We start from the raw sequence: 41,418 nt of genomic DNA on the forward strand, positions 1-41,418 counted from the left end.
TAACGGAGAAGGGAGATCCATGCAGTAACGAGGTGCTTGACGATGACGATGCCGTGGATCGCATTTACCATGAGCTCTTCGATATTCGAATACTCACCACAGCCCTGGTTAGGAGTTGGCGTTTGATTACTACTGATTGCTGGCTCGCTTGTTGTTTGCCAATAATTATTGGAGACGCTGTACTGAGGCTCCTGAGAACTTACGGTATAATCAATGTTTATGAGGTCGAGGTTAGGTGGAACGCAGGGGATGGATTATGTCATGCTAGCATCTACTTAATCACAGGTAGAGTTGCCGGCAACCCTACAACTGGTGAGCAATGTTGCAGGGCCTGCTGTGGCTAATCTCTATACTTAATCACGTGTAATTTTTATAAGTGTACTCAACTGCAATCACTGCGTGTACTTGGTTACGTATTTGCCATTTTACAGGATTCACGAGGTCGAGACCTACTTTATGAGAAATGTTGAGGTTATGAAGCCGAGGGCAGCTATTGTTTATGTGGATAATGTATACCATGAGAAGCAGAGGGAGATCCTGGCGAGGGTCTTGTCTGGAAATGTTGAGGTTAGGTTTGGTAATTGGCGCAATAGGAACAACACCTGGATAGCCATGCTCAGGGACTTCCACACACTGGGTGGTGAGGTCATGGTTGTGGATAGCGACAATAAGGTCACGGAGGACCTACCCAGGATACACAGCGAACTCAGGGATCACCCCATATACACAATACTCGATGAGGAGGCGTGGAAGAGGAATCCGCAGCACTTCCTGATTAGGAGTCGAAAAACCGGTGAACTCAGTATTAACGGTAACACAAAACCACTATATGCATACAAGGTCTATGACAGCTCAATAGGTGGGCTATTTAGAGGCGGCTCCGTATTCTTCATAGGTCCTAAACAGGTCGTTGTCTTAATGAAGCTTCCCGAACCTGAGATTTTAGATAAGGTCGAGAGGGCTTTGAATAGTGTCGATGTTTGGCTAAGGGGCTTCATAAGCGATGAGACGCTCCTTGGCGTGATAGCCCACCTAGTAGGTATTAAGGAGGTTCCGTGGACAATAGCCAGCCACCACCTACACCACGGATCAACACCTGGAAGGGCAACTAAGTTACTTGTGGCTGCGGCGCATTACCAATTCGCCAAGGGTCTCGTTAGGGAGTTCGGTCGTCCAGAGTTCAGGAGGTACCAGCTTAAGTATGCCCTATCCATGGTTAGGAATGTTGGTAGTATTGTGAGGTTTTAAGGAACTGAAATGCTAAGCTTAATTAATTTAGCATGGCTTAAGCCAAGCGTGAGGAGGATTAAGCTCTCGCTTGTGTCGGGTCTTGATGTTGATTTTGTGGATAGGGATGTTGCTATTCAACAAGTGATTAAATGGGCGGGGAGGGGTACGGGGTTCCCAATCGTGGTATTCGGCCCTGAGGGTTGTGGTAAGACTAGTTGGTTGTTGCAGTCTGTCGAGGTGCTTAGGGAGGCTGGCTTCGACGTTATCTACTTCAACCCAATGAGGAGGAGGTTCGAGGTTGAGGTAGGCATCGAGAGCCTGAGGCAGCACGCCCTAAACGTACTCAAGCAAGCCGCTTCGGAATACGCACTAGCCAAGCTTGCCTGGAGCGTGATCGACCTAGCAATAGAAGCCATTAAGCATGGTAGGGGGAGGTTGGCTGTTATTGTTGATGATGCCTTCCAATACCTCGACAAGAGGGAGGCAGCCCTCATAATCAAGGGCATGCTCGAACTAATAGAACACCCACCAGAGCACTACGAGAAAATAGTCGCCATAGCAGCAACAAGCGAGGGATTGTCTAGGGAGGAGATCGGCAGGCATCTGTGGTCTATAATCATGCCAATGTGGAACATGACTAGAGAAGGCTTTCGACAGCTTTATGAGGAGTTACCTGGATCTAAACCACCCTTTGAGGATGTTTGGAGACTAACTGGTGGAAACCCGAGGATGCTCTCCAAGCTCTACCTGGCGAATTGGGATAAGGATGCTGTGGTGGCACAACTCATTAGGGAGAAGGGGCTAACGCCGGACTTCATAGTTAGGTGGAGGGTTTGGCTTGAGAGGGTTGTTGATGATCCTGAGGCGTTGTGGAGCCCTGATGTACCCGAGGAGTTGATTAGGCAGCTTGTGGAGAGGAACCTAATCGTTTACAACATGTACGAGAGAAAGCAAGTATTCTGGGTAGACCAACCACCACCAGAGAAAGACCCCGAGCTAGGCATTGGTAAGGACGTAGCATGGCAAACACCAATACACAGAGAAGCAGTAAGAAGAGCACTTAAGGAGGTATAATACTACGAAGAAAGTCACGCTATGTTCATTAATTTAAATGCCGAGTTTACTGACAGGAATTTAGGGCTTGGGTGATTTTAAGTAGGTCGAAGTTATGCCACAAGACTTCTAGAAACTGCGTATTTTCAGCATTATACTACTTTGAGAAAGGAATAGCATAATGACGTAAGAGCTTAATGAGACTTGTTAAATACCGAATTCCTTGACTATTGCATCAACTCTATTCCTGAATGCTTCGTAGGAGAACTCACGAGCTCTCTCCATCACGGCATCCCTGAGTTCTTTGGCTATTTCCATAGCCCTGCACATACCGAGGGCTGCCTCCTCCTCATTACTAAACCCAAGACCGTACCTGCCCATCTTAACGATATCGATCCACGGGCCGCCGGATTTATGAACAATGGGTATTGCCCCGGCAGCCATGGCCTCGGCAACAACAATCCCAAATGGCTCATAGGGTCTAACGTGAATGAACGCGGTGGATCTGCCCAAGACCCTATACACAGTGTCTATGGACGGATTAATCATAAACCTTACACGCCTACTGATACCCAACTCTCTGGAAAGTTTCATTAGGTGCTTAACGTATGATAGGCTTGCTAAGTCATCGGCGGCGCCCATGAGCACCAGTTCAAGGTCCTCCTCATCACCGCATATCGACAAAGCCCTGCTGAAGGCCCTAGTTACGAAATCTTGCCCCTTAGACGAACTAAACCTAGCGAGCATACTGACGATAGGCTCTTTATTACTCATAGCGTACTTACGTATTAACTCTGTATCAATGGGCGGATAAAGAACCCCAGGTCTCACACCCAACGCACTTTCGGTTAAATATGCTGTAAATAGGCTATTGGCATACACGTGGGCCGTCTTTCTCATTAAGATATCATACCTAGACCCCAGGCTTAAGAACCCATGCAGGAACAACCTATGGGGCTTCAACGTAAAAACAGGCCGTGGCTTAGAGGTCATTACGGCCCCATGTAGGTAAAAAACTACCTTAGTGCCTGCACGAAATGGCCGTAGAAATAACGTATCGAGGAATAACAAGTCATGGTAACGGGCTAATTCATTAAGTACGTTATTACCCACAAACGAGTTAAGCAAGCTACAATATTGATTATGGCAATCAACCACCCCATACCTCACCACCTTAATACTCCTTAACTCATCAAAATTGACACCATGATATCTCCTCAGGGTGTTCGCATCGACATTGCTAGGCATTAGTACGGTTACATCAAGCCCAAGCTCATTCAACGCCTTAATCAAGAGAGCGTCGAACCTCTGAACACCACCAACACCACCTAACGACCAATAAACTAACGCCCTCATTAACGCCAAATTAAAAAGAACACTTAAAATGCTTTTATTAAACGATCCACGTGATTTTCATTACCTAAAGGTCGTGAAAAGCACTAAAATTACTTAGTTATAGGAAGGTGTTTGATTTTGTTTTCCTTAGGATCATTGGTTTCCTAATAATTAATGGCGTTTATATCCCATATGGACCAAGTCACGAACTTTTATCTTAACGTTAATACTTTATTTTTGAAAGTTCATTTATAATGTTATTTAGGTGTTTTTCATATAATTGATACGCGTATATCATGTTTTCAATACCGTATTTATGTAATTCATTCGGCGTTAATTGAACTATTTTAGATATTAAATCTGGGATGTCTAGAAAAACTAATTCGTGAGGCAGAGACTCGCCTTGTACATTTAAATGATATGATGCTGGCACCACCGATGCTATAGCGTAGTCGTATCTTCTTACATTGCTTCCGCTGCTTCTACCTCCGTACAATTCTATCAATCCGAGGTGGTTCTGGGATAGGTGTTTTATATATTCTATTCTGTCTGGTATGCTATCACTAGTTTTTATTTTTACTTTCTCGCTAGTTTCTTTATTAATGTTTACAATATTATTTACATAGCTGTTTTTCAATGACGTAATAATTTCCATAGTTATTGAATACTCCGAATATTTCTGTAGCATTTTTATTATTTTGATGATGTTTTCTGCATATTTTTTATCAATGTTTGGTTTAACGATCACTATTTTTAATTCATCATTATTTTTCGATATTGGAAATCGTATTGGCTTAAAGGCTTCATTAACCGGAGGGTAAATATTAGGGAATACAATTACCTTACTTAACTTTGCGTTCTCTTCATAAAGTATTTTGTCTCTTAATGACACGACTATTGTTATTGGGTCAATCTTGCTTAATATGTTAAGTGCTTTTTTATTTAGGGGACTTAGCATCCTTGTTGTGTATGGAAACTCTCCGCTATAATCGTGAGATATATGTATAAATTTTAACCTATAACGTAGTAGGTCTTCAAGGCATTTTGATATCATTATTACTGATCTAATATGATCAAGAATTATTACTATATCTTTATTAGAACTTTGCACATATCTTATGATTTTATTACAATTAATGTATTGAAACCGAACCTCTCTTAGAAATATTGACATTGAGGGAGATAGTGTATTAAGTAAGTGCGCTAGTCCTGCAATACCTCTTAATGTTAATGTTTCTAAATCATCGAGGTTATACTCAACTATGTTTTCTGGTTTGAGTACGTATTTTATTAAATTGTATAGAAAGGAGGTTCTAGTATTACCTCCGCTGAATTCGAACATCCGTCTTTTATTTCGCCATGTTACGAAGATTACTTGCATTTTTACCTTAAAATTTACTTAAAGGCAGGTATTTTAAGTAACATTTATATTTTATGTTTCTTGACTTAGACGGTAGTATGGCGTACTCAGTAGTGAGCCATCATTATTGGGGCTCGCCTGGCGGTGGTCAGCTTGTTTGCGCTTCCGCGGCTGTTGCGTTGGATAGTGTTGGTCTTGAGCCTATTCTTACTGGTACGTTTAAGTTTGATCCAGGGAGGTATGTGGATTGGTATGGTATTGATATTTCCAGGTTCAGGGTTTACACGTTGATGCCCGTTAACATTAAGGCCTTTGGTCTCTGGACTCGTCTATACATGTGGAGGCCTGCCAAGAAGGTTCTTGATAATTATGATACTAGGGTTATGTTTATTGATGAGGAGGCTTATAAGCCCTTGGTTGGGTATAGGTCTAGGGGTTTGAAGATTGTTGAGTATGTTCATTTTCCATTTGAGGTGGTTGTTGACCCTAGGTTTAGGGGTTCTGGGCTTGCCTATGGTGAGGATCCTTACATAATGGAGCGTTATGGTAAGTTCCCAATGAATATTTACTGGGGCGTTTTCACTAGATTGTTGCCTAGGTATTTGAGGGAGAATCCGTTCAGGGATGCCGACCTTGTGCTGACTAATTCCAGGTGGACCGCGGGTGTTGTTAAGATGGTCTATGGTGAGGAGCCCGTTGTCCTTAACCCACCAATACCGCCAAACATGGCCATTGTTGGTTCCCCAAAGCCGCTCAGTGATAGGTTGCCCTTGGTGGTTATGCTTGGTCGCTTTAGTGAGGAGAAACGTTATCACTGGGTTGTTACGGAGTTGATGCCTAGGCTAGTTAGGGAGTTTCCCAGTGCTAAGTTGGTTATTTTCGGCGGCGCCACTACCAGGACCCAACTTGGTTATGTCAATAGGGTTGCCGATTTGGCGAGGAGGGCTGGGTTTGGTGTTAAGGTGATTAGTGAGGGTAATGTGATTAATGAACTGGATGAAGAGCACCAGGTCTACCTGAGGTTGAACGCTCCCAGGGCCGAGATAAACGAAACCATGGATAGGGCTAGAGTCTTCCTCCACGCGACGATTAATGAGCACTGGGGTATCGCGGTTGCCGAGGCAATGGCCAGGGGCTTGCCCGTTGTTGTTCATAGGAGTGGTGGTGCCTGGAGTGACCTAGCCATGAATGGCGAGGTTGGGCTTGGTTACGAAGGTGTTGACGAGGCTGTTGAGGCATTGGCTAAGTTGCTCACGGATGAGAAGGCTTGGGGTCATTACTCAGGTAAGAGCCTGGGAAGGGTTGGCGAGATAACATTCGACAAGTTCGTAAGTAGGCTTAGCGAGCTGGTGAAGAGACTCGCCTAAACATTACACCTTTCCGTGTTTATCCCCATCCTATTGCTAAGCTTTATTAACTCATTACGTGCTGATTTATGGGATGGGTGCAAACCTAAGGGTTGAGTTGTTGAGGTTGCTTCGTGAGGATGAGGAGTTTAGGTTGGCTGTTATGGGTCTGATTGGTTATGCCGACCTCAAGTCCTCCGTTGATAGGCTTGTTGAGGCTGTCAATGAGTTAACGAAGCTAGCCAAGGCACACGAGGAGAGGTTAGCGAGGTTAGAGAGTGCGGTTGAGGAATTAACGAGAGCTATTAAAGCTCATGAAGAAAGACTAGCCAAGGTAGAGGATAGGTTATCGAGGGTTGAGGCAGCCATCGAGGAATTGACAAGGGCTGTTAAGGCACATGATGAGAGACTAACGAGACTGGAGGGTGCGGTTGAGGAGTTAACAAAGGCAGTCAAGGCACATGAAGACAGGTTAACCAGGGTAGAAGATAGACTAACTAGACTGGAGAATGCCGTGGAGGAGTTGACGAAGGCCGTTAGATCCCACGAGGATAGACTGGCGAGGGTGGAGGATGCTATTAAGGCCTTTGATAGGAGGTTGATGGCTCTTGGGGCTAGGTGGGGTGTTGAGTCTGAGGAGGCGTTTAGGAATGCCATGAGGGGCGTGGTTGAGGGGATTCTGGGTGTCGCCACGGTTGGTAAGTGGGTTTACTTCGATAAGGATGGCATGGTTTATGGGCATCCATCCCAGGTGGAGGTTGATGTAGCGATTAGGGATGGAACACACATACTAATTGAGATTAAGGCAAGCGCCTCAAGTGGCGACGCACTGGAATTCTCAAGGGTCGGAAAGCTGTACGAGACCATCACGGGTATTAAGCCGAGGCTCGTCCTAGTGACACCGTTCATCGATGATAGGGGGTTGGAGGCTGCCAGAACATTGGGCATCGAGGTTTACACTAGTGTTTAATTTACCAGCCTCAATTCATTAATTAACTTAGCCAGCGACTCTGATGGTGCCTCATGGGTCGTGTCTATGGTCACTAATCCCAGTTCCCTTGATAATGCCCTGTAGATAACCCACTGCTTTGGTATTGTCTTTGGTATTGTCTTAGCCGTCGGCTCGCTACCCTTACGCCTAACCGGCTCCCTGGGGCTGGCGGTCACTAGCACGTTCCTGCAGTACCTAGTGACCAAGGCTAGTATGGCCCTACCCCACAGGCTGCCTAAGAAGCCTACGTCGGTGGTTACACAGACCCAGACTAGGAAGTCTAGGAGCCCCTCTCACCCACAACGCTACTGAAAATTTAAACAAGCTCCTCACCCTGAGGGGTAAAGACTTCTCGAAATCTTTGGGTTCGACCAGCCCATTTACCAATACTGCCATGTGATTCAAGTAACCATCACATGTGAGATTATCTACGTAAAAATGTAGTTAAAGTTTAACCTAGCTAAGGAAACACTTATTTAGTGGTACCCAATTTAACCCTTGAGGAGGAAGCAATGTCTGTTGATTTGAGGGGTTTGTTGTTGAGGTTGCTTCGTGAGGATGAGGAGTTTAGGTTGGCTGTTATGGGGCTCATTGGTTATGCTGACCTCAAGTCCTCCGTAGATAGGCTTGTTGAGGCTGTTAACGAGTTAACAAAACTAGCCAAGGCACATGAAGAGAGGCTTGTTAAGGTGGAAGATAGATTATCGAGGATTGAGACAACCATTGAGGAGTTGACGAAGGCGGTCAAGGCTCATGAGGAGAGGTTAGCGAGGTTAGAGAGTGCGGTTGAGGAGTTAACAAAAATCGTTAAGGAGCATGAGGAGAGGTTGGCAAAGCTTGAGGAGAGGGTGGCAGGGGTTGAGGATAGGTTGACCAGGCTTGAGGCTGTGGTTGAAGAGTTGGCAAAGGCTACGAGGGAAAACACGAAGGCAATCGAGGAATTAACAAAAATCGTTAAAGAGCATGGAGAGAGGCTTGGTAGGATCGAGAGGAGGTTGACAGGAATTGAGAACATGCTCAACAACCTAACAATAGGCCTCGAAGACGAAGCCAACCACGTCGTCCAGCACCTCCTCAAGCAGAGAGGTATTGAAATTAGGACGAGACCGACATTTTTTGATAGGAGGTACGAGTTCGACATTTATGGAACGAGTGAGCAGTTAACGATTATTGGTGATGCTAAGGTGAAGGTTGGGCCGAAGGCTGTCAGGAGGCTTGTTGGGAGGGTTGATAGGGTGATGAAGAGGTGGCCGGATAGGTTTAAGGGTAGGGTTGTTGTCGTCCTGTATTGTCTGAGGGCTTTGGAGAAGGCTGTCGATATTGCTAGTAAGTATGGGGTATGGTTGATAGAGGATATGGAGGAGAGGACGAAACCTATCTAATGGGTTGCTGTGTCCTCCTTTGGATGAGTTTGGTTGCTTCTTCTAGGTCCTCCCTTGTGTTTATGTTTATTAGCTCCATGGTCCATGCCGTGGTGAGGGTTGACCATGGTATTACGCCGTTGCTCATGGTTAAGTCCCTAATGTAGCTGATGCCCGTATATTCAATCTCGCAACCCCTCACTGCCGCGAGCGTAACCATCGGCGTCCTTATGTGCGCCACTGCCCTCAGGAATTTGGTTATGAATTCCTTGCTCAATAGGGGCATGTCGCTGGGTAGCACCAGTGTTGGTGTGCCCGTGAGTCTCAAGGCCTCGATTAAGTCGTTTGGGTAGTCCCTACCGCTAGTTAGGACTATGGTGTAGTTGTTTGACCTGGCCCATTGAATGATCCTCTCGTGGTTCTTTGTTGTGGCTATGTTTATTTCTCCCAACCCATTTATTGCGTCGATCACGTACTCGATCATTGGTTTTCCCTGGATTTTAATCAACGGCTTACTCGGGTCACCAATCCTACTTCCCCTGCCCCCAGCCATTATTAGTACCTTCATGCCTTCTCCACATCCAACGCATCCAGTATCCTCCTACCCAAGGCTCTCACGTTCTCGTTCCTCGAATCAAGCAGTACGTGGGCTACTAACATTTGTACTCCGGACTCTGCGTACAGCCTGAACTCCGGTATGTAATCGCCAGTCGCTATTGTGTACCAGAGCGAGCCTATTAATTTGCTGACGCGTAGATCGGTAATATCATCTATCCTAAAGTCCCTAACTATGCTGACGTCGTTCCTAACCACAACCTCGCCTAACCTAGGTTCGTTGGTTACATCATCCCTTGTGTTGATATTAACAAGAGACTTAGCGTCTACTCCATGGGTTAGTGGGTTCATAAATAGAACCTTGGGCGCACCCCTCAATAGGTCGAAGGACTTGCTCCTACCTAATTCGGCTAGTTTATTGAGGATTGGAATAGCCACATCCCTCCTCAAGGCCATCAATGCATTACTTATATGTCCGTTCGGTAATATGTAGGTCACAGCATCGAAGCTGGATAACTCCTTAACCATCAACTCTATGGCATTTGGCGTTATAAACGGCATGTCATTGGGTATGACGACCACGTAATCATCATTACACGCCCTAATCCCCGAGTAAATCCCTGCCAATGGACCTTTAAACGGCTCATTATCAATAACGTACTTGGCCTCAGGGACAACCTCCCTATACCTTTTGGCCCTATCTTCATTATTCACGGCTATGATTGCAGAATCAACAATCGCCTTCAGCGATTCATAGATCTTCACAATCATTGGTTTACCATCAATCACATATAACGCCTTATCGACCCAGGGCTCATTGGGTGATTGGAACCTCCTGGACAAACCGCCACTCAATATTATGCCGCAGACCATGACTGCGCATTAGGTCACTCAGGCGGCTTAATGAGTCTTGCTAATCTTTTTCTTCTCCAGTTACTGTACTCAATGAGCGCTATGGTTATTAGGATTATGATTATTATGATTACCACGGCAATAGCCACCAACGTACCCACGGGCACAAACCCTATGCCTGGCACGTAATACCCACTCACGGGTATTACCAGGGTTACGGGTATTGACTCCCCACTCTCATTGGTTGTGAGCACTATCGTCTTACTTGAGTAGACGCCGAAGGAGTACGCGTAGGCCTTGCACGTTATGCTTCCTGTGCTTGGTATGGGTATTACCGCACTTATCTGGCCTATGTTGCTCACGTTGTATTGGGCGCAGGTTATGCCGACAATCGCGTACTTCGTGAGGGGCATGCCGTTTGCGGACAAGGCTGTTATGCTAACGTTAACGGCAGGTATGTACACGGGCAGTTGAATTTGTTGTGCCAAGACCGCGTTAATGCCAGCGAGTAACAATAACAACAGAACCAAAACTATGTAATACCTACTTGTGCGGTAACCCATCGCACAAAGTAAGCTATGAGGAGAAATAAATCACTAACTCACAATTAGCACAAGGCAGTAAGGGCACTCTAACTACACATCAGCATCTTTAGATTGGAGGATCCAGCATAAGTGAAGGTGCTGGAGGCAAGTGATCATAATCCCCGGTATTACTGAGGTTCCATTCTCGTGATTACTAATAATGAGGGTTTCGTAGTCGTAATCAACGCGGAACTAAGAATTTACGCCCTAAGCTTCGCCGAGGGCTTTCTTAACCGCATCCCTATGTAATGGCGTATGCCAGGCCGCGTATTTACCAATGCCCATCTCAGAGTCCCTCTCTGGTGGCATCTCATCGATCCAAAGGTAAGGCCTTCTGGAGTACATTGTGTAGATCAGTAGATTCCTCCTAATTAGCTCATGCCTAAGCTCACCTGGAAACTCAACCTCGCTGACAACGTCAGGATCGTCGACAACCTTCTCAAGCCAGCTCCTCCACCTGGCTATGAAATCCCTTGATAAACCCCTCTCATCGATGATCCTATTTAAGACATAATCAACATGCCAATTAGCCTGGTATAGCCTGGCTAGCATCCTTGGGTTTCCACCCGTGAGTCTCCAAACATCGTCAAACGGCGGTTTGGGGCCAGTTAATTTCTCGTAAAGTTGCTTAAAACCGCCCTGGGGCATGTTCCATATGGGCGTGATCTCAGCCCAGGAATGCCTACCAATCTCCTCCCTGGACAAGCCCTCGCTTGTGGCTACGAGAACAACCATCCTGTCATAGTCATAGACGGGGTGCTCAATTATGTTGAGCAATCCCTTCACGTAAGCCGCAGCCTTATCCACACCAATCACTTGGAATGCATCATCGACTACGACCGCGACCCTAGACCTCCTAATACTCAATATCTTGCGTGTGAAATCGAACACAGCCCAAACAACCCTACCAACAGCATTCTCGGCAAGCGCCTTCTCCACAAAATCCATGAATGCCCTCTTGACGTCGGGAAACGACACCTTGGCATCAAAAACCTCATCCAACGGATGAATATAAAACACCTCATAACCCGACTCCCTAAGCATCTCGACGGCTTGCTTAAGGAATGCCGTCTTACCACAACCCTCTGGACCGAAAATGACGATTGGGAACCGAGTCCCCTTCTCAGCCCATTCACTAACCTGCCTCAACGCCACATCCCTATCAACAAACTCAACCCTAAGGCCAGGAACAAAATCCAACTCTACCCTTCTCACAAACAATAATAAGTCTCCTTAAGTTAATTAGGCTTAACATTTCAATTTCTCAAAAATCCCAATACCGCATATAAAAAAGAATGAGTCCACTCAGCGCTATTAACCGAAATCATCATTCATCCAGCCCAGCATCATCACGCGTATTACGTAGGTCATGCGATGATTATTAAATCTTTCCTAAGCTATTCAATATGCCAATATTGCTTATGCACACCCATAACCTCCTTTATTACGGAATTCACGCGAGACTTCACCCTAGGATCCGTGACCGTACTCTCCTCATCGATCTCGAAATCCCTATTACTCATTATATCAACTAATAACCGGGATCCCCTGCTCAACACCTCGAAGTTGTAGCCACCCTCTAGTACGAATATGACCCCCTTAACCATACCTATCAAATCCCTTAACCCCCTAAACATCTCGGCGTAGGTGTTTAGGGATAGCCTTAGGTTCGCTATTGTCTCGAGTTCATGGGCATCAAAGCCTAGGGAAACCAGGATCAATTGGGGTTTGAACTCATTAATTATTGGCCAGACAACCCTACTCAAGGCGTCCTGATAGGCATCATCACCGGTGAGTGGTGGTAATGGAACATTAACATTGAATCCCTCGCCCTCGCCCTCCCCAACTTCTCCGATGAATCCCGTGCCAGGGAAAATGGTGACCGGGTCCTGGTGAAGGCTTATGTAAAGGACCCTTGGGTCGTTATAGAATATCTCCTGGGTCCCATTACCATGATGCACATCGAAGTCCAAAATAGCCACCCTATCGATACCCCTGCTTAAAGCATACACAGCCCCAATGGCTACATTATTGAATATGCAGAAGCCCTGGGTTGGAGCCATTAATGCCCTGCCAGAACGACCAACGTGATGCCCAGGAGGTCTAACCACAGCATAGGCTGCATTCCACTCACCGCTCAAGACCTTGTCGATTCCCTTAATCACGGCACCAACAGCTAGCCTAGCCGCCCTACACGTGCCTGGGCTCACGTAGGTATCAGCGTCAATGAACACGTAATTCCCTTCACAAGCACTATCTATTTGATGTATGTAGGTTAAGTCATGAACTTTAACCAGCCACTCATTGACGTTCGTCACAAGCCTCTCTATGGGAATATTCCTTTGATACAGCGTGCTCATTATTGACGAGACTCTGCTGGGGTTCTCAATGTGATACCTAGGCGGCTTATGCTCTAGGTATGCATCATCATAGATTACGCCAATCACAGTATTACTCAGTTGAAGTGCCTTATTAATCTGCCTGGGAAGTTTTTAATCAGTATGTTTGGCAGGAGGAAGAAGGTAGACCTTGAGGAGTTGCTTCAGGAGTTGGCTGGTAATGAGGACGAGGATGGTAAGGCAAGGGTTAGGAAACGTGCCACTGTGAGTGAGGATGAGCCTGTGGAGGCAAGTGGTGTCAAGTTTAAGGTTGAGTTTGAGGGTGTTAATGAGCTTATAAAGGAGATTAGGTCGTTGAGGGAGTCAATAAATGAATTGATTGATTTATTGAAGGAGCAGGGATCAGCGGTTATGAAGAAGTAATTTGTTTATTAAGCTCAGAAGGGCTTAGAACTGAAGTAATGCCCGTTCAAAAGAGGTCATTAAATATACTGGATCTACTGGCTGTGGTTGTTGAGTTAAGGGAGTTGGTGGGCTCAATCCTCGATAAGTCCTATAGGATGGGCGAATCCCTACTGCTTAGATTTAGGAAAGGCCCTGAGAAGTACTTCGTGATAGCAAACTCGCACAGATTTGGGTTAACGAGTTATATCCTTGAACACGGTGCTGAGGGTGTTTCACCGCTTAGGAAGCTTATTGAGGACTCCAGGTTAGGGGGAATCGAATTGCTCAACTTTGATAGGGTGGTTAAGCTAACCCTTGATGAGGGCTACCTAGTGGTGGAATTATTGGAGCCCTGGAATGCGGTTTACGTTGGTGGTGACGGCTTGATCAAGTGGGTATTGAGGAGTTATAGGGGTAAGGATAGGGTTGTCAATGTAGGTCTTGAGTATAAACCACCACCGCAGAGCTTCGTAAATCCCATAGGCAATATTAACGATATTATGACGGCATTGCGCAATTACGACACAGTGGGTAGGGCCATTGCCAGGGGATTGGGCTTGGGTGGTGAGGTGGCTAATGAGATTTGTGCCAGGGCATCCATTGATTGCTCAAGCCCCGTTAACTCCATCGACATTAATTCCATATTATCGGTAGTTAACCAACTAATCAATACAATTAATAATGGGTTCCTAGAGCCAACTATTTACTATAGTAGTGGCCTCCCCATAACCGTAACCCCAATAAAGTTCTTGTCAATCAAGTACGATGAAGTTAGGCAATTCCGTAAATTTAATGAGGCTGTTGATGAGTACTTCCACGAGGTTGAGATTAGGGAGGAAAGCCAGAGAAGGCTTGTTAGTGTAACGGGTGAGATCGCAAAACTCGAAAAGAGTATTGATGAGTTAATGATTAACATCGAGAATTTTAGGAGAGGGTCCGAGGAATTGAGGACTAAGGCCGAGGTACTCCTTAATTGGAAGTACGTCATTGAGGAGTTACTAGGTGTCCTAAGGAATTACTGGTCTTCGTATAAGGATGAGTTTCAGGAATTGATTAAGGGCATGGAGTACCAGGGAATTAAGGTCAAGGGCTTTATCCCGAGAAATAAGGTTGTGACCCTGGATATTGGCGGCATTACTGTATCACTACCACTAAATGCCGATGTTGGTGACGTCATTAATGAACTGTTTAACAGGGCTAAGGAACTTGAGCGTAAGGCCAAGAGCGCAGAGGAGGCTATGAATAAATTGAGGGAGCGCATTGAAGAGCTTAAACTTGAGAGCGAGAGGCTTAGCGCGAGCGTTAGGGAGAGTTCTGTCCGTGTTATTTACGGTGCTAGGGAGTGGTTTGAGAGGTTCAGGTGGTTCATAACCACAGGCGGTAAACTCGTCATTGCAGGTAGAGACGCGACACAGAATGAGATCATTGTTAGAAATTACCTAAAGCCCTGGGATTTATTCGTACATGCCGACATACCGGGCGCCGCAGCCGTTATAATGAAGCTCAGGGGTCCTAATGAGGAGGTTAGCGAGGAGGATTTACTTGAGGCGACCAGGTATGCCGCATCTTACTCAAGGGCTTGGGTAATGGGTCTCTCGGTGCTTGATGTGTTTTACGTAAGGGGTGAGCAGGTCACTAAGAAGGCACCCTCGGGCGAGTACTTGGGTAAGGGTAGTTTCATGATTTATGGCAATAGGGGTTGGGTTAGGAATGTGGAGCTTCGTTTAGGAGTTGGGGTTAGGGTTGACCATATCAATGATACCGCACTGGTTAGGTTAATAACGGCGCCTCCAGAAGCCATAGGTGCCTTGACTAATTATTACGTTGTAATCAGACCTGGGAGTAAGGATAAGAATGAAGTTGGTAGGGCCATTTATGAAGAGTTCAAAGGAAGGGTGCCGGGTCTTGCGAGGGTTGTTAATGTGGACAACGTGGTTGAGACCTTGCCGGGTCCATCGATAATAGAGGGTGTGTTTAACGGTAATCCAATGCCCTGGGACGAAATTCGTAGAAAGGCATTATGGTGATTTAATTGGAAGTCGCAAGGCTCAACCTATGCGCACCCTTGCCTATCGTGGACGAGGAGCCAATCCTTGACTCAATGCTTGGTTGGTTAGCTAGGTGGTTAAGGATGTTAGGCGTTCACGCGATATATAGTCCGAGTTTTAACGATGAATCGCTCCTCAGCATTAATCATCTATTGATAACTAGGGATAGGGAGTTGTTCAGGAAGAGGTCGTTACCAACACTACTACTTGAAACTTCAATACACGAGGAGTGGTTGTCAATATCATCATTGATCCTCGGTACGCAGCTAGTAATTAACATGGATAGGAGCCTATGCCCAATCTGCGGTTCGAAACTCGTTAAGGTGGGTAGGGAGGCTGTTGTGAGTAAGGTTCCTAGAAGTGTCTTGCTTAGGCACGATAGTTTTTGGTTATGTACGGGTTGTGGTAAGGTTTACTGGGTTGGTAGCCACCACATGCGTATAGGTAAGGAGCTAGAGATTGCGCGGTACATATTAAGTAGGCTTAAGGCTTCGTGCGTCGGCAATAATTTACTAATAATTCATAACAACTAAGTGGGGCATTGCATATAAACCATCTCTTACATACCCTAACGCATGCAATTATTCAAACCCCTAGATGAGCAGGAATACCCAATCCTCATTAAGTACCTAAGGGCTAAGATCCTGGAGAGGCTGGGTGTCAAGGTTGATTATGAAATCGACCCAACAATTCTCGTAAAAACAGCGGAGCTTAAATTCGGCGTCTTCGTATCTATCGAAAAGCTCATGTATTCAGATGGAATGGTTAAGAGAGTCCTTAGGGGTAGTATGGGTATGATAAGGCCCATGAGGAATCTGCTTGAGGATTCTGTAGCCGCCGCGATACACGCTGCATTTTATGACCCGAGGTACTCACCCATATCTATCGCGGAATTTAAAAACTGTGTTATTGAGGTTACGGTAGTGTCGCCACCAACCGACGTGGGTATGGATTGGGTGAGGAATAGCATGGTGCTTGGCTACCATGGTCTATACATCGTTGATTCGGGTAAGGCAACAATAATATTGCCGCAGAGGGTCGTTGAGATTGCCGAGAATTACCACCAAAGCACGGGTAAGTATTTAGATAATGAGGCGTTCATTAATGAATTATGCAACCACCTAAAGATATGCGGTCCATCTAGTATTAAGGCATTTGAGACGCAGATAATATACGAGTTGAAGCCTGATGGTGATGTGATTGAAAGAAAGCTTTACCTAAATAGATTACTGGGGAATAACGTTAAGCAGGCTATTGCAGCAAAACATTGATTCTTTATTCAACTAAAGATTTATTAATTTTTTAAGTATCAAGAATTGAGGTAACATGCCGATCATGATTAAGTTTTACATGGTTGTTGGTAGGGATGAAGCTTATGAAAACACGATTAGAAGCGTTGTTAATGAGGTCAGGGAGAAGTTCAAGGGTAGTGAGAAGAGTATCAACGCCACATTCATTAGGATAAAGCCAGAGGCAGTTGATGCCGCGCTGAACGCGCTGAACATGCCCGAGAACCAAGTCCCGCAAAACCTGGTTTACCTAGTTAGGTCAATGAAGCAGGATGGCGTTAAATCATTGCCAGCCTTGATAATCAATGGTAGGAAGGTTTATGAGGGACAATTACCACCGCCAGACACGGTTAGGCAAACCATAATGGACGAGGTAATGACATCACTAACGCCAGCACAGCCGCCAGTTACACAACAAGCAGCACCGCCTCCACAACAACCAACAGTACAACCAATACAACCACCACCGGCGCAACAACCCCCACCACCCCCACCGCCTGAGGCAAAACCCGCACCGCCCCCTCTGCCTCCTCCACCGCCTATGGAAACACCTAAGGTTGAGACCCAGCCACCACAGCAGAAACCAGAATTTGTGGAGAAACCTACGCCTGCAGTGATAGCGCAGCCAGTAACCGTCTTAAGTGGTGTTAAGATTGTAATGGGTAGACCAGATGACTGTAGAGAATGCGTATACTACGGGGCCAACACCAGCACATGCCTATTATTTGGCTATAAGATAACTGATCCCTCAAGACCACCGTGTAAGTCCTAAAAATAATTAATCACTTCATTATTAAATCCACATAATCACCTAAAGCTTGACCAGGTAATCCCCTCCTAAACCTAACCAATAATTGACCATGCTTACCCCACACCTTCAATACACTACCAATTATCTCAGCCCCAGTCCTAGATCTCCAAACAGCCCTTGCTCCAACGAACTTCGCCGCATCCATCACCGTTTCTACCCCTGGTACAATGACTATGGCATCTCTAGCATACCCAATGGACCCCCTCCTTATTGAGTATATCCTAGCCCTAACACTCCTAGCCTGCATTGACACGAACACGACATTAATCAGGGAATTTTTAAGCATTTAGCAGGAAACACCATAGTCATGCCGTAATATATACAAAAAACACTTATGAAATGTGTTTTCTCGACCCACGATTAACCCATGATTATGAACCCCCTGAGAATACACGCATGAAGCTTACAACACTTAATACTGTAGATCCCGTAGCTACTCATACTAAGGCGTTGGCCAACTCCCTCATTAGTAGGCTCGAATCTCCTCATCTCGGATTCGTTGATTACCCAAAGAAAATAATGCTTAAATTCTATAGTTATCCTTGTGTCTAACGAAAATGCCCATTGCAAGGCTTGTTGAGTATAAGATAGCATTGCCCTCAGAGTACGCCTTTGACCTATTGATGAGTATAGGCAATACGAACATGTTCATGCCAATAACAAGACCGGGTAGTATACCAGCCCCTAGGATACCTAGTAAGTACTCGGAGAGGATTAGGAAGCTTGAGGACATGTCCAGGGAATTGGGTAGAGTGATGTCGCAGTACTCAATACCACCGCCACAAATGCCGCGTGAGGTTAAGATCGGCCTATTCAATGAACTTCTTGAGTACGTGCTTGAGGATGGCGAGGATTTGCTTACGAGAATAAGGCAGTATCTAAGTTCCATTGAGGGTGTTAGGAGCGAGTATGAGAGGTTGAGGGGTATTGCGGATGTCGTGTCAACGGCAGGTGAGGTTATTGTGGAGAGACTCAGGCATTTCTCGATAGATATTGTGCCGTTAAGCGAGGAGGACTTCAACGAATTCAAGAGTGCAGTGGCTAGTTATGGGTCCGAAACCATACCTATAAAGGTTCAGGATAGGTTCTATGCATTAGTCATATATCCTGAATGGGCAAGACAGGGTCTACTTAACGTGTATAAGCTCTTCAACGCAACACCCCTTGAGCTACCCACAGGTCTTGACCTGAAGTCCGTCAAGGAAAGATTGGCCGAGCTTGAGGGTAAGTTGGTTAAGTCGGAGCGAGAATTTCGCGAGTTTTTAGTTAAGGTTAGTGATAGGGCTTATTCAATAATTGATCTTTCAGAGGCGGTTACAAGCATTGTTAGGCAGTACACGGATTCGGCAATACCCGAGGGTAAGGAGGTTGGTGATAGGGTATCGCAGATGCTCAGCTCTATGAATGAGATGAGGAGTAGGATTAGGGAGCTTGAGGCAGTTCACGCGGCGCTTGAGTACATGGTTAAAACTGGGCTTGAGCTCGGGGGACTCAGTAGGTTGAAGAGTAGGGTCTTCGTTATTAGGGGGATTAATGAGACAGCAGTTAGGGGGTTAATGTATGTTAGGCGTGATATTGAGGGTACAGACTTATCAATACTGGCACTAATAGAGCCGCCAAGCAACCTCGATAAGTCGACACTAGGTGGTGAGGTTTATGAGATAAGCCAGGACTACCTAGTCAATGTTAAGTCAGCCTACGAATTAACTGGGAGGGAGCTTGTGGATTTAAGGGCTAGGTTGAGGGATTTGGAGAAGGAGTATGAGGAATTCATAAAGGACTTCAATGAGGTATCCACGTATGGGATTGAGGGTATTGATAAGGTCAGTGGTGATGTAGTGACGATAGCCGGTTACGTTAAGGAGAGTCTCTCGGAGAAGTTTGATGATATGCTTGCCTCATTATTAACGAGGCTTGCGGTGGATGCGAAGGTTAGGAAGGAGAGTAAGGTGGCTTACGTTAAGGAGATAGATCCAGAAAAGGCACCAACGCTTGAGGAGTACCCAAAGCCCGTTGACGCGTTTAAGAAGATAACCTACATGTACGGCGTGCCCAAGTACACGGAAATAAGCCCAGTGCCCCTGACATTCATACTATTCTCAGTATTCTACGGCTGGATGTACCCAGACCTGGGTCACGGATTGATCCTATCGCTCTTCGGCTACTCACTGTATAAATCAAGGTATAAGGGCCCAAATTCATTCCTCAGGTCAATATTTGGAGGTAAGTACTCAGAGTGGGGCTTGATCTTCCTAATGGCTGGTATTTGGTCCATAGTTTTTACATTCGTGGAGAGCGGTACTATATTCGGCATAGAGGTCTTGCCAGCACCCCTAAGGCTGGTTCACGTCACGGAGATGCACACCTACGAGATACTCACGGATTCCGTATACGCAGTACTCACATTAGCCATAATTGTTGGTATCATAGTACTACTACTCTCGTTCGCCCTTAAGGCAACGAATGCCTATAGGGAGGGCGAGAAAGATTTAGCTTATAGCTTCTACGTACCACTATTCTTCTTCTTCCTATTCTTAGTACTAGCCCTCGCCAGTGCCAATTTCGTACCTTTCATACTGATTGGTGAGCAGACACCACTACTTGAACCACTATACGGAGTATTCAACGCCATAAGGGGATTAATGATGTACTGGGCCTACGCGACTATAGCGTTCCTTATAATATTAATTGCGTCAATGATGTATTTCAAGGCCAAGTATAGAGGAGTCCCCGGTTTTAGCCTTGCTCAGCTATCAGTTGAGATTGTTGCCGAGACCGCAATACCAAGTTTGACCAATACCATATCGTTTATGAGACTCGGCATAATCGCCATAATGCATGCCGTGTTCACAGCGATGACTTATGCATGGGCAGCATCACTGGGCCTACTAACACCAACCGGCATAGCAGTGCTTGTAATCTTTAACTTACTGATAATTCTTGGCGAGGGTTTCGTAGCGTTTGTGCAAAGCCTAAGGCTTCACTACTACGAAATGTACAGTAAGTTCTTCAGTGGCGCCGGTGTATTGTTTATGCCCTTCACGCTAGGTCTTAGGTGGGTTAGGCTCTTCATATCGTAGACATTACTTGGTAATTATGGCTTATAAATCCCCTAACCGAATTACTACTAATGGCTATACCTAAGGTTAGGGACATCATGAGGGAAGTCCTGGTGACGGTCAGGGATAACGAGCCACTACTCAACGTATTGAGGCTCATGCACGGTAAAAATATAGGGTCTGTTATTGTAACGAATGAGGAGGGCAAGGTTATTGGCGTATTCACGGAGAGGGATTTAGTTAGGGTTGTTGCTAATAATGAGGATGTAAACTCATTAACCGTGGGTGATGTAATGACGAGAAGCATCATAGTCGTGGAGACGGACGCCAGCTTAATAAAGGCTGTGCACATAATGGCTAAACACAACATCAGGCATTTACCAGTTATTGATGAGGGTGGGAAGGTGGTGGGTATAATATCCATTAGGGATGCGGCGATAACCCTGGCTAGGTTACTCGTTGATATAAACATGCCAAGTCTCGGAATAACAGAGGAGGAGGTGGGCATGATTAGGGAGATGAGCACTGATGTGAATATTGATGAAGGTAGGGGCTAACGCGTTTATTAACTAAAGCATTAGTATGTAGGGAAGTAGTATTGGTAGCACCATTGTTATTACGAAACCACTAACGAATGCCGTGAAACCGCCGGTTTCACCTATATACAGCCTATAGATAGGTAATGTGTCATCCATCGATGTAGCACCACCGATAGATACCAAGGCCACATCCCTAAAGCCACCCATTACAAAGAGCGGTACAGTAATGTATGTAAGCTGTTCCCTAAGGAAATTCGCTAGAAAAGCCAATGTGCCAATTGCTGGTCCGAATTTAACGCTTAATAGAGGACCTACCAATGAGTACCACCCCATTCCCATGGATATGCCCAGGGATTCCGGTGGTGGTAAACCTAGTACGTAGCTTAATAATAACCCATCCACCGCGCTACCAAACATTGCCGAGAACGCTATGATAACGCCGAGAGAGCCATGCGCGATGAATCTCCTATTAATTGACGAACCCATATCCAAACCAATCACTAGAATTAGCGCTAACAATTCAATTACTATTGCAGAATCAATGTACCCACTGGGTATGGGTGGTTTCACGTAGTAACCAAGCAACCAACCAATCACCAATACCGTTAATAGGATTACGGGTAATCTAACGCTTACCTTATCGCTATTACTCACTGCCCCATTACCCCCTATGCGCTTAATCCTTAGGACCTCGCTTATGGGCACTGTAACCGCTAGGCTTGCTATCATGGATGTCACGGCGTATATGACGGCGTAAGTCACTATATTGATTACGTAATTGCTTGAAACAACACCACCAGCCCATAGGGACATTGTGAACACGAGCGCCATGACCACGTACTGTAGGTAATGGCCTAAGCCGAGGGTCTTTACCCACGCCTTAAGGTAATAACCAATAACCATTGTTATTGGGAATCTGACCTCTTCCCCGCCTTTTGGGCGGGGTTTTGTTGGGGTCTTGGGTGTTACACCGCTTTGTGGGTGCTACTTTGTTGTGGTCTGCAATAAAGGAGAGTGGCTTCTTGATTGTTTGTGGTATTTTGCCTGTTGCCTTCCTCATTATGTTTAGTGCGCCGTTTAGGTCTGAGTGGAGCTTATGCCCAAATGGGCAGTGCACTACTCCCCTTGGTTTTCTCTTTACCTCGACATTGTGATAAGCACAATACTTTGAGGTGTTGTACTCAACAACCTCGAACACCCTAATGCCGTACTCCTGTGCTTTTAATTCAATGGCTTCCATGAGTTTACGGTATGACCACATGTTTACCGTGAATTTATTGCCTTTATCTTGAGCGATGTTGAGTGGATAGCCTAGGTAGATTGTTGAAACGCCGAGTTCATGAAGCTGTTCAATTAGGTGTTTTGCGAAGTTTCTATACAGGTGGAGTAACCTCCTCATTAGTTTACTAAATAGCCTCCTCACCTCGTGGTTCAACTCATCAATAGCATCATCCAAAAGTTTGTCCTTGAGGGTATCCCTTAGGGATTGAATTCTTGAGATTAGCCTCTGCATGTAGAAGAAATCCTCCTTAGCCCTAACACCCTTGTAAAGGAGCCAGGTACCGTCACTCACAACAACGCTAGCCAGGTTATTGATACCCAAGTCTATAGATGCGACCTTATTGCCTTTAGGTGATTCAATTTGAATCACCCCCCCCCTCCCTTCACAATGTGCTTACTCCTCTTACCAGTCCTCGCCTCCTCAACACCAACCTCCACAGGTATGTGTGCATACCAAGCATTCCTAGTATCGTCATAGATTATCTCAAGCCTACCCTGCTTGCCATACCACCTAAGCCTACCAACGAACCTTATCTCCATGTTGAAGTCCTTTAGGATGATGATGCGCCTTTCTACATCAACAACATACCTATCCTGCCTAACAACAATTATCAGCCTCCTCCTTCCAGTTTCCTTATCCTTCCAATAGCCGGGCGGAGAAACACGCTTCATGTGTGGCGGTAGTTTTCCTTCCTTCTTCAACCTCAGTAATGAGAAGAAGGAGTTCCAATCCTCATTGTTCTTCTGCATAACCGCTTGAGCATTAACACCAAGCACACCCCTATACTTCTCGTAATACTTATCCCACGTACCCCTGAAATCAATCCCTTCATTGCGAAAGAACTGTTGCCTCCTCTCGTAGTTTAATTCATTCCACAGCTTGGCTGAGATGTTTGCTAACCTCTTCAGCTTCCTCTCCTGAGCACCATTGGGAAGTAAACGAACAATGATCGTTCTCCTATTCCTGTACTCGACAGGATAAACACCCTCCCCCGGTATTGCGGGAGAAGTCGGCCCCCGCTCCCCATCTTGAAAGAATTCACCGAGGGAGGGCACCAAAAGAGAAAATAGCCTTGAGCTTAAAAACCCACCCCGCCCCAGAAGGGGCGAGGCTTGCCGTTTATTTATCACCAGGAATAATTCGCCAATAACTTCCGCGAGACCTGTCACGAATAGGCGATACCATTTACTCCTTTTATTTCTTAACGAATTTTAACAAATACCTATTTATTGTTGGTTATGATTTATGGAGTTGAGGATTTATGGGTCAGGGCGTCGTCGACTTAGAGGATCTGGAGGGGATTGGTCCAAAGACAGCGCAGTTGCTGAAGAGCAAGGGTATCCTAAGTATTAAGCACCTAGCCCTCTTCAACCCTGAGGAGCTTATTGAGCTAACGGACATGACACCGGACAGGGTTGAGAAAATACTGAGGTCCGCTAGGGACGTGGTATTTGGCAGTAATAGGGTTGCCAGGGCTACGGATTTGGCAAAGAACTTCGAGAGCATTGTTAGGTTAAAGACGAACGTTAGATCCATTGATGAGTTATTGCAGGGTGGTCTTGAACCTAAGGCTATTTACGAATTCGCAGGCGAGTTCGGTACCGGGAAGACCCAACTTTGTCACCAACTATCGGTTACCGTTCAACTCGGCCAGGACAGGGGTGGCGTTGGCGGTGCGGCCATTTACCTGGATACTGAGGAGGCCTTCTCGCCGAGTAGGATTTCGAGCATTGCCCAGAGGTTCGATCTAGACCCCAACGAGGCATTAGACAACATATACGTCATCAAGGTCATTAACGCGGTTGATCTGGAGGATAGGATTAAGTTCGATGTTGTTAGGTTGGTGGAGCAGGCCAATGTTAAGTTAATAGTTGTGGATTCAATCATAGCCCTCTATAGGGCTGAGTTTAAGGGTAGGGAGAGGCTTGCCGAGAGGCAGCAGAGGCTTAATTACATCCTTGATTGGCTCATGAGGATTGCCAAGGTTTACAACGTATATGTTGTACTGACGAACCAAGTCCTCGATGTGCCAATGGGGTATATTGAGGTTAAGAGGCCGGCTGGTGGTAATGTGCTAGCCCACGCAGTTACGCATAGGTTATTTCTCAGGAAGTCCAGGGAGGATGTTAAGGTTATGGAGGTCCTGGACTCACCAAGGCTTCCCTTCAAGGCCAGTGCCATGTTTAGGATCACGGATAAGGGCATTGAGGATGTTTAGGGTCTCGGTTATTAATCTTAAATAGATGGTTCTTTTTATACAGTATAGTAATGCCGGCTAACTTACCGCCAGAGGCTAAGGCCAAGTGGCTCAAGGTAATGGAGGCCAAAACACCTGAGGAGAAACTGAGGGCCCTAGAGGAGTTCCTGAGCGCCGTGCCTAAGCATAAGGGAACCGAGAACCTGGTTCACTGGGCTAGGAGGAGGATGGCGCAACTACGTAGGGAGATTGAGGAGAGGAGGGTTAAGGAGAGATCGCTCAGGTCTGGCGGTGGAGCTAGCTTCTATGTCGAGAAGGGTGGTGATGCGCAGGTGGTTGTTATTGGCCCACCGTCCTCCGGCAAGTCAAGCCTGTTGAGGTGCCTTACGAATGCTAAGATCGAGCCTGACGACATACCCTACTCATCAATTGAGCCGGTACCGGGCATGTTTATTCACGACAATGTATACTTTCAATTAATAAAGTTGCCATCATTAAATGTGGAGAACCCCGACTCGGACCAGAACTCACTAACCTTATCAATGATTAGGAACTCCGATAGTGTAATTCTTATCCTTGATGCAAGTAGGGATGTGGAGGTTCAATATGAGGCTATAAAGAATCTACTTAGGGAGAATGGCATTTACATAATTAAGCCGAGGGGTTTCGTAACCATAGAGAGGAGGCCTGGGGGTGGTATTCAGGTAATTGGTAAGCTCGTTAATGGTACTGCCGAGGACGTGAAGAAGCTACTTGTTAGTTACGGCATCAACAATGCGTTGGTGACGATAAACGGGGAGGCATCGATAGACGATGTTGAGGAATCCATATTTAAGGAGACGGTTTATAAACCATCCATAGTTATTGTTAATAAGGTCGACCTAGCAGACAATGATTATGTAAGGGCTATTGTTGGTAAGTTAGGTAATGAGATCATCACCTTAACGGCATCCCTAAAGAACTGTAAAATAGATTCCAAGACCCTTGGTGAATCATTACTTAAGGTTATGGATCTAATAAGGGTTTATACGAAGGAGCCTGATTCCGACACCTACTCATCAAAGCCCTTCGTTTTAAAGAGAGGCTCTACTGTTGGTGATCTTGCAAAGCGAATACACAGTAGGTTTTACGAGGGCTTTAGGTACGCAAGGGTTTGGAGAATTGATAGTTTTCCAGCGGGTGTTAAGAGGGTTGGTATCAATTACATCCTTAATGATGGGGATATTGTTGAGATTCACTCATCACTGTAGCCACAACCTTATTAACCAATTTCATAGTAATTAATCAATAATGAGTTCACAGTACAACGAGTGCATAAGGCTCCTTAAGGAGGTTCTTGAGAGATTAGAATCGATAGAGGGCGAACTGGATCTAATTAAGGAGGAAATCGGGGAATTGCGTAGTCAGGGTCGTAGCAAGGCTGTGGCTTATCACGAATCACCGCAGGGAGGCAGGGGTTTGATTAAGGCAATAAGTGATAACTTATTCCTGGATACTAGGGATGTAATGGCTAAGAGACTCCTTAAGCGGCTGATTGACAATGGTAAGGTTGTTCTTCTTAGGGATGAGTCAGCGAATAGAGAAGTGGTCACCACGAAAGAGGTTATTAGGAACCTACTGGCTGACCTCCTCCCTGCCCTGTGGGGGCGTGGGTGGTTTCCTCGCCCAGCCTTCATCGGCCCCTCCGGCTGGGTTCATGGGTTTGCCCCGGGCCAGCACCGCGGGGCTTTTCTCTAAGCTGGCCATGAATTCCCTGAGTGTGGCGTATAGATGGTGCACGATGGGGTATGGTATTAGTGGGTTTGATTTTTCCTCGTGCTCTCTCCAGCCCATCCTTTTCCTCAAGTCCCACCAAACACACTTGGTCCAGGACTCTGGTGTTAGCTTCCAAGCCATATTGAGTACGGAGGCATAGTCCCTATCTACATAGTGACCCCTTGGGCAGTAAAGAACGTGCCAGTCGTTGGTCTCCACAAGCCTAACAAAGTGAACTGGGCATACCCTACTGTTTCTGTATGATGATACGTGGAATATCTTCGAACCCCTCTCCAAAGCCTTACCCTCAACGGCTTCCTCCAAAGCCTTGAACGGTGTTTGTTTAATCCTATGCCTCAACTCGTCTTTCTCAATTCCATCAATCATCGATTCCTGCGGGTTCTCACCAAGTTCTTCGGTGATTATGATTGATGGTGTCCTTGTTAGTTCATTAGCCACATGCCTAACCCTACCAACCTTCCTAACCCCCTCCCTTAGGTGCTTCACACGCTTCCTAAACTCCCTTGTGTCCGTGACATTCGAGAACTTGCCACTTGGTAATGTGAAGTGTGGTTTTAGTCTCTCAATGATTGCGTTCCTAACCCTCTCATACCTCCTAGCCAACCTACCAAAATCAGTCCTTATGGTATACAGTTCTGGCGTTAAGTACTGCCTATTCCAATCAGCCACCTTGCCCACGGTGGTTTCGATGTCAATCCTACCAACGGCTACCGTGTTCTCGTTGATGTCGAAGGAGATGATTGATTTTGGTTCCTCCTCCTTGGGCTTCAGCTTGAAGATGAATATGGCATACCACTTATTCATCCTCCTCTTAATGATTAATGTGCTAGCCAATCTAGCCTCTCCAATTAGTACCTTCCACCAAAACAGCCAGAAGCGCTTGTGAGGCTTTATCCAAACCTCCCTCCTCTCACCAAGTAGGGAAAGCTCAAGCCTGACTGGGGCTATTGATTTGATGAATTGGTCATAACTCCAAGCCATTTCGGTGAACCTAATGGACACAGCCTTAACCTCAGGGTAGGGCTTATCCACCAAGCCCTTTCTTTTTCTTCTAAGGAATGACTTCGCGATTTCAGATGCCTGCCTAATGGCTTGGATTATTATGTGGGAGTGCAAGCCCTGATACTCCAGCCTATACCTGCTGTAGAACAACCCATGGAGCTGAGTTGCATTTGTAACATTGTTCTTAACGGCGTACTCAACGACCTCACGAACAATGCTGAGATACGCAGTCTCGACAGAATAAAGTAGCTTGTTGAGTTCCTTAGTGGTCTCGAGCTCGACGGCAATGGACCTACGTAGTGGTTTCCTTGTTTCATTGGTTGTGGTTTGTGGTGGCATGCCAATCACCTAGGCATTTCCTCACCCCCATTGCTTTAGCCGCCACACAATTCTGATTCCATACATACTCGATGGGCGTGGCTCAATAAGCTGCAATCAACACCTCCATAGGTCATAAGCCGAGCCATTACATAGACACCCAACCACACCAACAATCATTTCATCTATTAGATTTATAAGGCACTACAATCAATTCCTCAAACCGATAAGCCCGGCTTTAGAACTTTGCGGTTCAAGATGGTTAACGCAGACCCAACATTCAAACACCTAACACAACAACACGCACCGAGAAAAGTCATCGAGAAACTACCAAAAATAACACTGGCGTGAGGACCAACAGGCCGTCCAAACAAACCCAAGGCACAACAACCATAAGAGGTCTCCGGCTCGAATCCCACTGGGCCCACCAAGATGTTGTTTTGTATTCCGTGGTTTGTGTTTGGTTCCGTGGGTGTGGGTTTGTGAGGCTGCCTGAGTAAGGACTTCAATGACATGGCTTCTTTCCAGGTCGTTCATGCCGTTATATAGCGTTTGTTTGCATAGTTCCTTAAACATATGGCTTATTTCGTGGTTGCAATATGCTAATACTTTCTAAATAGGTATTGTGCGGGTGATCTGACCAGGCTGAGCTGTTTTTATCAGAGAGCTTCTAAAGAGCCCTAATCCCGAGCTGGATTTTGCATGAATTACATAGTTCCTATTTTCACGAAGCTTAACGATTATTTCCATAGTCCATTTACATCATCAAACACAACCATACCATACTCCACCATACAGTACCTACATGCAATACCCAAGACTTTCACGGCCAGCTTAGAGAAAAGCCCCGCGATGCTGGCCCGGGGCGACCCCATGACCCGCCACCGGATGCAAAATGAAGGTGGCGGCGAGGAAACCTCCCAAAAAGGGAGGAGGTCAGGTATTACTCAGGGATAATAAATACGTTGTCTCAGAAGCCTCGAAGGAATTTATTTAAAGGCTCTTAATAATGCATTCCCATAATGTCATCTTCTGAGGAGGTGCTTTGGGTTGAGAAGTATAGGCCGTCTAGGATTGATGACATTATTGACCAGGATCACGTAAAAACCAGGATAAAGGAGCTCCTAGCCCTCAGTGACTTGCCACACCTTATATTCTTCGGACCCCCTGGTACTGGTAAGACTACCATGGCCCTTGCCATCGCCCACGAGCTCTACGGCGACTCCTGGCGTGAGAATGTTCTCGAGCTCAACGCAAGCGACGAGAGGGGCATAGCGATGATTAGGGAGAAGGTGAAGGAGTTCGCAAAGACGTTACCCACTGTTAAGGCGCCCTTCAAGCTTGTGATACTTGACGAGGCAGACAACATGACCCCAGATGCGCAGCAAGCCCTTAGGAGAATCATGGAGATGTACACGACCTCTGTCAGGTTCATACTCCTAGCCAACTACCTATCTGGCATCATAGAGCCTATACAATCGAGGTGCTCACTGTTTAGGTTCTCTTCTCTACCTAAGGACGCCGTTATTAATAGGTTGAGGGAGATTGCCTCAAAGGAAGGCGTAAAAATTGGTGAGGATGCGCTGGAGGCGATTTGGGAGATAAGCCAGGGGGACATGAGAAAGGCAATAAATACGCTACAGGCGGCGGCGAGCCTTGGCGGTGTCGTGAATGAGGAAGCTGTGTATAGGGCTTTGGGCAAGGTTAGTCCGTTGAGGGTTAGAGCCTTGATCACCGAGGCAATTATTGGTGATTTTAGTAAAGCTGTTAGGGAGGTAATGTCTCTGATTAGTGATGAGGGCGCCGACCCGCTTGATATTGTAAAGATTATTCATAGGGAGGTTACATCCTCCACATCGCAGTTGAAAATACCTGAGGAATTGAAACCTAAGGCCGTGTATATGGTCGCCGAGCATCACTATAGGCTACTGAGGGGTTCAAGTGGTGAGTTGCAGATTTATGGGCTCTTGGCGAAGCTTAGGAGATTGCTTCGTGAAAGCCATTAATCGTGTTCTACGGAGAGAAAGGTTTATAAGTAATTAAGGGCTATGCGAAAAGCTTTAATAGGGGATATTTATGTCTAGCTCCGAACAGGAAAGGAGGGATCAACAAGGTGGATCTAATATATTGAATAAGTTAAAGGTATCAGGTAAGATAGTTGAATTTAAGTCTGAAGGTGAGGAGAAGCTTGTATGTCCATACTGTGGATCGACAACCTTCATATTCGATTACGAAAATGGACAAGTAATATGTGCTAAGTGTGGTTCGGTTGTGCTTGAGCGGGTTATTGATCAAAGGCCTGAGTGGAGGGCATTCACGGCCGAGGAGAAGGAGAGTAGGGCTAGAGCTGGTGGTCCACTCAATAGGCTCACCAGCGAGGCATTGACTACAACGATTGATTGGGCGACCAAGGATGCGAGTGGTAAGGAGCTTGATATCAAGAGGAAGCTTGAGATTTTGAAGTATAGGAAGTGGCAACAGAGGGTTAGGGTTCAGACTAGCTATGAACGCAACGTAATACAGGCAATGAATGAACTAAGCAGGATCTCCTCACAATTAGGCATACCCAAGGCCTGCGTTGATGAAGCCATGGGTATTTATGAGCAAGTGTTAACAAAGGGCTTGGTTAGGGGTAGGAGTGTTGAGGCCATAGTAGCCGCATGCCTCCACATGGCCTGTAGGAAGATTGGGATGCCCAGGAGCCTTGACGAGATTAGTCAATACACAAGGGCCAGTAGGAAGGAGGTTGCCAGGTGCTTCAGGTTGATTGCTAGGGAGTTGGGTGTTAGGTTGCCGCTTAGTGATCCTAAGCTCTATGTCCCCAGGATTGTTGAGCAACTAAAACTAAGCGGTGAAATCCTTAGGGAGGCACTCAACATATTGGAGCAGGCAAAGAGGAGGGGTTTAACCGCCGGTAAGGACCCGGCAGGTCTGGCAGCTGCTGCTGTTTACATAGCGTCCTTATTGAGGGGTGAGGTTAGGACGCAGAAGGAGGTTGCGATGGCTGCCCAGGTTACCGAGGTCACCGTTAGGAATAGGTATAAGGAGTTGGCTAGGGAATTGAACATCAAAATACCAATAAAGTGAAAACCTTTAAACTCAGGTGGATTCATTTACTTACTGTGATTTCTCAATGGCGTGTGAAATATGCGATATGTTGAATAATGAGGAATTGACAATAATTAGGAATGAAAAATTCGTAGTAGTTCATAACCCTCGCCCATTCAATAACGGACACCTAATAATCGCACCAGTTCAGCACGTATCAATTAACGAGATTGACCAATCTCTCCTAATAGAACTCATGGATTTAACAAAGAAATTAGTCGCGATCTTACAGGAAATTTACAATCCACATGGATTCAATGTGGGCATATCATTAAAGCCCCATGTTTACATACAGGTCGTACCTCGGTGGAATGGTGATGTGAGTTTCATGACGTTATTTTACAATGTTAAAGTTGTGCCTGAAACCGTTACGGAGTCTGTTAGTAGGATTAGGAATGCGGTGAGGATGTATGGCCTTTGAGATTGTTGATTTAGTAATATCAATAGTGATATTGATATTCGGCTTTTCAATCTTTACGGCCGTAGTCAATGACTATAGGATGGTTACCACGGTCTCTAGGCTATTGAGGAAGAGGGTTAGGGTTTCTGCGTTCCGTGAACTAGCCATACCAATATACCCATCATTAATGAGGCTTGAGGTAATCAATGTGAAATCATTGACGGAGGGCGTGGATGTTGAGATCCAGGGAAATACGATTAAGGTGATAAACAACGGTATTGTCAGTAATACTGACATTAAGATACTGATTGATGCTGTGGTTGTTGGTAGGCTTGGTGATTACCCAGTGAGGGGTGTTATTGTCCTATCTCCTTATTAATTCGATATTCAGCACAATAACTAGCACGTCTAGTATAACGTTTATGAAGAAGGCGGTGTATAGACCAATTGATGGTATTGTTGGGGTCATTATAACAAGAACGAGCAATGCCACATCAGTTCCCGTTATTGCCAGCACAAGCAGTAGTGTTATCAGTATGTTTGTTGTTAGTGAGTAGCTGGACACGGCAAGGAGTGAGTAGACTATCGCCGTCATTAGTATGGCGATTAAGAACTTATTCAATGGGTTAAGGATCCCCAGGTAAGCTAAATCGAGCACTATTAGTACAAACTCCACGTACCGCACCAACGCCATGTACGTAAACAACCTATACATTCACCACAACGGGTATGCCTGCATTAATTAAGCATTTTTGCCTCATTTGGTTCATCATTGATGATTGTATGGATCATCCTGTTAAGTCGGTGGTCGTGGATCTTAAGCTTTAAATATTGCTTGGGGTAATGATTTCGTTAATGTATATGGTCGTAGGTTTGAATTCCAGCGGCCGCGCCGAGACATTGTTTCATATTCCGTTTTAAGCTTTGTTTCCCGTGGGCATGGGTTTGTGAGGTCATGGGAGAATGCTTACTAGCCCCTCCCTTTTTGGGAGGTTTCCTCGCCCTGCCTTCATTGGCTCCTCTGGCTGGGTTCATGGGTTTGCCCCGGGCCAGCACTGCGGGGCTTTGCTTTAGACTGGCCTTGAAGGTCTTTAGTACTGCGTGTATGTATTGCACGATATTTTGTGGTATGACTGGGTTGTGTTTGTCCTCGTACTCTCTCCAGTTCATTTCTCGCTTCATGTTCCACCAAACACCCTTGGTCCAGGACTCTGGTGTTGTCTTCCACGTCATATTCAACACGGATGCGTAGTCCCTATGCACGTAATGCCCAAGTGGGCATTGCAATGTATGCCAATCACTAGTGCCCTCAAGCCTCGTAAAATGAATTGGGCATACCCTGCTGTTCCTGTAGGATGAGACTCTAACGAGTTTCGAACCCCTCTCTAGTGCCTTGTCTTCGACAGTCTTTTCAATGCTCTTGAATGGTGTTTGCTTAATCCTATGCCTAAGCTCACCCTTGTTTACGCCAAATCATTTCATCCTGGGGCCTTTCACCGAGCTCTTCTGTTATGATTATTGCCGGTGTTTTTGTTAGTTCGTTAGCCACATGCCTGACACGACCAAGCTTCCTACCCCTTTCTCGTAACTTCCTCACACGCTTCCTAAACTCCCTCGTGTTTGTCACATTCACGTAATTACCGCTCGGTAATATGAAGTGTGGTTTTAGTCTCTCGATAATCGCATTCCTAATCTTTCCATACCTCCTAGCCAATTTGCCGAAGTCGGTCCTTATCATGTAGAGCTGTGGTGTTAAGTATTGCCTATTCCAATCAGCCACCTTGCCCGCTGTGGATGGTAGGTTAATCTTACCAACGGCAACAGTGTTCTCGTTAATATCGAAGGAAATGATTGACTGCGGCTTCATCACCCTAGGCTTCAGCTCAAAGGCAAAAATTGCATACCACTTGTTTGCCTTTCTCTTAATGATCAACGTGCTAGCCAGCTTAGCCTCTCCATTCAATACCCTCTACCAAAACAGCCAGAAGCGCTTGTGAGGTCTCAACCAAGCCTCCCTCCTCCCGCCGAGCAGTGATATGGCAATTCTAACCGGGGCTATAGAGCCAACGAACTCCTCATAATTCCAGGTTGTTTCAACAAACCTAATCGAGACGCTCCTAACCTCCGGATAGGGCTTATACGCCAAGCCCTTTCTCCTCTCCTCCATGAATGACTTGGCGACTTGCACTGCCTGCCTAATGGCTTGGATGATTAGTTGTGAGTTGAGACTTGGGTACTCCAGCCTATACTTGCTGTAGAACAGCCCATGGAGCTGAGTTGCATGTGTAACATTGTGCTTAACGGCGTATTCGACGACCTCGCGAATGATGTTGAGGTATGCGGTCTCAATGGAGTGGAGTAGCTTATTGAGTTCCCTAGTAACCTCAAGCTCAACAGCCACAGACCTACACAACATCCACAGGAAAAAGTAGCAACCAAAAATAAAAGCCACTCACGACAATTCATTAGATCGTTCGTAGCAATGCAACAAGGGCTAAGGCTTGGATTGCACTTAACAAGAATGAGGAAGCACTAACGACGCACGCAATACTCATGAGGAACAACCACAAAACACCCAACACAACAACACACCAAAAGCAATGATAGAGAAACTACTGAAGGTAACGTTAATATAAAATAGTCAATATTGTCTTGCTAGAGCCCGTTGGTCCGATTATGAGTATGTGCGGGCATACTCCACAGAATGACCAATCGACCCCCGCCCTGTAAGAATGAGATGCCCCACTATGCGGGGTCTCGCAGTGATAGGTTTTAAAACCCCAGCAGAGCTGACGTGTGTGGGATGTCACAGACAGCACAACCGTCGATTGTTCCGCCGCCGGACCCATTGGTTAGGAAGCCGAGGCTGATTAGTAGTGGTGGTGTTTTGGGTAGTGAGTGGAGGGTTGGTAGGGGCTACTCTGTCGGTGAGGTTAAGGCTGTTGGCTTAACTGTTAGTGAGGCTAGGTTGTTGGGTATTAGGGTTGACACGAGGAGGGATAGTGTTTGGGATATTAATGTCCAAAGGCTTAGGGAATGGCTTAATAGGGTTATTAAGGGTGAGGTATTACCGCCAGAACCTGCGCTACCTAAGGCCGTTAAGATTAAGCGTAAACGTGGTAGAGTATTTAGGGCATTAACGCCTGCTGGTCGTAGGATGAGGGGATTAATGAGTGTGAAGCTCAGGGAGACCCATGCCCATAAGTGGAAGAAGAAGGCTAGGGAAAGGGCGCTAAAGAGGAGGCACGAGGCCGTTAGGGCTAAGGGTGGGCATTAATCTTACTCAAGCTTTTCGAGAATTTCAGGTAATTGTGTCAGTGTCGTTATTTCGTAGAATGGTTTAACGGGTAACTGAACATCAGATGTCCTCCTAACAAAGATAACCTTTAGGTCGAGAAACTTAGCCCCAATTACATCCTCAACTAACCCACTCACGATTAAGGCATCGCTTGATGCGATCCCAGCCCTATTGAGTGCGGCTTGGAATATCTTGATGGCTGGTTTACCAACCTTCGTTAAGTCTGAGCTAACAACACCCTTAAAGTACCTCAGTAGATTGTTCCTCAATAGTATCTTCTTAGCAATGTCATTATCGAGGTTCGTGAGTATGTACATGGGCGTACCCATCTGTGATAGTTTATCCACCGCATTGACAACATCAGGGTATAGCTCGGACGTCTCAACGATGAGTGATGATATTGCATTACCGAAGTAATCGAGCTCAGTGGGGCTGAGGCTTAGTGAGTATTTCTTTAGTAGTGATATCATGGTTTCCCTAGCCAACTGCCTCAGTGACCTATAGACACCCTTACTTATCAACATGCTGTACTTATCATCCCACTCCTTCCTAAACTGTCTAGCCAAGTCATCAAGTGATGCCCTTATGTTCAATTCATCCCTAATCAACCTGGCGCCCTCCACCTCAAAGTTATTAAGTCTAATCAGGGTATTCAACACCTCGAAAAACAGCGTCTTCATACGAAACCCAGACTCTGCATGCTTATTTAAAGCTTAAGATCCACGACCACCAACCTTTAATAATAATTGGATTATTCACATTGGGACTATGAGGGTTGAGGTTTGGGTTGAGGTTAGGCCTACAGAGGATGAGGATAAGGTGAGGAGGGCGTTAAGTAATGTGTTTATCTATGATGAATTAAGGACGGAGGAAAGTGAGGGAAAGAGATACATAGTGGCCTTTGGGGAGGGCTTTAAATCATTGATTAAGGTTCACAACCTAATTAAGGAGCAGGGTATTGAAGATAGCGCGAGGTCCGTACTAATGAAGGGCATTGAGGACAACAAAGTGGTCTTTCACCTGCATAAACAAGCCGCGTATGTGGGGGTGTTGACCTTCGTTACCGAGAAGAATGAGAGCCCACTTGGACCAATAACATTCATTGTTGAGACTAACGACCCAAAGAGACTCATTGATTGGTTGGCGCCAAAGACCTCGAGGGGCAGGAGGCTGTATGAGGTTTCCCCACCTGATGATCCATAAATAATTCTTTAAAATAGGCAGTGATGACTTACCATGTATGGCGAGGCATTTAGTGGCATCATTTCAGTGGTCCTCAGACGTGGGTAATGAGATAGCAAGCTCGCTAGGTTTTGCTCATGTGATTCTTGAGAGTAAGCAGTTCCCAGATGGTGAGTCATACATCAGGTACCCCATCGACATAACGACGTATGACGGCCTAATCCTCGTACAAAGGGCATACCCAAACCAAGACACTAGGTTATTCCAGACGATGCTGGCTGTGGATGCAGCCCGTGACGCAGGTATTAAGGAGATACACGTTGTCCTGCCATACCTACCATACTCAAGGCAGGACAGGAGGTTCAGGGACGGCGAGCCAGTTAGCCTATCAACAGTGTTGACGCTCCTATCGTCACTAAGAGTTTCCTCGGTGATCACCGTGGACGTGCATAAACCGGAGGCGTTTAGGGTTTCAGGTGTTAATTGCGTGAATGTGGAACCCTTCGAGTTATACGCGGAGAGGCTGAGGGGCTCAAAGAACGTTGTGCTGCTGAGTCCGGACCTTGGCTCCTTATGGAGGGTTCGGAAGGTCAGCGAATACGTAGGCATTCAATATAGCTATCTCGAGAAGTTCCGTGATAGAATAACTGGTGAGGTTACCATGAAACCTAGGGAGCTCGATGTTGCCGGTAAGGAAGTATTCATAATAGATGACATAATAGCCACTGGAGGAACCATAATCGAGGCAACAAAGATCCTAAAGAGCATGGGGGCCGTAGGAGTTCATGCAATGGCAACGCACTGCCTATTGCTTAATGAGGCTGATTCGAGGATGTTCGAGGCAGGGGTCTCATCAATAACTTGCACAAACACAATACCCACCAAGTACGCGGAAATTAACATCAATCAACTAATCGTTAGGGCACTTAGAGAGTTAATAACGTGAGTGCCTTTTAACTCGTATTGAGGCATATAGTTATGTGAAGACGTTGGGGCAATTGCTCAGGGAATACCTGAATAATAAGGCTGTGGCTGGTGGTTACTCGTGGGATACAAATGCCATATCCAAGTACGTGGAGGGAATTACGTATGCCTTACTAGTAATGCCGGCGGTGGCGTATGTATTAACGAAATCATTACTCCTAACAGCAATTCTTGCGGTGGCTCCGGCATTACCGATTTCGCTAACTATAATTTGGGCTGAGTACTCTGTAGATACGGTTAGGAGCAATGTTGAGTGGGAGTTGCCGTTTTTCACGGTTCTCCTGGACGTGGTTCACGATGTTGGTGGCAACATAACACATGCCTTCGAGATAAGCGGTAAAGTTGGTCTTAGGTGGATTAGCAGGGAGTGGTCGATAATTAACAGGTACGCTCTAACCACAAACTCGATAACGAAGGCTATGCAGTTGAGGGCTAGGGTTCACCCAAGCCTCGAGTTTCAGAGGTTCATTAATGGTTACGTGTCCGTGTGGAGTTATAGCGGTGATGTTGTTAATTACGTTAGTAATGTTGAGGGCACATACCTATCAATGCTCAGCAGTAGGTTATCGGCCTTATCGAGGCAGATAATAGATGCTGTTCTTGCGGTTACGTCATCGATAGTGATAATGGTGCTTTTCATGATAATAGTGACTGTGTTGGGCGTGAGTGGGGCATTGATGTACATATTGCCCTCCATAGCCCTCGTGATACCAGCACTAATACTGAGGGTTTACGCATCAATACCGTACATAATACGAATCAGCATTAAACACGACAGGTGGATGACCGTGGTGCTGGGAGTCTCTGTAATAATCAGCGTGTTATTGATGCTGTACTATGGGGTCTACGGAATGATAGCGCTTGCGCTACCCCCCGTACTATTCTCCGTCCTAGTGACGAGAGGCGTTGATGAGATGAAAAACTCCATATTATCATTACCCGACCTAATGCGCGACGTCTCAGAGATGGTTAAGGCAGGTGTGAGCATGGGAGCGGCACTAGAGAGGGTTTTAGGTAATCAATACCCAAGCCTCTTGATTAATTACCTACGCAAAGCCACCCAGTTTAATAATTATAACATAGACGGTTCATGGGTGATGAAGTACGCGATCGGGATTCTGAGGGAAATATCGAGCCTTGGTTCACCATCTAAGGCATTAGACAAACTAGTTAGGGTATTCCTGGATGTAAAAGCCCTGTTAATGGGCATTAATTATAACGCAAGGTCGCTGCAGATACTCAATTACTCATTGCCATTCATATTTGCCGGAATTTCGTATGTAAGCAGGTTCGTGGTTTCAATGCTCAGCTCAGTAATTGAAAACGCCCAATACTCATTGGTGGGCCTCGTGATACCAAGCATGAATACGGTATTGGCTCCATTAATGATCACAGCGTACATAATAAGCCTATCCCTCGCCATCCTATCATCACTACTCAGCGACCTAACACTAAATCCATCGGTTAAGTTTATGGTGCCTGTGCCATTAACACTGGTACTCATGCTTATGGTGACGACGAATCCAATCCCCTAGAGTTGGGTGAGGTGGGTAAACGCAGCACAAGGTCCTTAGGCCATAGGCACGATTCTCCTTAGAGGTAGTCGAATAAGGTATAGTGGCAGGTTGGGTTTACGCCATCCTGTCTCCGCGGGATTACTATTGCTTTGCCAGTATTAGCGTAAGACTTTAAAAGCACCTTGACTTCAAGACGGGTTGTGTACGTACCTAAGACATTAATGCTTGGCAGATGCTGGAGGTGCGGTAAAAGGATTTATAGGTACGATGATTATTACGTGTGCCCGAAATGCCACGCAATCTACTGCCCAACATGCGCAAAGAAGACCTTCTATAAATGCCCTGCCGATGGAACACCGCTAGAGGCTAGATAACATGGCTATCCTCACCGGCTTGATGTCATTCACGAAGGGCCATGGAATACGCTCGCTCAGTATAACTGGTCCTAAGGGCCTATTTGTAATTCAAGCTGTCAGCGGTACCAGGTTTTCCGTGATGATTAGGGATCATAAATACGTGAAACTCGATGATGAGAAGTTCGAGAAACTACTCTTTGCCTTTTCACCAATAATAAGTAGGGTTATAAAGATCACAGACACCAATTACTACACATTCCTCGGTAGATATGTGTATAACGGTAAGGAGCTCATATATGAGCCGTATGTCGACCTTATGAAGACCGTGACGATAAAAATCACGGGTAAGAGCATAAGGATAGTGTATGGCGAGAATAGGCTCAGGTTGAGGAGGACCAAGAAGGGTTACACACCTAGGGAGATGCTCGAAACCTTAACCTACGTGATTAAGGGGCTCCATGGATAATTTTACTGAGCCTAACAATTATGTAGCGTGATGGTAATGCTTAAAGGACCAGCCTGTGTCTAATCACAATGTCTCAGGGTATTAAGTTCGAGGTAATAGACGTACCAATACCCGAGGGTACGAACGTAATCATAGGCCACAGCCACTTCATAAAAACCCTCGAGGACGTGTACGAAGCCCTCGTAAACTCAGTGCCAGGCATAAAATTTGGGCTCGCGTTTTGCGAGGCCTCGGGCAAGAGGTTGGTTAGGCATGAGGGTAATGATGAGGAGCTGAGGAGGTTAGCCATTGATTTGTGTAGGAGGATCGGTGCTGGGCACACGTTCGTTATTTACCTAAGGAATGCATGGCCAATAAACGTGCTCAACGCCCTAAAGCATGTTGTCGAGGTGGTTAACATACACGCAGCCACCGCAAACCCTCTCTCGGTCATTGTGGCTGAGATAGCGCCTGAGCGTAGGGGTGTTGTAGGGGTCGTTGATGGTCACTCACCACTTGGTGTTGAGGGCGATGCGGACATTAGGGAGCGTAGGGAGTTGGTTAGGAGGTTTGGTTATAAGCTTGGTTAGGGCACTGTGATTTAGCGGTATTAACAAGGGACACAAGCCTCTCCCTAAAATCCTCAAGCTCCTTCGTTAATTCCCTCATGATCAGCTCAACCATATCGCTTGGCTTCGCATCTGAGGGTAATGATTTCAATACATTATCCACAAAATCCCTCACATCGGGTGGTAGCATGGGGTAAGTACCCATCAACCTCTTAGCCAACTCATCAACACCCTCAACCCTAACCAACTCCCTAATGAAGTACCTAACCCTACCCTCGGTGTTGTAGTACTCATCGAGTAAGTTAATTAAGAAGTCCAAGTCAACATTAACTGAGCACGCCCTGTAGTGGGTGTCCACGAACCTCAGCAGCGTTATTATATGCTTAACACCGCGCTCGCCAACCGCATGCCTAAACCAACCCTTATTTATCAATTGGGCAATGTAATCCCTAGCCTCAAGGACGTCATCAACCACGGAAAACATGAACAACTAAAGAATTAAAGCATTTAGCCGACAACGGATAATGAAGATCCTAAGGTGATGTGCTCAGCATTTCGGAGAGTGCCATGTGGGTGTTCTGCGTCAATGCATAGTTCAGGAAGTCCCTAACACCGTCTGGGTAACCCCTACTCCTCACGCCCTGGCACATACCTATAATTAACAGGAGCATAATGACCGTCAGTAGTATGGAGAGCACATTACCAAGAAGCCCAAAGGCGAGGTTATTCCTATCCTCAAAGCCCATAACATAGTCCCTAACATCCTCATAAACAGCCATATACACATCATGATTAACCTCTATGGGATTAAGGAAGGAGGGCCTCGACAAACTCTCCTCATTACCATAAAGCGTCTTCAGCAGGAAGGTCTCCGCAACAATACCCGCGGCATCAACGGCATCATCACCATCACCCTGAGACGCAATCAACGCCTCAAAAACATCCCTCATGAAACCAGCCCTAAAAACCTTGGATAATGAAACCACAATCGAGAGCCTAATACCATTACCACCCCTCATCATTGATGCAACGCCGTAGATAACCACGGAAACCACGGCATAACCAATCCTAACAACCTCCTTAATAACCTCATCCCCAACCGCACCACCAATCAACGACCTAACAAAACCTTCAACAGCAGTATTACCCATTGAGTAATTAGCATATAACATGCAAATAAACCTACTGCCCACCACAATTTAGAAAAATTTATTTCCAAAACACAGTTAATTAAGCCGGGACCGGGCCTGGAGAGCACACCCAGCTCTCCCCTGGGTAACACCCAGGCCGATGGGTTCGGAGGCCGAAACCCGCACATGGGTTTGGACACGGAGCCAGGGAGCACCGGCACCTCGATGAAGACCAGTCCCCTAGGGTGCCCACGCCGCAGATGGCCAGCCGTAGGGCTGATCGTCTGCGGAACCCGGCGAACCGGGTTAGGCCCGGGAGGGAGCGGACCCGTACACGGGGCTTACCCCTAAGCCGGGGTGGGCACGTTTAGGGGAGTGCTGGTCGGAGAATGGGCCGGTGTGGGCCCTGGTTTCGTGTCCAAACCCATGTGCGGGGTTGGGTCCCGAATTTTGTTTCTGTTTTTGTTTCCCGTGGGTGTGGGTTTCCAGGGCGTGGTTGTGTTCTCTGTATGCCTTCACGCCAGTGTTACCTTCGGTAGTTTCTCGATGGTTTCCTGTTTTAGGTGGTGTTGTATTATCCCAATGAACCCTATGCTTAGCCCAGGACCAAGACACAGGGAAAAAGAGACGGGGAAAAATAAAAGCCTAAAACAAACCG

45 protein-coding genes and 2 pseudogenes are annotated in these 41,418 nt (G+C 46.1%); 28 read left to right on the forward strand and 19 right to left on the reverse strand.

Going from position 1 to position 41,418, the window contains the following annotated elements; all coding sequences use genetic code 11:
• The 3 genes from B7L70_RS13225 to B7L70_RS03575 all read left to right on the forward strand — a co-directional run.
• Positions 1-344, forward strand: a 344-nt coding sequence (locus B7L70_RS13225; RefSeq protein ID WP_162009085.1) for a hypothetical protein, incomplete at its 5' end; no start/stop codon positions are given.
• A gap of 55 nt (positions 345-399) precedes the next feature.
• Complete coding sequence (locus B7L70_RS03570; protein ID WP_081226525.1) at positions 400-1,248, forward strand: hypothetical protein; 849 nt, start codon at positions 400-402, stop codon at positions 1,246-1,248.
• A 48-nt stretch (positions 1,249-1,296) separates the two neighbouring features.
• Positions 1,297-2,304 (forward strand): ATP-binding protein, encoded by a 1,008-nt coding sequence (locus B7L70_RS03575; RefSeq protein WP_081226563.1) that lies wholly within the window; start codon positions 1,297-1,299, stop codon positions 2,302-2,304.
• 186 nt (positions 2,305-2,490) lie between these two features.
• Here the strand turns inward: B7L70_RS03575 and B7L70_RS03580 are convergent, their stop codons facing one another.
• Together B7L70_RS03580 and B7L70_RS03585 are read right to left on the reverse strand one after the other, a co-directional pair.
• Entirely contained in the window at positions 2,491-3,639 is a 1,149-nt protein-coding gene (locus tag B7L70_RS03580; protein ID WP_081226526.1) for a glycosyltransferase, read from the reverse strand.
• 202 nt (positions 3,640-3,841) lie between these two features.
• Complete coding sequence (locus B7L70_RS03585) at positions 3,842-4,960, reverse strand: hypothetical protein (RefSeq protein ID WP_143701524.1); 1,119 nt, start codon at positions 4,958-4,960, stop codon at positions 3,842-3,844.
• Between the two features lie 116 nt (positions 4,961-5,076).
• Here B7L70_RS03585 and B7L70_RS03590 point away from each other — a divergent pair, with 116 nt between their 5' ends.
• Both B7L70_RS03590 and B7L70_RS03595 read left to right on the forward strand, forming a co-directional pair.
• A complete protein-coding gene (locus tag B7L70_RS03590) occupies positions 5,077-6,345 on the forward strand; it encodes a glycosyltransferase (protein ID WP_081226528.1) in 1,269 nt (422 codons plus the stop codon).
• 73 nt (positions 6,346-6,418) lie between these two features.
• Entirely contained in the window at positions 6,419-7,294 is an 876-nt protein-coding gene (locus B7L70_RS03595; protein WP_081226529.1) for a PD-(D/E)XK nuclease family protein, read from the forward strand.
• Here the strand turns inward: B7L70_RS03595 and B7L70_RS03600 are convergent.
• Positions 7,291-7,521, reverse strand: coding sequence for a hypothetical protein (locus B7L70_RS03600; RefSeq protein WP_081226530.1), 231 nt, complete (start codon positions 7,519-7,521; stop codon positions 7,291-7,293). The genes B7L70_RS03595 and B7L70_RS03600 overlap by 4 nt on opposite strands.
• Positions 7,522-7,827: 306 nt before the next feature.
• Here B7L70_RS03600 and B7L70_RS03605 point away from each other — a divergent pair, with 306 nt between their 5' ends.
• Positions 7,828-8,697 carry a hypothetical protein gene (locus B7L70_RS03605; RefSeq protein WP_143701525.1) on the forward strand — a complete coding sequence of 290 codons (870 nt, stop codon included), beginning with the start codon at positions 7,828-7,830 and terminating at the stop codon, positions 8,695-8,697.
• Here B7L70_RS03605 and B7L70_RS03610 read toward each other — a convergent pair.
• From B7L70_RS03610 to B7L70_RS03630, 5 genes are all read right to left on the reverse strand, one after another.
• Positions 8,690-9,244 carry an NTP transferase domain-containing protein gene (locus B7L70_RS03610; protein ID WP_081226532.1) on the reverse strand — a complete coding sequence of 185 codons (555 nt, stop codon included), beginning with the start codon at positions 9,242-9,244 and terminating at the stop codon, positions 8,690-8,692. The two genes, B7L70_RS03605 and B7L70_RS03610, sit on opposite strands and share 8 nt — an antisense overlap.
• Entirely contained in the window at positions 9,241-10,104 is an 864-nt protein-coding gene (locus B7L70_RS03615) for a molybdenum cofactor guanylyltransferase (protein WP_081226533.1), read from the reverse strand. The genes B7L70_RS03610 and B7L70_RS03615 overlap by 4 nt, the downstream gene beginning before the upstream one ends.
• A 14-nt stretch (positions 10,105-10,118) precedes the next feature.
• Positions 10,119-10,646: a hypothetical protein gene (locus tag B7L70_RS03620; RefSeq protein WP_081226534.1), complete on the reverse strand. Its 528-nt coding sequence runs from the start codon at positions 10,644-10,646 to the stop codon at positions 10,119-10,121.
• Positions 10,647-10,874: 228 nt separating this feature from the next.
• Positions 10,875-11,882 carry an ATP-binding protein gene (locus B7L70_RS03625; RefSeq protein ID WP_081226535.1) on the reverse strand — a complete coding sequence of 336 codons (1,008 nt, stop codon included), beginning with the start codon at positions 11,880-11,882 and terminating at the stop codon, positions 10,875-10,877.
• 182 nt (positions 11,883-12,064) lie between these two features.
• Positions 12,065-13,114, reverse strand: coding sequence for a histone deacetylase (locus tag B7L70_RS03630; protein WP_081226536.1), 1,050 nt, complete (start codon positions 13,112-13,114; stop codon positions 12,065-12,067).
• 54 nt (positions 13,115-13,168) lie between these two features.
• Here B7L70_RS03630 and B7L70_RS03635 point away from each other — a divergent pair, with 54 nt between their 5' ends.
• From B7L70_RS03635 to B7L70_RS03655, 5 genes are read left to right on the forward strand one after another with little or no spacing between them, the layout of a single operon-like run.
• Positions 13,169-13,429 (forward strand): hypothetical protein, encoded by a 261-nt coding sequence (locus B7L70_RS03635; RefSeq protein ID WP_081226537.1) that lies wholly within the window; start codon positions 13,169-13,171, stop codon positions 13,427-13,429.
• A 38-nt stretch (positions 13,430-13,467) separates the two neighbouring features.
• Positions 13,468-15,477 (forward strand): ribosome rescue protein RqcH, encoded by a 2,010-nt coding sequence (gene rqcH / locus B7L70_RS03640; protein WP_081226538.1) that lies wholly within the window; start codon positions 13,468-13,470, stop codon positions 15,475-15,477.
• Between the two features lie 5 nt (positions 15,478-15,482).
• The gene (locus tag B7L70_RS03645; RefSeq protein WP_081226539.1) at positions 15,483-16,031 is read left to right on the forward strand and encodes a Mut7-C RNAse domain-containing protein; all 549 of its coding nucleotides are present in this window, start codon (positions 15,483-15,485) and stop codon (positions 16,029-16,031) included.
• Between the two features lie 42 nt (positions 16,032-16,073).
• A complete protein-coding gene (locus B7L70_RS03650) occupies positions 16,074-16,769 on the forward strand; it encodes an AMMECR1 domain-containing protein (protein ID WP_081226540.1) in 696 nt (231 codons plus the stop codon).
• A gap of 55 nt (positions 16,770-16,824) precedes the next feature.
• The gene (locus B7L70_RS03655; RefSeq protein WP_101940224.1) at positions 16,825-17,559 is read left to right on the forward strand and encodes a hypothetical protein; all 735 of its coding nucleotides are present in this window, start codon (positions 16,825-16,827) and stop codon (positions 17,557-17,559) included.
• 10 nt (positions 17,560-17,569) lie between these two features.
• On the opposite strand, the gene B7L70_RS03660 is transcribed toward B7L70_RS03655, so the two are convergent.
• Positions 17,570-17,845 carry a 50S ribosomal protein L35ae gene (locus B7L70_RS03660; RefSeq protein ID WP_238376088.1) on the reverse strand — a complete coding sequence of 92 codons (276 nt, stop codon included), beginning with the start codon at positions 17,843-17,845 and terminating at the stop codon, positions 17,570-17,572.
• Between the two features lie 310 nt (positions 17,846-18,155).
• On the opposite strand from B7L70_RS03660, the gene B7L70_RS03665 reads away from it, so the two are divergent.
• Positions 18,156-20,678, forward strand: coding sequence for a V-type ATPase 116kDa subunit family protein (locus B7L70_RS03665; RefSeq protein ID WP_081226542.1), 2,523 nt, complete (start codon positions 18,156-18,158; stop codon positions 20,676-20,678).
• Positions 20,679-20,728: 50 nt separating this feature from the next.
• The gene (locus tag B7L70_RS03670; RefSeq protein ID WP_081226543.1) at positions 20,729-21,214 is read left to right on the forward strand and encodes a CBS domain-containing protein; all 486 of its coding nucleotides are present in this window, start codon (positions 20,729-20,731) and stop codon (positions 21,212-21,214) included.
• 12 nt (positions 21,215-21,226) lie between these two features.
• On the opposite strand, the gene B7L70_RS03675 is transcribed toward B7L70_RS03670, so the two are convergent.
• Positions 21,227-22,099, reverse strand: a complete 873-nt coding sequence (locus B7L70_RS03675) for a lysine exporter LysO family protein (protein ID WP_081226544.1) — start codon at positions 22,097-22,099, stop codon at positions 21,227-21,229.
• Positions 22,077-23,536, reverse strand: a pseudogene (locus B7L70_RS14255) (RNA-guided endonuclease InsQ/TnpB family protein). Before B7L70_RS14255 ends, B7L70_RS03675 begins: the two are co-directional and overlap by 23 nt.
• Positions 23,537-23,739: 203 nt before the next feature.
• Between B7L70_RS14255 and radA the strand changes: the two are divergent.
• From radA to B7L70_RS13870, 3 genes are read left to right on the forward strand one after another with little or no spacing between them, the layout of a single operon-like run.
• Complete coding sequence (radA, locus tag B7L70_RS03685) at positions 23,740-24,696, forward strand: DNA repair and recombination protein RadA (RefSeq protein ID WP_081226545.1); 957 nt, start codon at positions 23,740-23,742, stop codon at positions 24,694-24,696.
• A gap of 50 nt (positions 24,697-24,746) precedes the next feature.
• Positions 24,747-25,925, forward strand: a complete 1,179-nt coding sequence (locus B7L70_RS03690; RefSeq protein ID WP_081226546.1) for a GTP-binding protein — start codon at positions 24,747-24,749, stop codon at positions 25,923-25,925.
• A gap of 40 nt (positions 25,926-25,965) precedes the next feature.
• Positions 25,966-26,412, forward strand: a complete 447-nt coding sequence (locus B7L70_RS13870; RefSeq protein WP_238376084.1) for a hypothetical protein — start codon at positions 25,966-25,968, stop codon at positions 26,410-26,412.
• Positions 26,413-26,571: 159 nt separating this feature from the next.
• Here the strand turns inward: B7L70_RS13870 and B7L70_RS14260 are convergent.
• Positions 26,572-27,792: pseudogene (locus B7L70_RS14260) on the reverse strand (zinc ribbon domain-containing protein); the annotation flags it as partial.
• 681 nt (positions 27,793-28,473) lie between these two features.
• On the opposite strand from B7L70_RS14260, the gene B7L70_RS12995 reads away from it, so the two are divergent.
• The 5 genes from B7L70_RS12995 to B7L70_RS03720 all read left to right on the forward strand — a co-directional run bounded on the left by B7L70_RS12995 (position 28,474) and on the right by B7L70_RS03720 (position 31,658).
• Complete coding sequence (locus B7L70_RS12995; protein ID WP_143701527.1) at positions 28,474-28,728, forward strand: hypothetical protein; 255 nt, start codon at positions 28,474-28,476, stop codon at positions 28,726-28,728.
• A gap of 65 nt (positions 28,729-28,793) precedes the next feature.
• A complete protein-coding gene (locus B7L70_RS03705; RefSeq protein WP_081226548.1) occupies positions 28,794-29,777 on the forward strand; it encodes a replication factor C small subunit in 984 nt (327 codons plus the stop codon).
• A 70-nt stretch (positions 29,778-29,847) separates the two neighbouring features.
• A complete protein-coding gene (locus tag B7L70_RS03710) occupies positions 29,848-30,858 on the forward strand; it encodes a transcription initiation factor IIB (RefSeq protein WP_081226549.1) in 1,011 nt (336 codons plus the stop codon).
• A 46-nt stretch (positions 30,859-30,904) separates the two neighbouring features.
• Positions 30,905-31,300, forward strand: a complete 396-nt coding sequence (locus B7L70_RS03715) for an HIT family protein (RefSeq protein WP_238376085.1) — start codon at positions 30,905-30,907, stop codon at positions 31,298-31,300.
• Complete coding sequence (locus B7L70_RS03720) at positions 31,290-31,658, forward strand: hypothetical protein (RefSeq protein WP_081226550.1); 369 nt, start codon at positions 31,290-31,292, stop codon at positions 31,656-31,658. The genes B7L70_RS03715 and B7L70_RS03720 overlap by 11 nt, the downstream gene beginning before the upstream one ends.
• On the opposite strand, the gene B7L70_RS03725 is transcribed toward B7L70_RS03720, so the two are convergent.
• From B7L70_RS03725 to B7L70_RS03740, 4 genes are all read right to left on the reverse strand, one after another.
• Positions 31,644-31,994, reverse strand: coding sequence for a hypothetical protein (locus B7L70_RS03725; RefSeq protein WP_081226551.1), 351 nt, complete (start codon positions 31,992-31,994; stop codon positions 31,644-31,646). The genes B7L70_RS03720 and B7L70_RS03725 overlap by 15 nt on opposite strands.
• A gap of 137 nt (positions 31,995-32,131) precedes the next feature.
• The gene (locus B7L70_RS03730) at positions 32,132-32,719 is read right to left on the reverse strand and encodes a zinc ribbon domain-containing protein (RefSeq protein WP_081226552.1); all 588 of its coding nucleotides are present in this window, start codon (positions 32,717-32,719) and stop codon (positions 32,132-32,134) included.
• Between the two features lie 13 nt (positions 32,720-32,732).
• Positions 32,733-33,242 carry a hypothetical protein gene (locus B7L70_RS03735; RefSeq protein WP_081226553.1) on the reverse strand — a complete coding sequence of 170 codons (510 nt, stop codon included), beginning with the start codon at positions 33,240-33,242 and terminating at the stop codon, positions 32,733-32,735.
• A gap of 6 nt (positions 33,243-33,248) precedes the next feature.
• Positions 33,249-33,695 carry a hypothetical protein gene (locus B7L70_RS03740; protein ID WP_081226554.1) on the reverse strand — a complete coding sequence of 149 codons (447 nt, stop codon included), beginning with the start codon at positions 33,693-33,695 and terminating at the stop codon, positions 33,249-33,251.
• Between the two features lie 387 nt (positions 33,696-34,082).
• On the opposite strand from B7L70_RS03740, the gene B7L70_RS03745 reads away from it, so the two are divergent.
• On the forward strand, positions 34,083-34,556 hold the full coding sequence (locus B7L70_RS03745) for a ribosomal protein L13e (protein ID WP_081226555.1): 474 nt from the start codon (positions 34,083-34,085) through the stop codon (positions 34,554-34,556).
• A gap of 2 nt (positions 34,557-34,558) precedes the next feature.
• On the opposite strand, the gene B7L70_RS03750 is transcribed toward B7L70_RS03745, so the two are convergent.
• A complete protein-coding gene (locus tag B7L70_RS03750) occupies positions 34,559-35,257 on the reverse strand; it encodes an HAD family hydrolase (RefSeq protein ID WP_081226556.1) in 699 nt (232 codons plus the stop codon).
• An 88-nt stretch (positions 35,258-35,345) separates the two neighbouring features.
• Here B7L70_RS03750 and B7L70_RS03755 point away from each other — a divergent pair, with 88 nt between their 5' ends.
• The 6 genes from B7L70_RS03755 to B7L70_RS03775 all read left to right on the forward strand — a co-directional run bounded on the left by B7L70_RS03755 (position 35,346) and on the right by B7L70_RS03775 (position 39,651).
• The gene (locus tag B7L70_RS03755; RefSeq protein WP_081226557.1) at positions 35,346-35,780 is read left to right on the forward strand and encodes an RNA-binding domain-containing protein; all 435 of its coding nucleotides are present in this window, start codon (positions 35,346-35,348) and stop codon (positions 35,778-35,780) included.
• 37 nt (positions 35,781-35,817) lie between these two features.
• Positions 35,818-36,705 (forward strand): ribose-phosphate diphosphokinase, encoded by an 888-nt coding sequence (gene prs, locus B7L70_RS03760; RefSeq protein ID WP_081226558.1) that lies wholly within the window; start codon positions 35,818-35,820, stop codon positions 36,703-36,705.
• Positions 36,706-36,739: 34 nt separating this feature from the next.
• Positions 36,740-38,278 carry a type II secretion system F family protein gene (locus B7L70_RS03765; RefSeq protein ID WP_081226559.1) on the forward strand — a complete coding sequence of 513 codons (1,539 nt, stop codon included), beginning with the start codon at positions 36,740-36,742 and terminating at the stop codon, positions 38,276-38,278.
• A gap of 182 nt (positions 38,279-38,460) precedes the next feature.
• On the forward strand, positions 38,461-38,634 hold the full coding sequence (locus B7L70_RS13700) for a hypothetical protein (RefSeq protein WP_202908674.1): 174 nt from the start codon (positions 38,461-38,463) through the stop codon (positions 38,632-38,634).
• A 1-nt stretch (position 38,635) separates the two neighbouring features.
• Positions 38,636-39,082 (forward strand): hypothetical protein, encoded by a 447-nt coding sequence (locus tag B7L70_RS03770; RefSeq protein WP_081226560.1) that lies wholly within the window; start codon positions 38,636-38,638, stop codon positions 39,080-39,082.
• Between the two features lie 68 nt (positions 39,083-39,150).
• Positions 39,151-39,651 (forward strand): adenosine-specific kinase, encoded by a 501-nt coding sequence (locus B7L70_RS03775; protein ID WP_081226561.1) that lies wholly within the window; start codon positions 39,151-39,153, stop codon positions 39,649-39,651.
• Here B7L70_RS03775 and B7L70_RS03780 read toward each other — a convergent pair.
• Positions 39,623-40,105, reverse strand: a complete 483-nt coding sequence (locus tag B7L70_RS03780; protein WP_081226562.1) for a hypothetical protein — start codon at positions 40,103-40,105, stop codon at positions 39,623-39,625. The genes B7L70_RS03775 and B7L70_RS03780 overlap by 29 nt on opposite strands.
• A gap of 58 nt (positions 40,106-40,163) precedes the next feature.
• Positions 40,164-40,781 carry a hypothetical protein gene (locus B7L70_RS03785; protein ID WP_238376087.1) on the reverse strand — a complete coding sequence of 206 codons (618 nt, stop codon included), beginning with the start codon at positions 40,779-40,781 and terminating at the stop codon, positions 40,164-40,166.
• Positions 40,782-41,418 lie beyond the last annotated feature (637 nt).

It is taken from the genome of Vulcanisaeta sp. EB80, assembly GCF_002078205.2.

Excerpts from the sequence above, each read along its gene's own strand:
- B7L70_RS03580 (WP_081226526.1), bottom strand. The coding sequence starts at position 3,639 with ATGAGGGCGTTAGTTTATTGGTCGTTAGGTGGTGTTGGTGGTGTTCAG.
- B7L70_RS03585 (WP_143701524.1), bottom strand. The coding sequence starts at position 4,960 with ATGTTCGAATTCAGCGGAGGTAATACTAGAACCTCCTTTCTATACAAT.
- B7L70_RS03590 (WP_081226528.1), top strand. The coding sequence starts at position 5,077 with ATGGCGTACTCAGTAGTGAGCCATCATTATTGGGGCTCGCCTGGCGGT.
- B7L70_RS03595 (WP_081226529.1), top strand. The coding sequence starts at position 6,419 with ATGGGTGCAAACCTAAGGGTTGAGTTGTTGAGGTTGCTTCGTGAGGAT.
- B7L70_RS03605 (WP_143701525.1), top strand. The coding sequence starts at position 7,828 with ATGTCTGTTGATTTGAGGGGTTTGTTGTTGAGGTTGCTTCGTGAGGAT.
- B7L70_RS03610 (WP_081226532.1), bottom strand. The coding sequence starts at position 9,244 with ATGAAGGTACTAATAATGGCTGGGGGCAGGGGAAGTAGGATTGGTGAC.
- B7L70_RS03615 (WP_081226533.1), bottom strand. The coding sequence starts at position 10,104 with ATGGTCTGCGGCATAATATTGAGTGGCGGTTTGTCCAGGAGGTTCCAA.
- B7L70_RS03620 (WP_081226534.1), bottom strand. The coding sequence starts at position 10,646 with ATGGGTTACCGCACAAGTAGGTATTACATAGTTTTGGTTCTGTTGTTA.
- B7L70_RS03635 (WP_081226537.1), top strand. The coding sequence starts at position 13,169 with ATGTTTGGCAGGAGGAAGAAGGTAGACCTTGAGGAGTTGCTTCAGGAG.
- rqcH (WP_081226538.1), top strand. The coding sequence starts at position 13,468 with ATGCCCGTTCAAAAGAGGTCATTAAATATACTGGATCTACTGGCTGTG.
- B7L70_RS03650 (WP_081226540.1), top strand. The coding sequence starts at position 16,074 with ATGCAATTATTCAAACCCCTAGATGAGCAGGAATACCCAATCCTCATT.
- B7L70_RS03655 (WP_101940224.1), top strand. The coding sequence starts at position 16,825 with ATGCCGATCATGATTAAGTTTTACATGGTTGTTGGTAGGGATGAAGCT.
- B7L70_RS03660 (WP_238376088.1), bottom strand. The coding sequence starts at position 17,845 with ATGCAGGCTAGGAGTGTTAGGGCTAGGATATACTCAATAAGGAGGGGG.
- B7L70_RS03665 (WP_081226542.1), top strand. The coding sequence starts at position 18,156 with ATGCCCATTGCAAGGCTTGTTGAGTATAAGATAGCATTGCCCTCAGAG.
- B7L70_RS03670 (WP_081226543.1), top strand. The coding sequence starts at position 20,729 with ATGGCTATACCTAAGGTTAGGGACATCATGAGGGAAGTCCTGGTGACG.
- B7L70_RS03675 (WP_081226544.1), bottom strand. The coding sequence starts at position 22,099 with ATGGTTATTGGTTATTACCTTAAGGCGTGGGTAAAGACCCTCGGCTTA.
- radA (WP_081226545.1), top strand. The coding sequence starts at position 23,740 with ATGGGTCAGGGCGTCGTCGACTTAGAGGATCTGGAGGGGATTGGTCCA.
- B7L70_RS03690 (WP_081226546.1), top strand. The coding sequence starts at position 24,747 with ATGCCGGCTAACTTACCGCCAGAGGCTAAGGCCAAGTGGCTCAAGGTA.
- B7L70_RS13870 (WP_238376084.1), top strand. The coding sequence starts at position 25,966 with ATGAGTTCACAGTACAACGAGTGCATAAGGCTCCTTAAGGAGGTTCTT.
- B7L70_RS12995 (WP_143701527.1), top strand. The coding sequence starts at position 28,474 with ATGAATTACATAGTTCCTATTTTCACGAAGCTTAACGATTATTTCCAT.
- B7L70_RS03705 (WP_081226548.1), top strand. The coding sequence starts at position 28,794 with ATGTCATCTTCTGAGGAGGTGCTTTGGGTTGAGAAGTATAGGCCGTCT.
- B7L70_RS03710 (WP_081226549.1), top strand. The coding sequence starts at position 29,848 with ATGTCTAGCTCCGAACAGGAAAGGAGGGATCAACAAGGTGGATCTAAT.
- B7L70_RS03715 (WP_238376085.1), top strand. The coding sequence starts at position 30,905 with ATGGCGTGTGAAATATGCGATATGTTGAATAATGAGGAATTGACAATA.
- B7L70_RS03720 (WP_081226550.1), top strand. The coding sequence starts at position 31,290 with ATGGCCTTTGAGATTGTTGATTTAGTAATATCAATAGTGATATTGATA.
- B7L70_RS03725 (WP_081226551.1), bottom strand. The coding sequence starts at position 31,994 with ATGTATAGGTTGTTTACGTACATGGCGTTGGTGCGGTACGTGGAGTTT.
- B7L70_RS03740 (WP_081226554.1), bottom strand. The coding sequence starts at position 33,695 with ATGTTGTGTAGGTCTGTGGCTGTTGAGCTTGAGGTTACTAGGGAACTC.
- B7L70_RS03745 (WP_081226555.1), top strand. The coding sequence starts at position 34,083 with ATGTCACAGACAGCACAACCGTCGATTGTTCCGCCGCCGGACCCATTG.
- B7L70_RS03750 (WP_081226556.1), bottom strand. The coding sequence starts at position 35,257 with ATGAAGACGCTGTTTTTCGAGGTGTTGAATACCCTGATTAGACTTAAT.
- B7L70_RS03755 (WP_081226557.1), top strand. The coding sequence starts at position 35,346 with ATGAGGGTTGAGGTTTGGGTTGAGGTTAGGCCTACAGAGGATGAGGAT.
- prs (WP_081226558.1), top strand. The coding sequence starts at position 35,818 with ATGGCGAGGCATTTAGTGGCATCATTTCAGTGGTCCTCAGACGTGGGT.
- B7L70_RS03770 (WP_081226560.1), top strand. The coding sequence starts at position 38,636 with ATGGCTATCCTCACCGGCTTGATGTCATTCACGAAGGGCCATGGAATA.
- B7L70_RS03775 (WP_081226561.1), top strand. The coding sequence starts at position 39,151 with ATGTCTCAGGGTATTAAGTTCGAGGTAATAGACGTACCAATACCCGAG.
- B7L70_RS03785 (WP_238376087.1), bottom strand. The coding sequence starts at position 40,781 with ATGGGTAATACTGCTGTTGAAGGTTTTGTTAGGTCGTTGATTGGTGGT.